Below are 55835 nucleotides of genomic sequence, written 5' to 3'. Positions count from 1 at the left end.
CCTGCTCGAGGAAGCGCGCTTCGCACGCATGCGCGGCTTCAAGGTGGCGCAGAAGAACGGGTCCGTAAAGACTGCGTTCGGACGTTTCAAGGACTTCATCGTGGGGAACTTCTGACCATGAACCACTCCCCACTCTGGCTCGCACGCGGCGGTCCGCCCTTGCATTTCAATGAGCGATGGCGGCGCACGGGTCCACCGCCGCGACGACAGCTTCGTTGAACTCGTCGAGAACCAGAAAAATTCATAGATACACAACGGCAACTGCAAATTCAAGGAGTTAGAAATGACCATCGAAATGATCGAAGTCGAAGAATTCAACCAGGGCACCCAGATCAAGGTGATCGGAGTCGGCGGCGGCGGCGGCAATGCCGTCGCGCACATGATGGAGCGTGGCGTGCAGGGCGTGCAGTTCGTCTGCGCCAACACCGACGCGCAGGCACTGCAGCGCAGCAACGCGCACAAGATCATCCAGCTGGGCACCAGCGGCCTCGGCGCGGGCAGCAAGCCCGACAAGGGCCGTGACGCGGCCGAAGCCGCGGTGGACGACATCCGCGCCGCCATCGACGGCGCGCACATGCTCTTCATCACGGCCGGCATGGGCGGCGGCACCGGCACCGGCGCGGCACCCGTGATTGCGCGCGTGGCCAAGGAAATGGGCATCCTCACCGTGGGCGTGGTGACCAAGCCCTTCGACTGGGAAGGCGGTCGCCGCATGACCAACGCCGACGCCGGCCTGGCCGAGCTCGAGGCCAACGTCGACTCGCTGATCGTGGTGCTCAATGAGAAGCTGCTCGACGTGCTGGGCGAGGACATCACACAGGACGAAGCTTTCGCGCACGCCAACGACGTGCTCAAGAACGCCGTCGGCGGCATCTCGGAAATCATCAACGAGTACGGCGGCGTGAACGTCGACTTCGAAGACGTGCGCACCGTGATGGGCGAGCCCGGCAAGGCCATGATGGGCACGGCGGCCGCTGCAGGCCCGGACCGCGCGCGCATCGCCGCCGAGCAGGCCGTGGCCTGCCCGCTGCTCGAAGGCATCGACCTCTCGGGCGCCAAGGGCGTGCTGGTGCTGGTGACCGCATCGAAGGGCTCGCTGAAGCTGAACGAGTCGAAGCTCGCGATGAACACCATCCGCGCTTATGCCTCGCCCGATGCGCACGTGATCTACGGCGCGGCCTACGACGAGAGCCTGGGCGACCAGATGCGCGTGACGGTGGTCGCCACCGGTCTCTCGCGCGCCGATGCGCGCCGCCAGGCCCCCACGCTCGAAGTGATCCGCACCGGCACCGACAACATCCCGTTCAACGTGCCCACGCTCGGCGCCGGCCATGCGGGCCACGCCGGCCACGGCGGCGGCAACCAGCCGAACTACGACGGCATGGCCGTTCCCAGCGTGTGGCGCACCAACCGCACCATGGCCGCGGCCAAGGTGGACGCGCTGTCGTCGGGCGGCATGGACGACTTCGAGATCCCGGCATTCCTGCGCCGTCAAGCCGATTGACGGCAGGGCAACCGAACGCAGAGGGCACGAAGGTTCGCAAGGGGTGCGGGGAAGACCTGAAAGGGACTTCTGCCGGCTCTAGGCGCTGCGTTCGCTTCGTGCCCCTTGCGTCCATCGCCGGCCGGTGGGCATAGAACCCATGTCTATCGCTGCCATAGCGAGGGGAATAGGGCGGCATGGCCGCCGCGCGCCTAAAATCTTCGGCGTGCTGCAACAACGAACCCTCAAGTCGATCAGCCGCGCCGTGGGCGTGGGGCTTCACAGCGGACAGCGCGTGGAGCTGACGCTGCGCCCCGCACCGGTGGACACCGGCATCGTGTTCCGGCGCGTCGACCTGCCCGAGCCGGTCGACATCCGCATGACCGCCGAAGCGGTGACCGACACGCGCCTGGCCTCCACCGTCTCGACCGGCGGCGCCAAGGTGCAGACGGTCGAGCACCTGATGTCGGCCTGCGCGGGCCTGGGCATCGACAACCTCTACATCGACATCACGGCCGACGAAGTGCCGATCCTCGACGGGTCGGCCTCGTCCTTCGTGTTCCTGCTGCAAAGCGCGGGCATCGAGCTGCAGAAGGCGCCGCGCCGCTTCATCCGCGTGACGCGCAAGGTCGAGGTGCGCGAGGGCGAGGGCGCCAACGAGAAGTGGGCGAGCCTGGAGCCCTACCACGGCTACAAGCTGAGCTTCGAGATCGACTTCGACCACCGCGTGGTCAATTCCACCGGCCAGCGCGTGGAGTTCGACCTCGGCACCGATTCCTACAGCCGCGACATCGCACGCGCGCGCACCTTCGGCTTCACCAAGGAAGTCGAATACATGCGCAGCAAGGGCCTCGCGCTCGGCGGCGGCCTGGACAACGCCATCGTGATGGACGACACCAAGGTGCTCAATGCCGGGGGCCTGCGCTACGACGACGAGTTCGTGAAGCACAAGATCCTCGACGCCATGGGCGACCTGTACATCATCGGCAAGCCGCTGCTCGCGGCCTACACCGCATTCCGCTCAGGCCACGCGCTCAACAACAAGCTGCTGCGCGAACTGCTGGCCCACAGCGATGCCTACGAGGTCGTCACCTTCGAAGACGAAAAGCGCGCACCGCGCGGCTTCGGCGAAGTGGCGCGGGCCTGGTAGGCCGCGTTCGGCAATGCTTCTCTTCCGCTGGGCCATCCTGCTGCTCCTGCTGGTGGCGGGCGTGTCGTTCGCGTTCTATGCGGGAACGGGCCAGGCCAAGTACCGGAGCTTCGGCTGGATCGTGCTCAAGTGGACGCTGCTCGCGGCCTTCGGCTTTTTTGCGGTGCTGATCGCCGAACGCGTGGTGTAGCTTTATTCCTCCCGCATTCGCATGTCCGGAAACGGCATGCCGGACGGAGGCGGCGGGCGCACGATGGCGCCATGAACACACACCCTGAACATTCCACGAGGAATCCGTTCGGCGTGCAGGACGCGCCGGACCCGGACGGTCCCGACGTGGACGCATTCGCCGACAGCATCGAACTGGGCGGCGGCGCCGACGACCCGAACGCGCAACGCTGGGGTACGGTCACCGAAGAGCTTCCCGACTCGATCGCGGGCGCGTGGTCGAGCCGATGGAACGGCGGCGCGGACCCGGCCATGCCAGGCGACACCGCACAGGACTGGAAGGAAGGCAAGGCGATGGCCAAGGTGGCCGGCGGCCGCTTCTACCTGCTGTTCGACTGGAACGGCGGCAAGCGCCAGGCCCTGCTCGACGTCCGGTACATCGGGCCCGACACACTGGTCGGCCGCTACATCAACCTGGGCAGCCCGGAGATCACGCGGCCCTGGGTCGGCCGGATCGTCGACAACCGGCGGATCGACGGACGCTGGACGAACGGGCGGCTGGATTTTCGAAGATAGTCCGCGGCCTCGTCAGTCGGCCGCCAGCCCCTGCAACGCCTGCACCTGCTGCGCCAGCAGCGGCCCCTTGCGGTGCGCGGGCACCAGCAGCATGAGCGTGTCGCCCAGTGCCTTCGGCCTTCCCCAGGGCGCATGCAGCCTGCCTTGCGCGAGCAGCGGCGCCACCAGCCGTTCGCGGCCCATGAGCACGCCTTCGCCGTCGAGCGCCGCCTGCAGCGCGAGGCTGTAGAGCGAGAAGTCGGGGCCGGCGGCCAGTGCATCGGCCTCGGCCGCGCTGGTGCCGGGGCGCGCGGCCTGCAGCCAGCGCGTCCAGTCGTCGTGCCACACGGTGTCGTGCAATCCGCCGCAGCGCGCCAGCACATCGACGAGGTCGTCGAGCGCGCGCGGGCGGCCGCTCGGCAGCGCCTGCTGCAGGCGCGGGCTGCACACCGGCACGAGCCGGTCGCGTGCGAGCACCATGCCCTGCGCGCCAACGGCGGTTTCGATGCGATCGCCGGCGCGTGCATAGAACAGGCCGAGGTCGAAGGGTTCGCGGCGGAAATTCGGCGGCTGCTCGAGCGCCGTCACGGACACCTGCACGTCGGGCAGCGCCGCCTTCAGCCGCGAAAGCCGCGGCGACAGCCACAGCTGCGCCATCGCCGGCAGGGCCGCCACCTGCAGCGTGCTGCGGCGCGCGGCGGTCTGCGTCTCGTGACGCAGCGCCTGCACTGCGAGGCCGAGCTGGTCGACCGCGGCGCTGAGCGCGGGCAGCGCGCGCCGTCCATGCGCGCTGAGGCGGATGCCCTGGCTATGGCGCTCGAACAGCGCACCGCCGGCCCAGGTCTCCAGCGCCTTGATCTGCTGCGCGACGGCGGCCGGCGTGACGAACAGCTCTTCGGCCGCGCGCGCGAAGCTGCCGTGGCGTGCCGCGGCCTCGAAGGCGCGGACGGCCGTGTGCGGGGGCAGGCGAGGGCGGGGTGGTGCGAGCGGCACGCGATGTGTGGAGCCCCAGTTTTTCTAGGGCTCGGGCCCAGATTATCCGTGTTGCCCGCACGGATGGCGCAGGCGACCATGCGGCCACCTGCCACTTCCAGCGAGATCCGCCGCATGCCTGCCGCCCTCCAACGCCGCTCCTGGGTTCCCGCCGCCAGCGAAGACCATGTGCTCGCGATCGCCGCCGATGCCGCTGCGCGCGATGCGCTGGGCATCGCCGCCGAGATCGAAAGGCTCGCCGACGACAACCACCGCATCCACGACCGCGAGGGCCTGAACCTCAACCCCGCCACCAACGTGATGAACCCGGCCGCCGAGGCGCTGCTGTCGCGCGGCCTGGGATCGCGGGCATCGCTCGGCTACCCGGGGGACAAGTACGAGGTGGGGCTGGAGGCCATCGAGCGCATCGAGGTCATCGCGGCCGAGCTGGCCGCCGAGGTGTTCGGCTCGAAGTTCGCCGAAGTGCGCGTGAGCTCCGGTGCGCTGTCGAACCTCTATGTGTTCATGGCGACCTGCCGGCCCGGCGACACGATCATTGCGCCGCCGCCGGCCATCGGCGGCCACGTCACGCACCATGCGGCCGGCGCGGCCGGGCTCTATGGATTGAAGACGGTACCCGCCCCGGTCGATGCCGACGGCTACACGGTCGACGTGGCCGCGCTCGCCAGGCTCGCACGCGAGGTGAAGCCGAAGCTCATCACCATCGGCGGCAGCCTGAATCTTTTTCCGCACCCGGTGCCTGCGATCCGCGAGGTCGCGGACAGCGTGGGCGCCAAACTGCTGTTCGACGCTGCGCACCTCTCGGGCATGGTGGCCGGCAAAGCCTGGCCGCAGCCGCTCGAGGAGGGCGCGCATGCGATCACCATGAGCACCTACAAGAGCCTCGGCGGACCGGCCGGCGGGCTGATCGTGTCGAACGATGCGGCGCTGATGGAGCGCATCGACGCCATTGCCTATCCCGGCCTCACGGCCAACTCCGATGCGGGCCGCACCGCGGCGCTGGCGCGCGGACTGCTCGACTGGAAGGTGCACGGCAGGGCCTACGCCGCGGCAATGCGCGAGACCGCGCAGGCGCTGGCACGCGCGCTCGATGCCGAGGGCTTGCCGGTGTTCGCGAAGGCGCGCGGCTTCACGCAGTCGCACCAGTTCGCGCTCGAGGCCGCGCACTGGGGCGGTGGGCAGCGCGCCGGGAAGAAACTGGCCGAGGGCGGCTTGCTGGCCTGCGGCATCGGCCTGCCGATCGCGCCGGTCGAAGGAGACATCAACGGCCTGCGCCTGGGCGTGCCGGAGATCGTGCGGCTGGGCTTCACGCCCGACGACATGCCGCAGCTTGCCTCGTGGATCGCGCGTGCGCTGGAGGGCGGCGGCGCATCGGTGGTGGCGGCCGAGGTGCGCGAGCACCGCACGCGGCTCGGCGGCCTGCGCTACATCGTGCGCTGAGTCAGCGCGAGCGTCCCTGCCGGTAGGTGCCGGCGTGCGTCTTCGACAGCTCGGCCGCCTCGGCCAGCCGCGCCATCGACCGGCCGACCTGCGCATGCGTGATGGCAATGCCCAGCGCGTCGGCGGCATCGGCGCCCGGCAGGCCCGGCAGGTCGAGCAGGCGCTTCACCATTTCCTGCACCTGCGCCTTGGCGGCCTGGCCGTGGCCCGCCACTGCCTTCTTCATCTGCAGCGCGGTGTATTCGGCCACGCTGAGATTGCTGTTGACCAGCGAGGTCACGCAGGCGCCGCGCGCCTGGCCCAGCAGCAGCGTCGACTGCGGATTGACGTTGACGAAGATGATCTCGACCGCCGAGGCATCGGGCTGGTAGCGCGCAGCGATTTCCGCGATGCCGTCGAACAGCACCTTGAGCCGCGCCGGCAGGTTGCCGCTGCCAAGGTGGCGCGTGCTGATGGTGCCGCTGGCCACGTAGCGCAGTGCATGGCCGTCCGAATCGACCACGCCGAAGCCGGTGGTCAGGAGGCCGGGATCGATGCCGAGAATGCGCATGTCAGAGGTTGAAGTACCAGCGGATCGAGTGAAAGAAGATCGGCGCCGCGAAGCACAGCGCATCGACGCGGTCGAGCAGGCCGTTGGCGCCGGTGACGCCCACGCCTTTCTTGCCCCAGTTGGGAATGCCGCGGTCGCGCTTGAGCGCCTTCATCACCAGGTGGCCCATGGAGCCCGCGATGCAGGCGATGACGGACACCGCCAGGGCCTGGCCGAACCTGAAGGGCGTGATGAACGAGAACAGCGCGCCCACGAGGCTGGCCACCCCGATGCCGATGCCCCAGCTGGTCCAGTTGAAGCTGCGGCTCACGTTGGGCGCGAAGGGCTTGCGCTGGGTGCGGCGCGAGATCACGTGCTGCACCAGCACCGAGGTCTGCACCACGAACACCAGGAAGAACACGAGAAAGGCGCTCTTGCCTTCGTAGCCCGGAAAGCTCAGCAGCAGCAGCGCGGGCACATGGCTCATGCCGTAGACGCAGACCATGATGCCCCACTGGAGCTTGGCGTTGCGCTCGAGAAAGTGGCTCGGGTCGTCGGCCAGCGCGCTCGCGACCGGGATCGCGAGGAAGACGTAGACCGGAATGAACACGGTGAACAGGTCGAAGCGCGCGGTGGCGACGAGCCAGAACTGGATCGGCAGCACGACGAAGAAGGCCAGGATCAGGCTGCGGTGGTCGCCGCGCCGCGTGGGCGAGAGCGTGATGAACTCGCGCAGCGCGAAGAAGGCGATGAGCGCGAACAGCACGGTGGCGACGGTCTCGCCCAGTGCCCAGCCGATCCAGAACACGATCACCATGAACCAGGTGGTGCCCAGCAGCTTGCGGTAGTGCGCAAGCTCGGCCTGCCAGGCGGCGTCGTGCACGGGGTTGCGCCGTTCCCTGAAGCTCAGCAGGAAGGCGGTGGTGCTCACGATCACGAGCAGGCCGAAGACGATGAGGAACAGGGCCGCGACCTGCTGGGTCGGGGTGAGGCTGCGCAGGAACTGGTTCATGTCAGTTTTCCTCCGCGCTGTTGTTGTTGGTGCTTGCGTTGCAGGCGCTCTTGTTCGGGGCGCGTGCACAGGCCACCGGGTACTCCCCTCCGCGAATGTCCCCCGGCCTGCGGCCTCCTCCTTTTATTTCGCTGCGGGGAGCACCCGATGCCCTGTGCACCTGGGCACGCTGTCGGTTCGCGGCTGATCAACCACCGCCCTGAACGGCAGGCCCTAAACACAACGCGGCACAAAGAAAGGCGAGGTTTCATTTCAGACATCGCGCAATGCAATCACCGCGGCACGGGCGCGATCGAGGAACGGCCGGCGCTCTTCGCCTTCCTCGACGCGGATCGGCGCGCCGAAGGTGACGGAGCACAGGATCGGCACCGGCACGATCTCGCCCTTGGGCATCACGCGCTGCACGTTGTCGATCCATGCCGGCACCAGCACCACCTCGGGAAACATCGTCGCGAGCGTGTAGAGGCCCGACTTGAACTTCTGCGGCTCTCCCGTGTGGCCGCGCGTGCCTTCGGGAAAGATGATGATCGAGTCGCCGCTGCGCAGTGCCTCGACCAGCGGCGCCAGCGGGTCGGAGGCGGGCGTGGGCGGCTCCGGCTCGACGGCTGGCGGTGCGACGGGCGGCGCGGCCGGTGGTGGCGGTGGCGGCGGAGCGGGAAGGTCGAGCCGGCCTTGCACTTCGTCGAAGGCTTCGGGGGTGATGTCGACGACAGGCGGTGCCATGGGCGCCAGCGGCAGCAGGGGCTCCATCGAGGGTTCGATGCGCTCGGGCTGCGGCGCGGTGGCGGCAGCTCGCACGGGCGGCGGGGGCGCTTCGGGTTCCGCCGGCGCTGCGGCAGGCGCGGCCGTCGCCGTCGCCGCGCGCTCCACATACACCGCGTTGAACACCTCGGTCGTGATCCAGCGCTTGACGGGCGTATTGGCCCAGTAGTCGCGCGCCGCAATCGGCCGCGTGATGCTGCGCAGTTCCTCGGGCAGGGCCGCCCAGATCATCACGAGGTCGGCGTGGCTCTGGTGGTTGGCGAAATAGATGCGCTGCTCGGCCTTTGGCGGGCAGCCGTACCAGCGCGCCTGGGCGCCGGTGAGCAACCGGACGATTCCCAACAACAACCAACCTGTGAGCTTTGCCAGCATGGGCGCGATGATACGGGGCATGCGATGGCGTTTCGATCCTCTTTCCCTGGTGTGGGCGGTGGCCCTGTTCCTTGTTCTCGTGCTGCTGGCCACTGTCGGCGCGCGCTGGGGCTGGCTGCGGAGCTTTTTCGGCGACGTGCTGGCCGTGGCGTGGGTCTACCTCGTCTTCAAGGCCTTCATCGCCGCGCGCCTGCTGCCACTGGCGCTGGCCGCGCTCGGCGTGGGCCTGGCGGTCGAATTGGGGCAGTTCCTGGCCTCGGCCTGGCACCTGCACATTCCGAACCGCGCGCTGCGCATCGTGCTCGGCAGCACGGCCGACGGGTGGGACGTGCTGGCCTATGCGATCGGCTTCGCAGCCGTGCTGGCCATGGAAGCGCTGCGCGAAGCCCTCAGGGCAGTTCGGCCGACGGCATCCGCGCCACGATCGTCGAGGCCCGTCCGCTGAGGTAGGACGAGCCGGTGCGGCGCTCGAAGAACTTGGGGCTCGGCAGCATCACGGCAAGGCGCGCGGCTTCGGCGGCGCTCAGGCGCGAGGCGGGCTTCCTGAAGTAGTACTGGGCCGCCGCCTCGGCGCCGAACACGCCTTCGCCCCATTCGACGTTGTTGAGGTAGATCTCGAGGATGCGCCGCTTGTCGAGCAGCACCTCGAGCGCCATCGCGAGCGCCAGTTCCTGGCCCTTGCGCAGCAGCGTGCGCTCGCCGGAGAGCAGCAGGTTCTTCGCAAGCTGCTGCGTGATGGTGGAGCCGCCGCGCAGCTGGACCGGCCGCACCGGTTTGCCGCGTGCGATGGCGCGAGCCGCACGCCGGGCCGCGAGTTCCTCGGCCTTGGCATTGCGCTGGCGCGCCCGCTCGATGGCTTCCCATTCCACGCCGTTGTGGTCGATGAAGTCGGCGTCTTCGCTCGCGATGACGGCGCGCTTGAGGTTGTCGCTGATCTGCGCGTAGGGCACCCATTCCTGGCGCCAGGCACCCTTGCGGCCCTGGTGGATGGCGATCTGCCAGGCTTCGCTGCGCTGGAACGCGGTGCTCTGCGGATCGATCACCGCCATGGCCGCGATGCGCCCCACGAAGAAAAGCTCCAGTGCCACGCCCGCCACCAGCAGGCAGGCCACCAGCCGCAGCAGCCGCTTCATCGGCCGGCGGCGAGCGAGGCGCGCAATTCGGCCAGCACCTGCGCGCCGGGCGGGCGCACGCCGCGCCAGATCTCGAAGGCCTCGGCCGCCTGTTCGACCAGCATGCCGAGCCCGTCGCGCGGCACCGCGCCGTGCGCTTCGGCCCAGGCCATGAAGCCGGCGGCCGCGGGGCCGTACATCAGGTCGACCGCGAGCGAGCCGGGGCGCAGCACCTGCGCGCGCACCGGCACCGCATCGCCCGCGAGGCTGGAGGCCGTGGCATTGACCACCACGTCGAAATTGCCGGACACTTCGTCGAGCGCCCAGGCTTCGAGTACCGCGCCGTGGCGCAGCGCCAATGCCGCATGGCGCTGCACCAGCGCCATGGCCTTGCCGACCGTGCGGTTGGCCACCACGATGCGCGCGGCGCCGGCGTCCAGCAGCGGCCCGAGCACGCCCGCCGCGGCGCCGCCCGCGCCGATCAGCAGCAGCTCGCGGCCCGCCAGCGGCACGGCGGCGTTGCGCACGATGTCGTTGACCAGCCCGATGCCGTCGGTGTTGTCGGCGTGGATGCTGCCGTCGGCTTCGAAGCGCAGCGTGTTCACCGCCTGCGCAAGCACGGCGCGCTCGCTGGTGTGCTGCGCGAGCGCAGCGGCGTCGAACTTGAAGGGCACGGTCACGTTGCAGCCGCGCGCCGTGTCGCCGCGCTCGGCGGCTTCGCGGCGGAAGGCGGCCACGCCTTCGGCAAAGGCGCCGACCGGAACGAGCCGGCGGCTGTAGTCCATCTGCTGGCCGCAGAGTTCGGCAAACCGGGCATGGATGCGCGGCGAGCGGCTGTGCTCGACCGGGTTGCCCATTACGCAGTACAGGTCCATGGCGCGTGGATTCGCTGTTGTCTATTGGGAGGAGAGCTCGATGGTCTCGTCGCGCGTGAACTTGAAGCGCGACTGCAGCACGATCTGGTCGGTCTCTTTTCGCATCGCATCGGTGAATTTGCCGAAGCTGCCGATGCTGTGCACGATGGCCTTGGCGCGGCGGTCGAGCACGACGTCGCCCGAGCTTTCGTCGACCACGGTGTCGAGGATCTTGCCGTCGTGGTTGATGGTGATCGTCATCTTGAGCTCGCCGTAGAGCTTCTTGCCGGCCGCCGTGGGGAAGTTCTCGGTGCCCCGCACTTCGATGCGCCGGCGCAGCGTGTCCACGTAGATGGCGTAGGCCGCCTCGCGCGTGGAAGGGCTCAGGTAGCGCTTCTTGGGGCGCGCGTTCTCTTCGTTCACGCGGCGCTCGATCTCGGCCAGCAGCTCCACCATCTGGCGGCGCTTTTCCTCGCGGGCCACGGCCTCCTTCGGGTCGCCCGAGGCGCGCGGGTCCGGCGCGGGCATGGCGGCCAGCTCGCGCTTGAGCTGCGCGAGCAGCTGCATCTGCTGGGCCTGCATGGCCTCGACCTGGCGCCGGGCCTCCTCGATCGAGTCGCCGACGGCGGTGAAGCTCGACGGCGGCAGCGGGCTGGTGGCGCGGCCGCGTTCGAGGTCGCCGCCGCCCGCGAGCGAGGTCTGGGCCATCACGCGGGCCCTGGCGTCGGGCTTGTCGTTGGTCTTGCTGTTGACCAGGATCACCTCGAGCGGTGTTTCGCTGAAGACCCGGTTGAATGATTCGGGATCGACGAAGCGCACCGCAAGAAGTGCGGCATGCGCGATGACCGACACGCCGAGTGCGATCTGCAGCGTGCTCAGATCCCTGAAGTTCATGGACGACGCTCCTTGGCGCGCATGGAGTGGCCGGTGCTCATGCCGGCGTGTTTTCCGGGGCCGCCTCGCTGTCGCTGAGGTCGACTGCAATGGCGATGGGGCCGGCGACTTCTTCCACTTCCTCGTCGCCGCCTTCCTCCTCGGCCGCGGCATCGGCCTTGGGCGCATCGAGGCGCTCGAGCACGGTGCCGTGCACGTCGAGCGCGATCTCGTCGATCTCGCCGAGCTTCACGCGCAGGCGCGCGCCGCGCTCCTGCTGGCCCGCCACCGGGAACACCAGCGGCAGGGTGTCCGCGCGCACCAGGGCACCGTTCGGAATGTCCTTGATGACGGTCGCCTCGAGCTCGGTGATGCCTTGCTGCTCCAGGTACTTGAGCGTCCAGAAGCGTTCCATGCCGCCCTGGTAGGCGTTGTAGGTTGCGTAGGCAGCATCGAAGCCCGAGAGAATGGAGAACAGGTCCGCATCCTTGGGCTTGAACGGCGCGGCCAGCGCGGCGGTCTTGCCGTGGCGCGCGGCGGCAATGATCTGCCACTGGTTCACGAGGTCGGTGTAGCGGCGCAGCGGCGAGGTGCTCCAGGCATAGCTCTTCACGCCCAGGCCCGCATGCGGCAAGGCCCGCGTGCCCATGCGCACCTTGATGCCGGGCGCCAGGCTGGCCTGGCTGCGGTAGAGCCCGGGCACGCCGAGTTCGCCGAGCCAGCCGCCCCAGCTGCTGTTGGCCAGGATCATGGCCTCGGACACGATCAGGTCGAGCGGTGCGCCGCGCTGGCGCGTGGTGATCTGCACCTGTTCGCTGCCGTTCGGTTCGCCGTCGTTGCCCACGAGGCGAAAGTTGTAGTCGGGCCGGTTGAAGTTCTCGGGCTTGCCGCGCACCACTTCGCGCTGGGCCTTCAGCTGCTTGGCGAGGCGGAACAGGAACGAGAGCGGCGCGCGCAGCTTCGCAGCGGCTTCGGGCGTGTTCTCGCTCGTGAACGAGGCGTCTTCGAGCCAGGGCTGCGTGACCACGGCGTCGAGCTGGTCGTGCCGCAGGTTGGCCACGATCGGCACGCGTTCGAGCTTCGTCTCGGTCGACTGCAGCTCGAGCGTGGTCTCGTCGAAGCGCGCGTAGAGCGACACCGCCGGCCGGTCGCCGCCTTCTAGCAGCGTGTAGGTGCTCACGACTTCGTCGGGCAGCATGGTGATCTTGTGGCCCGGCATGTAGACCGTGGACATGCGCGCGCGCGCCACCTGGTCGATGGCGCTGCCCGGGGTCAGCGCCAGGCCGGGCGCGGCAATGTGGATGCCGACCGTGACGGTGCCGCTGCCAAGGCCCTGCACCGACAGCGCGTCGTCGATTTCGGTGGTCTGCGAGTCGTCGATCGAGAACGCCTGCACGCCTTCGGCCAGCGGCAGGTCGTCCACGATGGGCGGCGCGGCGAGCGCCGGGAAGCCCGTGCCCTTGGGAAAATTCTCGAACAGGAAGCGCCGCCAGTGGAACTGGTAGGGCGAGTCGATGGCGCCGGCGCGTTCCAGCAGTTCGAGCGGCGGGCGCTGGGTGGCGCGCGCGGCGTCGACCACGGCCTTGTATTCGGGCGCGTTCTTGTCGGGCTTGAACAGGATCTTGTAGAGCTGCTCGCGGATCGGCTGCGGGCAGATGCCCTCGGCCAGCTGGGCGGCCCATTCGACGATCTGCGCCTGCACCACTTTCTTCTTCTCGATGGCGGCCAGCGCCTGCTGCAGGATCTCGGCCGGTGCCTTCTTGAAGCGCCCCTTGCCCGCGCGGCGGAAGTAGTGCGGCGCCTCGAACAGCGCGAACAGCGCCGCGGCCTGCTGCGCGAGCGTGGGCTTGTCGCTGAAATAGTCGGATGCGAGATCGGCAAAGCCGAATTCGCCCTCCGGCGCGAATTCCCAGGCCAGGTCGAGGTCCATCGTGGCCGCGAGCGCGCGCGCCTCGACGATCAGCTCGGCCGGGGCCGGCTTCTCGAAACGCAGAACGATGTTGGCGCCCTTGACCTTGACGCGCTTGCCGGTGTCGAGCTCGACCTGCGCCGATGCTTCGGCCTCCGACAGCACGCGGCCGCCGAGGTACTTGCCGGCTTCTTCAAACAATACAAACATGCCCGGATTGTCCCAGACTTGGGGACGCGCACGGGCCTGGCCGCTGCGCGATGCCTGCCGGGCCTCAGACGGGATTGATGAACGCGATCACGTCGTCGAGGTGGTTTTCCTCGAAATCGGACAGAGCATGGTCGCCGCCCTCGATCAGCTTGATGTTGCTGTCGGGATAGCGCGCCGAGGTTTCGTGCCAGTCGAGCGCTTCGTCGCCCTTGGCGATGATGGCCAGCACGCGCTCGGGGCGGGTGAGTGCGCCGACCTCCATGGTGCGCAACTCCTGGATGTATTCGGGCTTGAAATAGAAGTGCTCGGCCGGGTCGTGCCAGGCGGTCTGGTCGCCGATGTAGCGCGCCAGGTCGCGCGCCGGATGCACCGCCGGATTCAGCAGCACGGTGCGGCAGCGCGTCATGCCGGCCACGTAGGTGGCATAGAAGCCGCCGAGCGAGGAGCCCACCACGGCCATCGACTTGCGCGGCCAGTCCGCGATGCCCTTCATCACCATGTCGATGGCTTCGCGCGGCGAGGGCGGCAGTTGCGGACACCACCACTGCAGGTCGGGGTGCTCCCGGGCCACGCGCGCTGCCATCAGCCGCGCCTTGGTGGAGCGGGGCGAGGAGCGGAATCCGTGCAGGTACAACAGGTGAGTGGTTTGCGGGTCCATGCGGGGCGGAGACTGGAAGTGGTGCGGTCTACACAGCTCCCTGGAAGGAGCCGGTTGATTTTGCATGAGGACCGTGCGCCCGACGCGGTCCTCGGCGCACGAGGCTTCGATATGAGGGCTTACTGCACGGAGGTGTTGGTTTGCCACAGGGTCCATGGACGATGCCAAGAAGCAAAAAGTATTCAACCGGAGCGCGCGACCGGACTCGCAAGTCAACGCGAGTTTCAACGGCCCGCGCCGGTGTCCGCATCCCATGAAAACGGGAGGTCCGCCGGCCCTTTTGCGTTGCGCCGAAGCTTATGCTCAAGCCCATGAACATCGAGGCAACGGACACCGGGAAGACGCACCGCTGGGGCGTGCTCGTGGTCGAGGACGACAGCCGCGCGCGCGCCTTCTTCGAGGCGAGCGTGCAGCGCAGCGCCAGCCTTTTCTGGCTCGGAAGCGCCGGCACGGTGCACGAGGCATTGGCGTGGATGGCCCAGGCCACCATCATTCCCGACGTGCTGCTGGTCGATCTCGGCATGCCCGACGGCAGCGGGCTCGACGTGATCCGCGAGGCCGTGGCGCGCTTTCCGGGTTGCGAGCCGCTGGTGATCTCGGTCTTCGGCGACGAGGAAAACGTGCTGGCCAGCATCGAGGCCGGCGCCGTCGGCTACATCCACAAGGACGCCGCGCCGGAAGACATTGCGCAGACCATCGTCGAGATGAAGGCCGGCGCCTCGCCGATCTCGCCCATGATCGCGCGGCGCGTGCTGGCCAAGTACCGCAGCCTGCAGCTGGCCGGAACGCTCGCCGCCGCGCCGCCCGAGGCGGCCCTCGGCAACACCACCACGGCGCCCAGCCTGCTGTCCGCGCGCGAGCACGAGGTGCTGACCTTGATCGCGCGCGGTTTTTCCTATGCCGAGATCGCACGCCTCAAGGGCCTGAGCGTGCATACGGTGCAGACGCACATCAAGAATCTCTACGGCAAGCTGGCCGTGCACTCCAAGAGCGAGGCCGTGTTCGAGGCCACGCGCCTCGGCCTGCTGTCCCATCCGGGGTGAATCGCGTGGCCGGACGCATGTTCGGGCGGGCGGGCAGGGCTCTTGCCGCGCTGTGGCTCGCGGCAACTCTGCTGCTGGCAGCGCAGCCGGCGGCGGCCGCGGCGGCCGAGGGCACGATCGAACTGCGCCGCGGCACCGTGTGGACCACCGTCGACGGCGCCACGCACAAGGCGCCCGTCGAACTCTCCTACCACTGGGACCGCCAGCACGGCGGACGCCCCGGCTACGCGACCTTCGAGCTGCCGTTCACGCTCGACGCCGAGCCCGAGGTGCCCTGGGGCATCTTCGTTCCGCGCGCCGGCAGCGTTCTGGAGGTCTGGCTCAACGACGCGCTGCTGCAGGTCTATGGCGACCTCGCCAGCGGCAACGGGCCGGACTACGCCAAGGCGCCGCTCTACGTGCCGGTGCCGGGGCACCTGCTGAAGCCCGGCGAGAACCGCCTGCAGGTCCGCATACGCGCCGACAGCGCCCGCAGGGGCGGGCTGTCGCGCGTGACCATCGGGCCGGCGACACCGGTGCGCACCGATCTCTTCGAAAGCGCCTATGCCTGGCGCTTCACCGGCTCGGTGCTCCTGACCGCCTTCAGCCTGATCGTCGGCAGCATCGCGCTGGCGCTGTGGCTCACGCAGGTGGATGCCGCCGCCACCGGATGGCGCCGGCGCGACAGCCTCTATTTCTGGGCCGCGCTGGCCGAGTTCTGCTGGGCGATCCGCGTGGCCGACGGCGTGATCGCCGAACCGCCGCTGCCCTGGGGCGCCTGGGGCGTGCTCATGGCCACCTGCTATGCGGGCTGGGCCACGTCGGCCATGATGTTCTGCTACCACCTCGCGGGCTGGCACCGCCGCCCGCGCATGCGCTGGCTGCGCTGGCCGATGGCCGGCGTGGTGCCCGGAACCGTGGTGGCCACCGCCCTCGCGCTTCACCGCGAGGAGCCCTACTGGCTCACCGGCTGGCTCGCACTGGAGATCGGGTTCGTCGCGCTGTTCGTCGGCGCCTTTGCCGTGGCCACCATCCGGCGGCCGAACGTGGGCCGCCTGCTGGTGGCCGCCGCCGCGCTGGTGACGCTGGGCTTCGGCACCCGCGACTGGCTCGTGATCCGCCTGAGCGACGCCTACGGCGAGACCACCTGGGTGCGCTATTCCTCCGTGTTCTTCGGCATCGCGCTGCTCTTGATCGTGCTGCGGCGCTTCCATGCCGCGAGCGTGCAGGCGCGCGGCTCGGTCGCGGCCCTGGCCGAGCGCGTGGCGCAGCGCGAACGCGAACTCGCGTCCACCTTCGCCGCGCTCGAGCAGGTGGCGCGCGACCAGGCGCGCACCCACGAGCGCGAGCGCATCCTGCGCGACATGCACGACGGCGTGGGCTCGCACATCAGCTCGGCCATCCGTCAGCTGCAGTCGGGCCAGGCGAGCCCCGAGGAATTGCTGCGGACGCTGTGCGACTCGCTCGACCAGCTCAAGCTGGCGATCGACTCCATCCACCTGCCGCCGGGCGACGTCGGCGCGCTGCTGGCGGCGCTGCGCTACCGGCTGGAGCCGCGGCTGGCGGCCGCGGGCATCCAGTTCGAGTGGGCGGTGGACGAGGTGCCCGACGTGAAGCGGCTCGACGCGCAAGCCATGCGGCAATTGCAGTTCCTGCTGTTCGAGGCGATTTCCAACGTGCTGCAGCATGCCCAGGCCCGGACGCTCAGGATCGAGGCCGAAGCGCCGGCCGGCGCCGTGCAGCTGCGCGTGATCGACGACGGCCAGGGCTTCGACGCGCAGCAGGTGCCCAGGGCGCTGGCCGAGCGTGCCGCGGCCATCGGCGCACGGCTGGCGCTCGAAAGCCGACCGGGGCGCACGGTCGTTCAGCTCGGCTTCGCCTGAAATGCCCGGCGGGGCGCGGATAATCCGCCCCCATGTCCGCAGTGTTCAACCAGCCCTCCCTGGCGCGCCGGGTCGCGCCCATCTTCCAGGGCTTCGACGGCTTTCTGGCTTTTGCCGTGCTGCTGCTGGCCTTTGCCGGGCTGCTGACCATGTATTCGTCGGGCTACGACCATGGTTCGCGCTTTGCCGACCACGGCCGCAACATGCTGCTGGCCGGCTTCATCATGTTCGTGGTGGCCCAGGTGCCGCCGCAGCGGCTGATGATGTTCGCGGTGCCGCTCTACGCGACCGGGGTGGCGCTGCTGGTCGCGGTGGCGCTGTTCGGCATCACCAAGAAGGGCGCGCAGCGCTGGATCAACGTGGGCGTGGTGATCCAGCCGAGCGAAATCCTCAAGATCGCAATGCCGCTGATGCTGGCCTGGTGGTTCCAGCGCCGCGAGGGCCAGCTGCGGCCGCTCGACTTCGTGGTGGCCACGGTGCTGCTGGCGGTGCCGGTCGGGCTCATCATGAAGCAGCCCGACCTGGGCACCTCGCTGCTGGTGCTGGCGGCTGGCATGGCGGTGATCTTCTTTGCCGGGCTGCCCTGGAAGCTGATCGTGCCGCCGGTGGTGATCGGTGCCGTGGCGGTCACGCTGATCGTGGGCTTCGAATCGCAGCTGTGCGCCGACGGCGTCGACTGGCGCGTGCTGCACGACTACCAGAAGCAGCGCGTGTGCACGCTGCTCGACCCCAGCAAGGATCCGCTGGGCAAGGGCTTCCACATCATCCAGGGCATGATCGCCATCGGCTCGGGCGGGGTCGGCGGCAAGGGCTTCATGCAGGGCACGCAGACGCACCTCGAATTCATCCCCGAGCGCACCACCGACTTCATCTTTGCCGCCTATTCCGAGGAGTTCGGTCTGGTGGGCAACCTGTCGCTGATCGCAGCCTTCATCCTGCTGATCTTCCGCGGGCTGGCCATTGCCGCCGCGGCGCAGACCCTGTTCTCGCGCCTGCTGGCGGGCGCGGTCACGATGATTTTCTTCACCTATGCCTTCGTCAACATGGGCATGGTGAGCGGCATCCTGCCGGTGGTGGGCGTGCCGCTGCCGTTCATCAGCTATGGCGGCACCGCCATGGTCACGCTGGGGCTGGGGCTGGGCATCCTGATGTCGATCGCCCGGGCCCGAAAGCTCGCCCAGAACTAGCGCCAGTGCCCTTGGGCCCGGCACGGAAGAGGGCGGCTGCCTAGAATGGCGCCATGATCTCCCGCGAACCCACCATCGAGCGCCTCGCCACGGCGCAAAAGCTCCTGCTCACGCCCTTCGGCCTGGACGAATCGCACCTGAGCAAGGCCCTGGCCGAGATCACCGCGCACCGGGTGGACGACGCCGACCTGTACTTCCAGTACACGCGCAGCGAAGGCTGGAGCCTGGAAGAGGGCATCGTCAAGACCGGCAGCTTCAGCATCGACCAGGGCGTCGGCGTGCGCGCGGTCAGCGGCGAGAAGACGGCCTTTGCCTATTCGGACGACATCTCCGAGGCTTCGCTGCTCGACGCGGCCCGCACGGTGCGCTCCATTTCCTCGGCGGGCCGCACCGGCCGCGTGAAGACGGCCACCCGCAAGATTGCCTCAAGCCGCTCGCTCTACAACGGCGTCGACCCCATTTCCACGCTCGACAGCACGGCCAAGGTCAAGCTGCTCGAAAAGGTCGAGAAGCTCGCGCGTTCGCGCGATCCGCGCGTGGCGCAGGTCATGGCGGGCCTGGCGAGCGAATACGACGTGGTGCTGGTGGCGCGCGCCGACGGCACGCTGGCGGCCGATGTGCGGCCGCTGGTGCGCCTGTCGGTCACCGTGATCGCCGAGCAGAACGGCCGGCGCGAGGTCGGCTCGGGCGGCGGCGGCGGGCGCTTCGGCCTGGCCTACTTCAACGACACGCAGATCGCCGAATACGTCGACCAGGCCGTGAAGGCCGCGCTGACCAACCTCGATGCACGCCCGGCGCCTGCTGGCGAGATGACCGTGGTGCTCGGCTCCGGCTGGCCCGGCATCCTGCTGCACGAAGCCATCGGCCACGGCCTGGAAGGCGACTTCAACCGCAAGGGCTCGAGCGCGTTCTCGGGCCGCATCGGCCAGCGCGTGGCGGCCAAGGGCGTGACGGTGCTCGACGACGGCACCATTGCCGACCGCCGCGGCTCGCTGAACGTCGACGACGAAGGCAACGCGAGCCAGCGCAACGTGCTCATCGAGGACGGCATCCTCAAGGGCTACATCCAGGATTCGCTCAACGCGCGCCTCATGAAGGTCAAGCCCACGGGCAACGGCCGCCGCGAGAGCTACGCCCACGTGCCGATGCCGCGCATGACCAACACCTACATGCTCGGCGGCGACAAGGACCCGAAGGAAATCGTGGCCAGCATCAAGAAGGGCCTGTACGCCACCAACTTCGGCGGCGGGCAGGTCGACATCACGAGCGGCAAGTTCGTGTTCTCGGCCAGCGAGGCCTTCTGGGTCGAGAACGGCAAGATCCAGTACCCGGTCAAGGGCGCGACCATCGTGGGCAACGGCCCCGACGCGCTCACCCGCGTGACCATGATCGGCAACGACATGAAGCTCGATTCGGGCGTGGGCACCTGCGGCAAGGAAGGCCAGAGCGTGCCGGTCGGCGTCGGCCAGCCCACCCTGCGCATCGATGGTTTGACCGTAGGCGGAACGGCCTGAGGCCTTGCTAAGCTCCGCTCCTCGATTTTTACAAAGAGGAGCATTCGATGAAGAGGATCAGGATCAATTCGTCTGCGGCCCTGTGGGCCGCGGCTGCCGCAGTGGCACTCGCAACCGCAGGCTGCGCTTCGCGCGGCGGCTCGGGCGGCAGCCAGCCCGCGGCGGCACCCGCTGCCGCGCCGGCAGCACCGGCCCGCGGCGGCGCCAAGGCGGGCATGGATGCCCAGGGCAACGTGGTCGATTCCTCCAAGGTCGAAGCCGGCAGCGGCCGCACCGTCAAGGGCCTGAATGGCTACGAAGGCGAGATCACCGGCAACCCCGCGCGCAACAGCAGGTTCACGCGGTTGCAGATCGGCATGAGCGCCAAGCAGGTCACCGACCTGGCCGGTCCGCCGACCGACCAGGGCGCCTACGTCACGGGCAAGGCCTTCATTCCGTTCTATTTCGGCAGCGACCGCCACCGCTACGAGATGACCTACAAGGGCCAGGGCCGCCTGGTCTTCGCGGGCGGCGGCATGGGCGACTACTCCAGCGGCAACCTGATCTGGATCATCCACAACCCCAACGAATCCGGCTACCGCTGAGCCCTTCGGAGCCGGGCCTTTTTCCCGGCTCTTCGTTTTCCGTGCTACATTCCGCCCACATGTCCGCCCTCCGCGCTTACTTCTTTGCCTACTTTTGGTTCCCGGTTTCCGGCGGACGAGAGGCGAGCGCGTAAAGCAAACGAACACCCTCCCAAAACCGCCGGCGCCTCGAGCCCCGGCGGTTTTTTTATGCCCTGACGATATCCACTCCAACAAGGAAAGCACCATGAGCACGAACACTGCCCCCGCCAGCGACAGCTGGTATGCGAGCGTCGAAAAAACCAGCAAGACCGACGACGAACGCATCAAGGACATCAACGTGCTGCCCCCTCCCGAACACCTGATCCGCTTCTTCCCGATCCGCGGCACGCCGGTCGAGACGCTGATCGAAGGCACCCGCCGCAGCATCCACAACATCATGGCGGGCAAGGACGACCGGCTGCTGGTGGTCATGGGCCCGTGCTCGATCCACGACCCGGCCGCGGCGCTCGAATACGCCCGCCGCCTCAAGGTGGAACGCGAAAAGTACGCCGGCACGCTCGAGATCGTGATGCGCGTGTACTTCGAGAAGCCGCGCACCACGGTCGGCTGGAAGGGCCTCATCAACGACCCGTACCTGGACGAGAGCTACCGCATCGACGAAGGCCTGCGCATGGCGCGCCAGCTGCTGATCGACATCAACCGGCTCGGCCTGCCGGCGGGCAGCGAGTTCCTCGACGTGATCTCGCCGCAGTACATCGGCGACCTGATCGCCTGGGGCGCGATCGGCGCGCGCACCACCGAAAGCCAGGTGCACCGCGAACTGGCCTCGGGCCTGTCGGCGCCCATCGGCTTCAAGAACGGCACCGACGGCAACATCCGCATCGCCACCGACGCCATCCAGGCGGCGGCGCGCGGCCACCACTTTCTCTCGGTGCACAAGAACGGCCAGGTCGCGATCGTGCAGACCAACGGCAACCGCGACTGCCACGTGATCCTGCGCGGCGGCAAGGCGCCCAACTACGACGCGGCCAGCGTCGAGGCCGCCTGCAAGGACCTCGAGGCCGCCAAGCTGCCGCCCACGCTGATGGTCGACTGCAGCCACGCCAACAGCTCCAAGCAGCACCAGAAGCAGATCGACGTGGCCAAGGACATCGCCGGCCAGATCGCCGGGGGTTCGAACCGCGTCTTCGGCGTGATGGTCGAAAGCCACCTGCAGGCCGGCGCGCAGAAGTTCACGCCGGGCAAGGACCAGCTCTCAGGCCTCGAATACGGCAAGAGCATCACCGACGCCTGCCTGGGCTGGGACGACTCGGTGCAGGTGCTGGACACCCTGTCGCAGGCGATCAAGCAGCGCCGGGGCTGAACAACAGGGTCAAAGCATCCCGGCCAGGTCCGGCCAGTGGTGCCGCATGGCGGCGGCTTCATCGCTGTCCGGCGGCACCAGGGAGAAGTCGGCGAAGTCGAAGCCCGGGCCGACCATGCAGGCGACCAGCGTGTAGTCGCCGCTCGCGTGGCCCTGGATCGGCCGGGCGGCCTGCCACTGGCCGGCCGGCACCACATGCTGGGGGCGCGTGCCGTGCGCATCGACCGGGCCCAGGCGCACATGGGCCGGCGCCGTGCGCAGCGCGGCATCGCAGGTCCAGAGCGCCAGCGGCACGCCTTCCAGGTGCACCCACACTTCATCCGACAGCACCCGGTGCCAGCGCGAATGCTGTCCGGCCTCGAGCAGGAAGTAGATGCTGGTGAGCGCGCTGCGCGGCGTGCGGCCGTCGGTGGGAACGACGCTCGCCGCCGAGCGGAACACCTCGCTGTACCAGCCACCCTCGGGGTGGGGCTGCAGCTTCAGGCTCTCGATCAGTTCGCGGGCGCGCATGGCCGTCATGCTGCGCTGGCCGCGCGCAGCGCTGCAAGCAATTTGTCGTGCACGCCGCCGAAGCCGCCGTTGCTCATGCAGACGATGTGGTCGCCGGGCCGCGCCGCCGCGACGATCTGCGCCACCAGCGGTTCGATGGCACCGGCCACCTGCGCGCGCTCGCCCATCGGGGCCAGGGCCGCGGCGGCGTCCCAGTCGAGGCCGGCCGTGTGGCAGAACGACAGGTCGGCCGCTTCCAGGCTCCACGGCAGCTGCGCCGCCATGACGCCCAGCTTCATCGTGTTGCTGCGCGGCTCGAAGGCCGCGAGGATGCGCTCGCCCTGCCGGCCGGCGTCGTCGAGCTTCTTGCGCAGCCCGTCGAGCGTGGTGCGGATGGCGGTGGGATGGTGGGCGAAATCGTCGTAGACGGTGATCGCGCCGCCGCTGCGCTCGACGCTGCCGCGCAGCTCCATGCGCCGGCGCACGCTCCTGAAGCTGCCGAGCGCGCGGGCCGCATCGGCCGGCGCCACGCCCACATGCTCTGCCGCCGCGATGGCGGCCAGCGCGTTCATCTGGTTGTGCAGGCCCGAGAGCTCCCACTCGACCCGGCCGACCGCCTCGCCCTGGCGCAGCACGTCGAAGGCGTCATGCGTGCCGCGGGCCTGCCATCCGCTGTTCGGACCGCCGGCGCCGAAGCGCGCCAGTTCGCTCCAGCAGCCCTCTGCCAGCACGCGCTGCAGGCTTTCCTCGGTGGCGTTCACCACCAGCCGGCCGGTTCCCGGCACCGTGCGCACGAGGTGATGGAACTGGCGTTCGATCGCGGCCAGGTCGTCGAAGATGTCGGCGTGGTCGAACTCCAGGTTGTTGAGGACCGCGGTGCGCGGGCGGTAGTGCACGAACTTGCTGCGCTTGTCGAAGAAGGCCGTGTCGTACTCGTCGGCCTCGATGACGAAGGCCGAACCGTTGCCGAGCCGCGCCGAGACGCCGAAGTCCAGCGGCACCCCGCCCACAAGGAAGCCCGGCGCCTTGCCGCCCTGTTCGAGCACCCAGGCCAGCATCGAGGTGGTGGTCGTCTTGCCGTGGGTGCCGGCCACGGCCAGAACATGGCGGCCCTGCAGCACATGCTCGGCCAGCCACTGCGGTCCGCTGGTGTAGGGCCTGCCGGCGTCGAGGATGGCTTCCATCAGCGGAAACTTGGGCGTGCCGTCAGCCAGCCGGGCCCTCGAAACCACGTTGCCGACCACGAAGACGTCGGGTGAAAGCGCGAGCTGGTCCGCGCCGAAGCCCTCGATCAGGTCGATGCCGAGCGACCGGAGCTGGTCGCTCATGGGCGGGTACACGCCGGCGTCGCAGCCCGTGACCCGGTGGCCTGCCTCGCGTGCCAGGGCGGCCAATCCGCCCATGAACGTGCCGCAGATGCCAAGAATATGAATGTGCATCGGCCGATTCTAGGGAGGCGGCAAGCGGTGTCCGCGCTCCCGTCCTCGTCCCCTGTACTGATGTTTGTGCGAGGGGCGCCGTACTGCGGGCAAAATGTCCCGATGGACACGTCCACCAAGCGCGAGATTGCCGCCGCCGCAGCCCGCCTCGTCGTCGAGGAGGGGCTGGAGTACGGCCCGGCCAAGCGCCGGGCGCTGCGCGACCTGGGCCTGTCCTCGCGCACGGCGCTGCCGAACAACGACGAGGTGGAGGCCGAGGTGCGCGACTACATCGCGCTCTATTGCGCCGACACCCAGCCACAGGAACTGCGTGCGCTGCGGCTGCTCGCGCTCGAATGGATGGAGCGCATGGCGGCGTTCCGCCCGCATGTGGGCGGCGCCGTCTGGCACGGCACCGCCACGCGGCTGTCAGACATTTATATTCAATTGTTCTGCGATGATTCCAAGTCGGCCGAGATTGCCCTGATCGACCACCACGTGGACTACGAGCCGCGCATGGTCACCGGGTTTCACGGCGAGCAGGTGGAAGCGCTGAGCGTGCATGCCGCAAGCCGCGCGCTGGGCGAGGAAATCGGGGTGCACCTGCTGGTGTACGACCTCGACGACCTGCGCGGCGCGCTCCGGCCCGACGCCCAGGGCCGCACGCCGCGTGGCGACCTCGCGGCGCTGCGCCGGCTGATCGAAAGTGAAAAGGACAAGTGAATGACTTCTTCGCCCACACGGCGAGGCCTCCTTTATGGCGGCGTGGCGGTCGCGGCCGCTGCGGCCGGACTGGGCGGCGCATGGTGGCGTGAGCGCGGCAGCAGCAGCCCGAAGGGCGAAGTGCTGGCCGCAAGCTTCTGGACGCAGCGCTTCGAGCGGCCCGAGGGCGGCGAACTGGTGTTTTCCGATTTGCGCGGCAAACCGCTGCTGCTCAACTTCTGGGCCACGTGGTGTCCGCCGTGCGTGGAAGAAATGCCGATGATCGACCGCTTCTTCCGCGAAAATGGCGCGAACGGCTGGCAAGTCGTTGGTTTGGCCATCGATCAGCCGAGCGCGGTGCGCAAGTTCCTGCAGAAGACGCCGGTCAGCTACCCCACGGGCCTGGCCGGCCTGCAGGGCACGGAGCTGGTCAAGAATCTCGGCAACACGGGCGGCGGGTTGCCGTTCACGCTGGTCCTGAACGGCACGGGCGAAGTGGCGGCCCGTAAAATGGGCAAGCTCGAAGCGGCCGACCTGGACGCTTGGCGGCGTGAACTGGTTCACGGTTAGAATCAGATACACACTCGGCATTAGCCGCCAATCGCTGAAAATCACCGATTTTCAGACAAGTTACATCCTATTGACCGGCAAAGTCGGCACTGGAGCTCCATGGATCTGCGCAAACTCAAGACACTGATCGATTTGGTGTCGGAATCCAATATTTCCGAACTGGAAATCACTGAAACCGAAGGCAAGGTTCGCATCGTCAAGGGCGGCGGCGCTGCCCCGGTGCAATATGTACAGACCGTGGCGGCTGCACCCGCTGCTGCTCCTGCCGCCGGCGCACCGGCAGCACCCGCGCTTCCCAGCGCCCCCGCACCTGAAGCGGCACCCGCCGGCCATGCGATCAAGTCGCCGATGGTGGGTACTTTCTACCGCTCTTCCAGCCCGGGTGCCCCGGCCTTCGTCGAGATCGGCAGCAAGGTCAACGAGGGCGACACGGTCTGCATCATCGAAGCGATGAAGATCCTCAACGAAATCGAAGCTGACAAGTCCGGCACGATCACCCAGATCCTCGGCGAAAACGGTCAGGCGGTCGAATACGGCCAGCCACTGTTCATCATCGAGTGACCATGTTCAAGAAGATCCTGGTTGCAAACCGGGGGGAAATCGCCCTCCGGATCCAGCGCGCCTGCAGCGAGCTCGGCATCAAGGCCGTGATGGTCTATTCCGAAGCCGACCGCGACGCAAAGTACGTCAAGCTTGCGCAGGAGGCCGTGTGCATCGGCCCGGCGCCCTCGTCGCTGAGCTATCTCAACATGCCGGCCATCATCTCGGCGGCCGAGGTGACCGACGCCGAGGCCATCCACCCCGGCTACGGCTTCCTGAGCGAGAACGCGAATTTCGCCGAGCGCGTGGAGCAGAGCGGTTTCCAGTTCATCGGCCCGACGCCTGAAAACATCCGTGTCATGGGCGACAAGGTCTCGGCCAAGCAGGCCATGATCAAGGCCGGCGTGCCGTGCGTGCCGGGCTCCGAGGGCGAGCTCTCGGACGACGCCACCACCAACAAGCGCATTGCCCGCGCCATCGGCTACCCGGTCATCATCAAGGCGGCCGGCGGCGGCGGTGGCCGCGGCATGCGCGTGGTGCACACCGAGGCCGCGCTGATCAACGCGATCCAGATGACCAAGGCGGAAGCCGGCGCTGCATTCAGCAATCCGGCCGTGTACATGGAGAAGTTTCTCCAGAACCCGCGCCACGTCGAGATCCAGATCCTGGCCGACAAGCACAAGAACGCGGTCTACCTGGGCGAGCGCGACTGCTCCATGCAGCGGCGCCACCAGAAGGTGATCGAGGAATCGCCGGCACCCGGCATCCCGCGCAAGCTGATCGAGAAGATCGGCGAGCGCTGCGCCGCGGCCTGCAAGAAGATCGGCTACCGAGGCGCCGGCACCTTCGAGTTCCTCTACGAGAACGGCGAGTTCTATTTCATCGAGATGAACACGCGCGTGCAGGTGGAGCACCCGGTGACCGAGTTCACCACCGGCATCGACATCGTGAAGACGCAGATCATGGTGGCGGCCGGCGAGAAGCTGCCGTTCACGCAGCGCCAGATCGAGATGCGCGGCCACGCCATCGAGTGCCGCATCAACGCCGAGGACGCCTGGAAGTTCACGCCGTCGCCGGGCCGCATCACCATGTGGCACCCGCCGGGCGGCCCTGGCGTGCGCGTCGATTCGCATGCGTACACCAACTACTTCGTGCCGCCCAACTACGACTCGATGATCGGCAAGATCATCGTCTACGGCGACACGCGCGAGCAGGCCATGGCGCGCATGCGCACGGCGCTGAACGAAACCGTGATCGAAGGCATCCAGACCAACATCCCGCTGCACCGCGAGCTGATGGTCGACGCCAAGTTCATGAGCGGCGGCACCAACATCCACTATCTGGAAGAGTGGCTGGCGGCGCACAAGCGCTGACCCACGAAACGACGCCATGTTCGAACTTCGCCTGATGGCGCCGGAAGACCGGGTCGAAACGGTCAGCGACGCGCTCGACGCACTCGATGCGCTGAGCGTGTCGGTGGAAGACGCCGATGCGCAGACCGATGCGGAGCAGGCGCTGTTCGGCGAGCCCGGCATGCCGCCGCCCAAGGAAGGCTGGCAGCGTTCGCGCGTGATTGCGCTGTTTGCCGATGAAGCGCTTGCGAAAGAGGCGGCGTCGGTGCTTGCGCTGCAGGACTTCTTCGAAGGCTGCGCGGTGCTCGGCGTGGCACCGGTGCCCGAGCAGGACTGGGTGCGGCTCACGCAATCGCAGTTCGCGCCGGTCGAGATCACGCCCGAATTCTGGATCGTGCCCACCTGGCATGAGCCGCCCGCGCAGGCAAGGCAGGTGATGCGGCTCGACCCGGGGCTGGCCTTTGGCACCGGCACCCATCCCACCACGCGCATGTGCCTGCGCTGGATCGCAAGGCAGGGTTCGTTCGCCGGCCAGCGCGTGCTCGACTACGGCTGCGGCTCCGGCATCCTGGCCATTGGCGCGGCGAAGTTCGGCGCGACCGACATCGATGCCGTCGACATCGACGAGGCGGCAGTGTCGTCGACCCGCCTCAACGCCGAAGCCAACGGCGTGCGCCTGAACGCCGGCCTGCCCGAAGCGGCCAAGGGCAACTACGGCACCGTGCTGGCCAACATCCTGGCCACGCCACTCAAGGTGCTTGCGCCACTGCTGCGCAGCCACGTGGCGCCCGGTGGATCGCTGGTGCTGGCCGGCATCCTCGAGCGCCAGGCCGACGAGCTGAAGGAAGCCTATGCGCCTTATGCCGCGCTCGAAGTCAGCGACAGCGAGGACGGCTGGATCCTCATGACGGCGCGCTGCTGAGGACGCACGCGCCTGCCGTTTCGCGTTTGATCCCACTGGCGCGGCGAGGGCCCAACCCTACAATCGCCCCGTCATGAGCCTCGTCACGCGCTGCCCCGCCTGTGCCACCACCTTCAAGGTGGTGCGCGACCAGCTTCGCATTTCGGATGGCTGGGTGCGCTGCGGACGCTGCAGTCACGTGTTCGACGCCACGCTCGACCTGCACGAGGCGCCCGATGGCCCGCCGGCCGCGAGCGCTGCGCCTCCCCCCGCGCCGGCACCCGCCGCGCCGACCGAGCCGCCGTCCTCCTCCGATGCGATCGAAGACGCGGATTTCTTCGACGACGAACCCGAGGATCGCGAACCGCCGGAGGCTGCGGCTTCCGAGGCCGAGCCGCCGCCAACACCGGAGCCCGTGCCTGCATCGGCACCTGTCTCCACGCCCGCGCCCACCTTCGCCTTGCCGGCGCACGGCATCGTCGCCGACGAGCTGTGGACCGACTTCGAAGCCAACGAGCCCGAATGGCGGCCGCCGGCGAGTTCGCTGCCGCCGTTTCCGAACATCGACCTGAATCTGGCGGCCCCGCCTTCGCCGCCGCCCCCGCCCGCACCGCCGTTGCCGGCCCTGCGCCTCAAGGCGCGCGAGATGGCGGCAACGGCCAGCGAGGAAGACGAAAAGCACGCGCCCGAACAAGACCGCGACCAGGTGCAGATGCAAAAGGCGCTGCGCCGGGCCCGCATCAAGTCGGCCAAGATTGCGAGCGCCAAGGCGCGCGACGAGCGCGCCGCCGCAAAGATGTCAGCCTCGATGGTGCGGGAGGCGAGCGAGCCCGAGCCGGGCCTGCTCCCTTCGCCTCTGCCGTCGGTCCGCGGCGATGCGGAAGATTCGGAGCGGCTTCCTTTTTCCGACGGCAACGAGAACTCGGGCCGTGACATTGCGGGTGTCTGGCAGCGGCCTGGGGTGCGGCGCTGGCTCTGGCTGCTGGCCGTGCTTGCCGTCCTGCTTCTGGTCGTGCAGGTCCTGCGCCACGAACGCGACGGCATCGTTGCGCGCCAGCCGAACCTGCGTCCCGCATTCGCGGGCCTGTGCCGCGTGACCGGCTGCGAGCTCACCGCGCTGCGGCAGATCGGCGACATCGTGATCGAGGGCGCGGCCTTCGCGCGCGAAAAAACCGGCAACAGCGACTACCGGCTCAGCTTCACGCTGCGCAATGGCGCGGCCGTTCCCCTGGCCATGCCGGCCATCGAGCTTTCGTTGCTCGACACGCAGGAGCGCGCCGTGGTGCGACGCGTGCTGATGGCGGCGGACTACGGCGCACCGGCGGTGCTTGCGGCGCGCTCCGACCAGGCCGCGTCATTGCCGCTGAGCTTGTCGGCAGCGGAGGCGGCCGCGCTGCCGCCCATTGCAGGCTACCGCGTCGAAGCGTTCTATCCTTGAGGCCTGGCTCGCGCCCGCCTTTTCATTCATCCACCCATTCCTACCCAACGGCTCACCCATGGCAGCAGTGATTTGCGGTTCCCTCGCGTTCGACACCATCATGACCTTCGAGGGCCGGTTCGCCGACCAGATCCTTCCGGACCAGCTGCACATCCTCAATGTGTCGTTCCTCGTGCCGGGCCTGCGGCGCGACTTCGGCGGCTGTGCCGGCAACATCGCCTACAGCCTCAATGCGCTGGGCGGCACCGCACTGCCGATGGCCACCCTCGGCAGCGACGGCGCCGACTACCTGGAGCGCATGCGCATGCTGGGCATCAGCACCGAGTTCGTGCGCCAGCTCGACGACACCTTCACCGCGCAGGCGATGATCATGAACGACGTCGACAACAACCAGATCACCGCGTTCCACCCCGGTGCGATGCAGCAGGCGCACCTCACGAAGATTGCCGCGCGTGAAGACATCCGCGTCGGCATCATCGCGCCCGACGGCCGCGAGGCGATGCTGCAGCATGCGGAGCAGTTCGCCGCGGCCGGTATTCCGTTCGTGTTCGATCCGGGCCAGGGCCTGCCGATGTTCGACGGCGAGGCGCTCAAGCACTTCGTCGACCTGGCGAGCTGGGTCGTCGTCAACGACTACGAAGGCAAGATGCTGTCGCAGCGCACCGGCTGGAGCCTGGCCGAGATCTCGAAGCGCGTGCGCGGCCTGGTCGTCACGCTGGCGGCGGAAGGCTGCGAGGTCTGGATCGACGGCGAGCGCGAGCATGTGCCGGGCGTGACGCCGACGGCGGTGGTCGAGCCCACCGGTTGCGGCGATGCCTGGCGCGGCGCGCTCTTGTTCGGCCTCGAGAAGGAATGGCCGCTTGCGCAGTGCGCGGCGCTCGGCAACCGCATCGGCGCGCTCAAGATCGCGCAGCGCGGGCCGCAGAACTACCAGATCGACCTGAAGGCGCTGGGCCTCTGAGCTGCCCGCTGGCAGGCGCCCATAAAAAAAACCCGGCACCGTGAGGTGCCGGGTTTTTTGCCGTCAAGGCTGCTGAGCAGACTCAGGGCTTGCTGGCCGTCGGAAACGGCCAGGCTGCCTGGGGGTTCAGCGTCGTTTGCGCAGCAGGAGCAGGCGCTACGGCAGGAGCCTTGGCAGCCTTCTTGGCAGCAGGCTTCTTGGCAGCAGCGGCAGGCTTGGCAGCGGGCTTTTTCGCGGCTTTCTTGGCCGCAGCCTTTTTGGCAGGAGCCTTCTTGGCGGCAGCCTTCTTCGCAGGGGCCTTCTTGGCAGCGGCCTTCTTTGCCGGAGCCTTCTTCGCCGCCGCCTTCTTGGCAGGAGCCTTCTTCGCTGCGGCCTTCTTCGCCGGAGCCTTCTTGGCAGCGGCCTTCTTTGCCGGAGCTGCCTTCTTGGCGGCTACCTTCTTCGCAGGCGCCTTCTTGGCGGCTACCTTCTTCGCTGCGACCTTCTTGGCCGGAGCCTTCTTCGCAGCTACCTTCTTGGCGGGAGCCTTCTTAGCGGCCGCGACCTTCTTTGCCGGAGCCTTCTTTGCAGCGGCTTTCTTAGCCGGCGCTTTCTTTGCAGTTGCCATTTCTATTTCTCCTTGATCAAGTTGAAAAAATCAACCTATTGAAGCACTCCACGCACGTTGGTAGCGTGAAGCGATCCATGGCGTTGGAATCTGAGCTCCAGCACCATGAACACCTGAGCCCTCGTCCATGCCGCGCTCTTCGGCGCGATCGGTGGCAAGGGCAATTCTTGAATTCATTAATTCTTGTCGAAAGATTCGATTCAATCCCAGGAGAGCGCACCACCCGACTGGTATTCGATCACGCGGGTTTCGAAGAAATTGCGCTCTTTCTTCAGGTCAATCATTTCGCTCATCCAGGGGAACGGGTTTTCCTCGTTCGGGAAGAGCGTTTCGAGGCCGATCTGCTGCGCGCGCCGGTTGGCGATGTAGCGCAGGTAGCCCTTGAACATGGAGGCGTTCATGCCGAGCACGCCACGCGGCATGGTGTCTTCGGCGTATTTGTACTCGAGCTCGACGGCCTTCAGGAAGAGGGCCTTGATCTCGGCCTTGAACTCGGGGGTCCAGAGGCCGGGGTTCTCGAGCTTGAGCTGGTTGATCAGGTCGATGCCGAAATTGCAGTGCATCGACTCGTCGCGCAGGATGTACTGGTACTGCTCGGCGGCGCCGGTCATCTTGTTCTGGCGGCCGAGCGCAAGGATCTGCGTGAAGCCGACGTAGAAGAACAGGCCCTCCATCAGGCAGGCGAACACGATGAGCGACTTGAGCAGGGTCTGGTCGGTCTCGTGCGTGCCGGTCTTGAAGTTCGGGTCGCTGATGGCGTCGATGAACGGGATCAGGAACTGGTCCTTCTCGCGGATCGACGGCACTTCGTTGTAGGCGTTGAAGATCTCGCTCTCGTCCAGGCCGAGCGACTCGACGATGTACTGGTAGGCGTGCGTGTGGATCGCTTCCTCGAAGGCCTGGCGCAGCAGGAACTGGCGGCATTCGGGCGCCGTGATGTGGCGGTAGGTGCCCAGCACGATGTTGTTGGCGGCCAGCGAGTCGGCGGTCACGAAGAAGCCGAGGTTGCGCTTGACGATGCGGCGCTCGTCTTCGGTCAGGCCGTTCGGGTCTTTCCAGAGCGCGATGTCGCGCGTCATGTTCACTTCTTGCGGCATCCAGTGGTTGGCGCAGGTGGCGAGGTATTTTTCCCAGGCCCACTTGTACTTGAACGGCACCAGCTGGTTGACGTCGGTCTGGCCGTTGATGATGCGCTTGTCGGAAGCCTTGACGCGCTGCGCCGCGGCGGGTGCCACGGGCTGTTGTGCAATCGACGAAGTCGGAGCATCCACCGGTCGGCCTGCGGACAGGCCGCTGGTCGATGCGTGGTGTTGCTGCAATCCTTGTTGCATATCCTTTGATAAGGAGGGCTTGACTTCTTCGTCCCAGGTCAACATAGAAAAATCCAATGCTCAATTATCGGAGCAACGATGTGAGTTGCAAAGTGCTCGTTCACGTCGCGCTCCATTTATGTGGTTGTTATGTTGCTCTCATGCATCGCGCGATGTCAGTCGATGCCGTGATCGACTGAGGGTCCGCGCGTCGTGCATGCACCTCTCTCGCTTCACTCGCGCGTCATTGGCATGCTTCGCAAGTCGGATCGTCGACGCCGCAGAACGCGATGTCGGTGGCAGGCATTGCACTCATCTGCGCCTTCGCTGCGGCAGCTGCGGCTTCGAGTGCGCTCATGCCCGAAGAGGCATCGCTGCCCGACGACACCGCGTTGAGGCGGCCCGACTGCACGGTGGATTTCTCGGCGTGCGTCGCGCTCTGCGTGCGCAGGTAGTAGGTGGTCTTCAGGCCGCGCAGCCATGCGAGCTTGTAGGTGTCGTCGAGCTTCTTGCCCGATGCGCCGGCCATGTAGATGTTGAGCGACTGCGCCTGGTCGATCCACTTCTGGCGGCGCGCTGCGGCTTCGACCAGCCAGGTGGTCTCGACTTCGAACGCGGTGGCGTAGAGCGCCTTCACGTCCTGCGGCACGCGGTCGATCGGACGCAGCGAACCGTCGAAGTGCTTCAGGTCCATCACCATCACGTCGTCCCACAGGCCCAGGCGCTTCAGGTCGCGCACCAGGTAGTGGTTGATGACGGTGAATTCGCCCGACAGGTTCGACTTGACCGAGAGGTTGCCGAAGCAGGGCTCGATGGAAGCGTCGACGCCGATGATGTTCGAGATGGTCGCGGTCGGGGCGATGGCCACGCAGTTGGAATTGCGCATGCCGTCGGCCTTGATCTTCTGGCGCAGGGCCTCCCAGTCGAGCGTGGCCGAGCGGTCCACTTCGACGTAGCCGCCGCGGGCTTTTTCGAGCAGGTCGAGCGTGTCGATCGGAAGGATCCCCTTGTCCCACAGCGAGCCCTTGTAGCTCGAGTACTTGCCGCGTTCGCGGGCCAGCTCGGTCGAGGCCCAGTAGGCGTGGTAGCAGATGGCTTCCATCGACTCGTCGGCAAACTGCACGGCTTCCTGCGAAGCGTAGGGAATGCGCAGTTCGTACAGCGCGTCCTGGAAGCCCATCAGGCCCAGGCCGACCGGGCGGTGGCGCAGGTTCGAGTCGCGCGCCTTCTTCACGGCGTAGTAGTTGATGTCGATCACGTTGTCGAGCATGCGCATCGCGGTCGAGATGGTGCGCTTGAGCTTTTCCTGGTCGACCTTGCCGTCCTTCAGGTGCTGCAGCAGGTTCACCGAACCCAGGTTGCAGACGGCGGTTTCGGTGTCGCTGGTGTTCAGCGTGATCTCGGTGCACAGGTTCGACGAGTGCACCACGCCGGCGTGCTGCTGCGGCGAGCGCACGTTGCAGGCGTCCTTGAACGTGATCCAGGGATGGCCGGTCTCGAACAGCATCGTGAGCATCTTGCGCCACAGGTCCGAGGCCTGGATGGTGCGGGCAGGCTTGATCTCGCCGCGCGCGGCCTTTTCTTCGTAGGCGACATACGCCTTCTCGAAGTCGGCGCCGAACAGGTCGTGCAGGTCGGGCACGTTGGAGGGCGAGAACAGCGTCCAGGTGCCCTTTTCCATCACGCGGCGCATGAAGAGGTCGGGGATCCAGTTGGCGGTGTTCATGTCGTGCGTGCGGCGGCGGTCGTCGCCGGTGTTCTTGCGCAGTTCCAGGAACTCCTCGATGTCGAGGTGCCAGGTTTCCAGGTACGTGCAGACGGCGCCCTTGCGCTTGCCGCCCTGGTTCACGGCCACGGCCGTGTCGTTGACCACCTTGAGGAAGGGCACCACGCCCTGCGATTCGCCGTTGGTGCCCTTGATGTGGCTGCCGAGCGCGCGCACGCGGGTCCAGTCGTTGCCCAGGCCGCCCGCGAACTTGGAGAGCAGCGCGTTTTCCTTGATCGATTCGTAGATGCCGTCCAGGTCGTCGGGCACGGTGGTCAGGTAGCAGCTGGACAGCTGCGAGCGCAGCGTGCCGGCGTTGAACAGGGTGGGCGTGCTCGACATGAAGTCGAAGGACGACAGCACCTCGTAGAACTCGATGGCGCGGGCCTCGCGGTCGATTTCGCCGAGCGACAGGCCCATGGCCACGCGCATGAAGAAGGCCTGCGGCAGTTCGATGCGCGACTTGCGCACGTGCAGGAAGTAGCGGTCGTACAGCGTTTGCAGGCCGAGGTAGTCGAACTGGTTGTCGCGTTCGGCCTTGAGCGCGGCGCCCAGGCGCGGCAGGTCGTACTGCAGCAGCTTCTCGTCGAGCAGGTCGTTCTCGACGCCCTTCTTGATGAACTGCGGGAAGTAGTCGGCGTAGGCGGTGGCGCGCTCGGCGGGCATCACTTCGCGGCCGATGATCTCCTTGAAGATCGTGTGCAGCAGCAGGCGGGCGGTCGCGAAGGTGTAGTCGGGGTCTTTTTCGATCAGCGTGCGGGCCGCCAGGATCGAGGCCTTGTAGACCTCGTCGAGCGGCACGCCGTCGTACAGGTTGCGCATGGTCTCGGCGACGATCGGCGCGGCGGTGATGCTGTCGCCCAGGTTTTCGCAGGCCGATTCGATCAGGCCCTTGAGCTGGTTCAGGTCGAGCGCGACGCGTTCGCCGTTGTCCAGCACGTGCAGCGTGGGCGTGGCGGGTGCTTCCTGCTCGACCTGCTTGGAACGCTCTTGCGTGCGGCGCTCGCGGTAGAGCACGTAGGCGCGCGCGATCTCGTGGTGGCCGCCGCGCATCAGGCCGAGTTCGACCTGGTCCTGCACGTCTTCGATGTGGAAGGTGCCGCCGCCCGGACGCGAACGCACCATGGCGCGGATCACGCCTTGCGTGAGCGCGTCGACCGTTTCGCGCACGCTGGCCGAAGCCGCGCCCTGGGTGCCGTGCACGGCCAGGAAGGCTTTCATCATCGCGATGGCGATCTTGTTGGGTTCGAAGGGAACCACGGCGCCGTTGCGGCGGATGATCTGGTAGTGCGCGAGGTTCTGTCCGGCGGGCGAGCCGGCGGTGTCGCGCTGCTGCTGCGTGGGCGTGGAGGGAACGGCACGCGAGGTCGATGGGGTGTTCAGGGCTGTTTGCATTCGCTTCCTCTCGGTTGGCAATTCTTGTTGGATGGCAACGCCTTGGTTGGGCGTCGCGCCGGCGTTGTTGACCGGACGGAGGACACTATATCTAGGGTCTGAGGGGTGTACAACCCACTAGATGTAGCGTTTTCCAGTGGATACAACCCTGGCCGATATTTCTTTCGGCCTAGGTCACGGCCGTCGATGCCGCATGAATACTGGCCTATGTTGTCGCAACCCGCATGGGCCGTGGCTTGCAGGCCGATTTGGGCTTGCAGGGCGCATGGTTGCTGCATGCAGCGGCTGCAATTTTCTCATTGCTGCGCCGCGGGACCGGCGCATCGCGAGGCGCCGCGCGATTGAAAAAATTAGCGCTGCACCACCTGCGGAGGAAACATCTGTGGACTCCAGCCGAGGTGCCCGCGCAGCAATTGCCAATCGAAGCCGGCGCCGGGGTCCTGTTTTCGGCCTGGCGCAATGTGCTCGTGGCCGGCGATGTGCGCGATGGCGTAGTGCTGCGCGATGGCGGGGCAGAGGCTGGCCAGCGCCTCGTACTGTGCTTCTTCGAAGGGCTGGCCTTCGAGGCCTTCGAGCTCGATGCCGATGGAGTCGTCGTTGCAGTTCTCGCGGCCGCGCCACGACGACACGCCGGCATGCCAGGCGCGATCGTCGCAGCTCACGAACTGCCAGAGCTCGCCGTTGCGCCGCACATAGAAGTGCGAGGAAACCGCAAGGCCGCGGATCGACTGGAAGTAGGGGTGCGCGTCCCAGTCGAGCTGGTTGGTGAAGAGCTGCTGCACGGCCTCGCCGCCGTATTCGCCGGGCGGCAGGCTGATGGAGTGCAGCACGATCAGGTCGGTCTGCGCGCCCGCGGGCCGGGGCCCGAAATTCGGCGAGCGCAGCGCCTTGGCAAAGCGGTACCAGCCGGCGTGCCAGAGCCCGTCGTCGTTGCTTGCCGGTGCTTCAGTCGTCGGCATGGCTGGTGCTGCTGGCACCTTCGTCGCCGCCGGGCGTGGTGATGCCCAGCCGCGCGATGCGGTAGCGGATCTGGCGCAGGCTCATGCCGAGCCGCGCGGCGGCGGCCGTTCGATTGAAGCCGCTTTCGTGCAGCGCGCGCACGAGGATCTCGCGCTCCTGCTGATCGAGGTAGGCCTGCAGGTCCGAGGGGAGGGCGGGCGCCACAGGCTTGGATTCCGCGGCGGGCGCAGCGGCCGCCCGAGGCGCTTCGCCGCCGGCCGCGGCGGCAGAAGAGGGCGCGGGTTCGGCGATGGCCGTCTCGGCCGGTGCCTCGGCAGCCTCCGGCCGCGGCGCCATCAGGTCCAGGTGCAGTTCGTCGCCGTCGTTGAGCGCCACCGCGCGGTGCAGCAGGTTCTCGAGCTCCCGCACGTTGCCGTCGAGCCGGTGCTGGGCCAGGCGGCGCAGCAGTTCGGCGGAAAGATGCGGCACCGGCAGCCCGCCGTCCTGCGCAATGCGCGCGAGCAGCGCGGCGCAAAGCGCGGGCAGGTCCTCGCGCCGGTCGCGCAGCGCGGGTACCGCGATCTCGATCACGTTGAGCCGGTAGAACAGGTCCTGCCGGAAGCGGCCGGCCTGGACTTCGGCATGGAGATCCTTGTGGGTGGCGCTCACGATGCGCACGTCGACCGCGTCTTCCTGCGTCGAGCCGATGGAGCGCACGCTGCGCTCCTGGATCGCACGCAGCAGCTTGGACTGCATCGCCAGCGGCAGGTCGCCGATTTCGTCGAGAAAGAGCGTGCCGCCGCGCGCGGCCTGGAAGTAGCCGTCGCGGTCCTGCGACGAGCCGGTGTAGGAGCCCTTGCGGGCGCCGAAGAACTCGGCCTCGAGCAGGTTCTCGGGAATGGCGCCGCAGTTGACCGCGACGAAGGGGCCCTCGCTGCGCTGGCTGCAGGCATGCACGGCGCGCGCCACCAGTTCCTTGCCGGTGCCCGATTCGCCGCGCACCAGCACCGGCGCCATGCCGCGCGCCACCTTGGCGATGCGCGACTTGACCAGGCGCATCGGCTCCGAGTCGCCCACCAGCCGCTCGAGCGCGGCGACGCCGCTGTCCGGAACGGCCGGCGCGCCGGCGCGCAACGGGTCCGCGGGCGCCGCCTGCCAGGCCTTGGCCGGCGCTGCCTGCTGCGCCTGCACCGCGGACGCGACCACGGCGCGGAACTGCTTCAGGTCGACCGGCTTGGTCAGGTAGTCGAAGGCGCCGGCCTTCAGCGCCTCGACCGCGTTCTCGGCCGAGCCGTAGGCCGTCATCACCACGCAGCGCTCGCTGCGCTGGTTCTTCTGGATGCGGTGGATGATTTCCATGCCCTGTCCATCGGGCAGCCGCATGTCGGTGATCACCGCATCGAACTGCCCCGCCTCCAGGTGCTGCCAGGCTTCCGACACGCTGCCGGCGGCCTCGACGCGATAGCCTTCGCGCAGCAGGGTCAGTTCGTACAGCGTGCGCAGGTCGGGCTCGTCATCGATGACCAGGATGTTGGCCGGGCGCTGCATGGAGGGATGGGGAGTGCTCACAACGCTATTGTGTCAGCCGGTTTTCGCTCGGCGCAAAGCTGACGAAGAATTCATTGCCCTCGGGCCCCCCCGCCACCAGCGCGCGCCGCTCGTAGCCGATGGTGGCGCCGTGGCGCCGGCACAGCTCGCGGCACAGGAAGAGGCCGAGCCCGCTGGAGCGGCTCTCGGATGAGAAAAAAGGCTCGAACAGGTGGCGCTGCACCGCCGGCTCCAGCGGCGCGCCGTCGCTCCACACCTGCAGGCTGGGGCGGCCGGCGCTGCCGCGCTGCGTGGTGGTGACGACCTGGATCGCGCCCGCGCGGCTGCTCGCGTAGCGCGCTGCGTTGTCCAGCAGGTTCACGAGCAGGCGGCGCAGGTGCTCGACATCGAAGCGCACCTCGGCGTCGGCGGCGTCCAGCGCGATCAGCACGCCCTGGCGCTGCGTCTGGCGCACCCACTCTTCGGCCAGCGCCTGCACCGCGGGATCGAGCACGACCTGCTCGCCGAGCGAAAGCACGCGCTGCTGGCGTGCGCGCGAGACGTCGAGCACGTCGTCCACGATGCGTGCGAGCCGCTGCGCGTTGTGCTGCACCATGCTGGTCAGCTTGCGGTGCGCGGGGTCGGTGAGGTCTTCGTTGAGCAGCGCGCTGGCCTGCGTGATGGCCGCGAGCGGATTGCGGATCTCGTGCGCCACCGCGGCCGACATCCGGCCCATCGCGGCCAGCTTCTCGGTGCGGATGCGGGCCTCGAGTTCGCGCAGGTCCTGCAGGAACATCACGCAAAGGCTGTCGACGTGCCGGCTGCTGGTGGGCGTGAGCCGCGTGCGCACGCGCACCTCGCGCGCGGCGCCGCGCGCCTGCGCCACCGGAATTTCCTCGCTTTGCGGCGCGCGCCGCGCAAAGGTCTGGCGCGCCAGCGCAGCCAGCGCATGCCAGGCGGGCTGCGCATGCAGCGCGAACGGCAGGCCGAGCCGGGCCAGCCCCTGGCCGAGGATCGCGTCGGCCGCCGGATTGGCCGCATGCACCATGCCTTCGGCGTCGATCACCAGCACGCCTTCGCTCAGCGTCTCGATCACCAGGTCGTTGACTTGCGCCTGCATCTGCGCGCTGCTTCGGTTGCGCAGCGCGGTTTCTTCCTCGCGGGCCAGCCGGCGCGCCAGCTCGTGCGCCAGCAGGGCCACCACGAAGAGCCCGGTGCCGGTGAGCGCCGCCTGCACGAAGCGGGTGGAGGAATCGCCGGGCTGCTGCAGCAGCCAGTGCCAGCCGGCATCGGCGAGCAGCAGCAGCGTGACCGTGGCCGTGGTGCCCAGGCCCACGGTCACCGTGCCCAGCACCGCGCTCATGAGCACCGGCAGCGCGAACAGCGGCGTGTAGTTGATGCTGCCGCCCTGGAGCACCTGCAGCGCGGTGAAGGTGCCCAGGTCGATGCCGATGGTGAGGAACCACAGCATGCCGAAGGCGCGGATCGGCGGCGTGAAATGCGCGTAGCGGGCGCCCAGCCAGGTGGCAGCCAGGTAGCCGGCCGAAAGCGCCACGGCCAGCGGCTGCACCGTCTGGCCGAGCGCCATGGCCACGCCCTGCAGCAGCACGAGCACCAGCGCAACGAAGCAGCGCGCCGCCATGAAGCCGCGCCACAGCCGCAGCAGCGCGGCGCTTTCGCCGGGGCCCGGCTCGAGCGTGCTCCAGTCGGTGGCGGGTTCGCCGCGCGACCATGGGGAAGAACTCACGGATGCACCCTTGGCGCTGTGCTCATCGATGCCGCGCCCGCTCAGCCGCGCTCGGCGGCCTGGCGGTGCGCCGCGCTGCAGTAGACCGCGCCGCCCGGTCCCGCGATTGCATCGCTTGCAGGCAGGTGCAAGCCGCAATGGGCGCAGCGCAGCATGGCCTGCGGCGAAGCCGGCGCTGCGGGCGGGCGCCTGGCCGCGCGCGCCGCCTCTTCGCGCAGGGTCTCGCGCATTTCTTCCCGGCGGTTCTTGCGCCAGAGCCAGATCGCCACCCAGAGCACCGCGAGAACGAGCAGGTATTTCATGTCGCGCCGCGCGCCAGCACCACTTCGAGCACGAAACGCGAGCCCACATAGGCCAGCAGCAGCAGGGCGGAGCCGGCATACAGCACGCGCCGCGCCGTGCGGCCGCGCCATCCGAAGCGGACCCGGCCGATCAGCAGCACCGCGAAACTGATCCAGGCGAGCACCGAGAACACCGTCTTGTGGTCCCACTTCCAGCCGCGCACGCTCGCGCCGTACAGCGTTTCGCTGAACAGCAGGCCCGCGAGCAGCGTGGCGGAAAGCAGCACGAAGCCGGCCATCACGAAGCGGAAGGTGAGCCGCTCGAGCGTGAGCAGCGGCACGCCGCTCTGCGGCTCGGCGGCGGCAAGGCGGATCTGCTTTTCGGCCCGCGTGATCAGCCAGGCATGGACCACCGCAGCGCCGAACAGGCCGTACGAGGCAATGCCCAGCGCAAGGTGCAGCGGCAGCCAGGGCGATGCCGACACATGCAGCGGCGTGCCGGGAAAGAGAATGGCCAGCAGCACGGCGGCCGCGCCAAGCCAGGCCAGCGCGCGGCGCACCTTGAGCTGCGGGTACATGCGGCTTTCGACCGCGTAGACCGTGAGCACCAGCCAGGCCGTGACCGAAAGCGCCGGTGCAAAGCCGAATTTCGGCTGGCTGCCGACGAGGCCATGGCCCAGCACCGCGGCATGCAGAAGCCACGCCAGCCCGAGGGCCCACTGGGTGGCCTTGCGGCTCAGCCTGGCGCCCGCGGCAGCGGCAAATCCATAGGCAGCCGCGGTGGCGATGCCCAGCGCCACGGCAAGTGGGGAGGGGATCGCTAAAATCATTGCCGGAGTTTATCTCCCCCAGGCTTGCGCACTTCGCGTCGCGGCGCCAACCCCCCTTTCCAATGACCCGCCGCGGCGGGCAGCAAGGCATCTCCTTCATGGCCACCGCCCTCACAGAAAAGTTCTCCCGCCTCGTCAAGACGATGAGCGGCCAGGCGCGCATCACCGAAAGCAACGTGCAGGACATGCTGCGCGAAGTGCGCATGGCCCTGCTCGAAGCCGACGTGGCGCTGCCCGTGGTGCGCGATTTCGTCGCCCGCGTGAAGGAAAAGTCGCTCGGCCAGGAAGTGCTGGGCTCGCTCAAGCCGGGCCAGGCGCTGGTCGGCATCGTCAACCGCGAGCTCGCCGCCACCATGGGCGAGGGCGTGTCCGACATCAACCTGGCGGCGCAGCCGCCGGCCGTGATCCTCATGGCCGGCCTGCAGGGCGCGGGCAAGACCACCACCACCGCCAAGCTGGCCAAGCACCTGATCGAGAAGCGCAAGAAGAAAGTGCTCACGGTCTCCGGCGACGTCTACCGGCCCGCCGCCATCGAGCAGCTCAAGATGGTCACCAAGCAGGCCGGCGCCGAATGGTTCCCGAGCACGCCCGACCAGAAGCCGCTCGACATCGCACGCGCGGCGCTCGACCACGCCAAGCGCCACTTCTTCGACGTGCTGCTGGTCGACACCGCGGGCCGCCTGGCCATCGACGAAGTGCTGATGACCGAGATCAAGCAGCTGCACGGCGCGCTCGATCCGGTCGAGACGCTGTTCGTGGTCGACGCCATGCAGGGCCAGGATGCGATCAACACGGCCAAGGCCTTCAAGGAAGCGCTGCCGCTCACCGGCATCATCCTGACCAAGACCGACGGCGATTCGCGCGGCGGCGCGGCGCTGTCGGTGCGCCAGGTGACGGGCGTGCCGATCAAGTTCGCGGGCACCAGCGAGAAGATCGACGGCCTCGAGGTGTTCGACGCCGAGCGCCATGCGGGCCGCATCCTCGGCATGGGCGACATCGTCGCGCTGGTCGAGCAGGTCACGGCCGGCGTCGACGTGGCGGCGGCGCAGAAGCTCGCGGCCAAGGTCAAGAGCGGCGCGGGCTTCGACCTGAACGACTTCCTCGGTCAGTTGCAGCAGATGAAGCAGATGGGCGGCCTCTCGAGCCTGATGGACAAGCTGCCGCAGCAGATGGCCGCCAAGGCCACCGAGGCCGACATGACCCGCGCCGAGCGCGACATCCGCCGCAAGGAAGGCATCATCCAGAGCATGACGCCGCTGGAGCGCCGCAAGCCCGAGCTGCTCAAGGCCACGCGCAAGCGCCGCATCGCGGCCGGCGCGGGCGTGCAGGTTCAGGAAGTGAACCGCCTGCTCAACGAGTTCGAGCAGATGCAGGGCATGATGAAGAAGATGAAGGGCGGCGGCCTCATGAAGATGATGAAGAAGATGGGCGGCATGAAGGGGATGGGCGGGATGGGTGGGCCCGGTGGGCCGAAGCTGCCGTTCTAATTAAATAGAGCGATGGCTGCTGCTTCGGCAGCGCAATAAAAAAGCCGGCCTCGTGGCCGGCTTTCTTGTTTGCGGTGGAGCTTCAGCGCATCAGGCCGTTGCCAGCGCCGCAGGGCGCGCCAGGCGAAGCGCATGCATCCAGGCGCGGCGCAGCACGGCGGGCGAGCGCGATTCCTCGGGAATCAGCAGGAAGCCGCGGTCGCGCAGCGAGGTGCCCAGCGCGATCTGGCTGGTCAGCACCGTGAGCGGAATGGCCAGCAGCAGCGGCAGGCCCACCGGCATGAGCCAGATCAGCGCGCTCGGATCGATCATTGCGACACCCAGGGCCAGCGCGCCGACCACCACGCTCATGGGAGCGAGCTGCGACACGGCGACCTTCCACGGCACGGCAGCGGCTTCGCGCGGGGGCGACTTCCAGTCGAGCTTGATGCCGGTGAGGGCGACCAGCACGAACAGCGAATGGGCCAGCATGCGAACCGGCGCCTGCACGATGGCCAGGCCGCTTTCGAGCACCGAGCTCTTCACCAGGCCCCACAGGCCGCCGTACTGGCGCTGCTCGCCGCGCATCAGCACGGCCGCGATGCCGAGCACGCGGGGCAGGAACAGGAGGCACAGGGTCCAGACCCACAGGCCGGCCAGTTCCGCCGGCAGCACGCTCCAGCTGGAGATCAGGCTCGAGCCGCTCAGCCACAGCGCGGTGCCGAGCGTCAGGAATGCGAGCCACAGCGGCGCCGAGACGTAGGCCATGGTGCCGGTCACGAACATCGCGCGGTGCACCGGGTGGATGCCGGGCTCGGCCATCAGGCGGGCGTTCTGCAGGTTGCCCTGGCACCAGCGGCGGTCGCGCTGCAGTTCGGCCAAGAGGTCCGGCGGCTGCTGCTCGTAGCTGCCGACCAGGTCGGCGCAGAGCCACACGTTGTAGCCGGCGCGGCGCATCAGCGCAGCTTCGACGAAGTCGTGCGACATGATGCCGCCCGACATGCCGCCGGTGCCCTTGATGGGGGCCAGCGCGCAGTGCTTCATGAAGGGCTCGACGCGGATGATCGCGTTGTGGCCCCAGTAGTGCGATTCGCCCAGTTGCCAGAACTGCATGCCCAGCGTGAACAGGCGGCCCGTCACGCGGGAGGCGAATTGCTGCGCGCGGGCATGCAGCGTCACGTGGCCGATGGCCTGCGTGGCGGTCTGGATGATGCCGGCGGTCGGGTTGGCTTCCATCAGCTTGACCATCGAGGTCAGGCAGTCGCCGCTCATCACGGAGTCGGCGTCGAGCACGACCATGTAGCGGTAGTCCTTGCCCCAGCGGCGGCAGAAGTCGGCCACGTTGCCGGCCTTGCGGTGGGTGCGGCGGGTGCGCAGGCGGTAGTACACCTCGACCTGCGGCTGGTTGGGGCTGTCGGCCAGCGCGGCGCGCAGGTCTTCCCAGGCGGCGCGCTCGGCGGCGGCGGTTTCGGGCGAGTAGCTGTCGGACAGCACGAACACGTCGAACTGCTTGGCGTGGCCGGTGGCCGCGACCGATTCGCAGGTGGCGCGCAGGCCGGCGAACACGGTGGCCACGTCCTCGTTGCAGATCGGCATGATGATCGCGGTGCGTGCCTCGGGGTTCATCGGGTGGTGGGCCACCTGCTTGACCGAGAGCGCGTGCTTGTCGCCGCGCACCGAGACGTAGAAGCCCATGAGCGCGGTCACGAAGCCGGTCACGACCCAGCCCGAGAGCAGGCCGTACAGGCCGATCTGGCCGTATTCGAGCCAGACGTTGTCGTAGTCGGGTTGCACGCCGGCAAACAGCACGGACGCGATCACGGTGCTCAGCAGCGTGAGCGCCATGAAGGCGAAGCGGCGCTGGGCCGCGGCGCGCTGCCAGGGCTGCTTGGCCTGGGCGCCGGCTTCGGCGGTCTGGCTTTCCGGCTTGCCGCCGGCGCCGAGCTTGACCAGCAGGGCCGTGCCGATGCTGTTCCAGAAGCCGCGCCAGGGGCGGGGCGTCATGGAGCCGCGGTTGACCGGCGGAGCGGTCACGGAATTGGGATGGCGTTCTTCGCGCACCGGGCTGCGGTGCGAGAAGTCGGCTTCGGTCAGCACGTTCAGTTGGGAGAAGTCGTTCGGCTTCATGTGTGATTTACCAACGTTGCTTGTCGAGGGAAGGGGTGTCGCCAATGGCAGGAAAGCGCTTGATCACGCAATCCGGTTCGGCGCCGCCCGCGCTTGCGAGCGCGGCCACCGAATGACCGGCGGCACGGGGCCGCACGGGGGAAAACTGCTTTTGACGCAGGCCGTCGCGCTGCTGGCGCAGTGCGAAAGATGGGCTGGTGAGTGCTGTCATGCCTGTACAGGGGCAAACCCTGTGCCAGGCTGGAAAAATGCTTTCAGATCAACGACTTAGGGCGATCTGGATGCGGTTTTCGGGGTTGGGGCCGTCTGGAAGGCCCCGAAACCCCGGTTTTTGTCGCCGAATCCCGACAAGCCCGCGAGGCTGGTGGAAAATGGCCTTTTAAATCAACAACTTAGGGGCGTCGCTAGTCGGCGACAGGCTCATTGCCCGGAGCGACAGCGTCGGCCTTGAAGTGGCCCGGCGTGAGTTCGTGCTTCTGCAGCAGGCGGTAGAACTCGGTGCGGTTGCGGTCGGCCAGCCGGGCGGCGTCGGCCACGTTGCCGTCGGTCAGCTTGAGCAGCCCGACGAGGTAGTCGCGCTCGAAGCGCTGCTTGGCCTCGGCATAGGTCTGGACCTCGACCGTGGGCACGCGCAGCGCGCGCTGCACCAGCGCCAGCGGGATCAATGGCGAGCTCGACAGCGCGCAGACCTGTTCCACCACGTTGTAGAGCTGGCGCACATTGCCGGGCCAGGCCGCGGTGGCCAGCGCCTTGAGCGCCTCGGGCGCGAAGCCGGACAGCCGCTTGCCGTACTTGGTCGAGAGCTTCTGCAGGAAGTGGTTGGCCAGAAGCGGAATGTCCTCGCGCCGGGCCGACAGCGGCGGCAGCGTGAGCGTGACCACGTTGAGCCGGTAATAGAGGTCTTCGCGGAACTGGCCGGCTTCCATGGCCACGTCCAGGTCGCGGTGGGTGGCCGAGATGATGCGCACGTCGACCTCGATCGACTGGCTGGCACCCAGCGGGCGCACCGCGCGCTCCTGCAGCACGCGCAGCAGCTTGACCTGCAGGGCGGGCGGCATGTCCCCGATTTCGTCGAGCAGCAGCGTGCCGCCGTCGGCCTGCTGGAACAGGCCCTTGTGGTTGGCATGGGCGTCGGTGAAGGCGCCCTTCATGTGGCCGAACAGTTCGGATTCGAGCAGCGCCTCGGGGATGGCGCCGCAATTGACGGCCACGAAAGGCTTGTCGGCGCGCGCGCTGGCGCGGTGGATGGCGCGCGCCAGCAGTTCCTTGCCGGCGCCGCTGTCGCCGCGCAGCAGCACCGAGGCGTCCGACTTGGCGACCATGCGCGCCTCGGCCAGCAGCTCGGACATGCGGTTGCTGCGGCTCACGATCTCGGCGCGCCAGCTTTCGTCGCCGGCCTTGGCGGGCGTGCTGGCCGGTGCGCCCAGCGCCAGCGCCTGCGCGATCTTGTCGAGCAGTTCGCGGCCGTCGTAGGGCTTGGTGAGATAGGTGAACACGCCGCGCGCGGTGGCCTCGACCGCATCGGGAATGGTGCCGTGGGCGGTGAGCAGGATCACCGGCAGCGAGGGATGGCGCTTGCGAATCTCGTCGAACAGCTGGAGCCCGTCGCGGCCGGGCAGCCGCACGTCGCTGAGCACCAGCTGCGGGTGCTCGATCTCGAGCTGCGTGAGCGCGGTTTCGGCCGAGGTCACGGCCGTGACCTGGTAGCCGGCCGAACTCAGCCGCATCGAGAGCAGCCGCAGCATGTCCGGGTCGTCGTCGACCACCAGCAGGCGCGCGCCGGTCGTGCTCATCGATGGGGTTCCTTGGGCAATCGCCGGCTGCGGTTCATGGATTGGGCCTGGTGCCGCCGGGCGGAGGCAGGGTCGGCGGCGGCACGTTGTTGGGCCGCGCGAAGCTGCGCTCGATGGCGCGCAGCGCCTCGATGCGGTCGTTCAGCTGGTCGATGCGGCGCTGGCTTTCGCGCACCTGCTGCGCCTGCTTGTCGCGGTCGTCCTCGACGCGGCGCTGCTCCACGTAGCGCGCGGCCAGTGCGCGCGCCAGCGGCTGCAGCGGCTGCGCCTCGGGCGAGGGGTTGGAGATCACGCGCTGCATCAGGCCCAGCGCGCGCGCCAGGTCGGCCGGCACGCGGGTCTGTGCGAGCAGCAGCGCGAGCTGCATCTGGGCGGTGGGCGAATCGCCGGGATCGCCGGCGCGGGTGATTTCGGCGGCCAGCTCGGCGCCGCCCAGCGGGCGGACCTTGTCGGCATAGGCCAGCATGGCCGCGGCCGGGCCCTGGGTCATCAGCGTGAAGAGCGAGGCGGGCTGCGTGGCGGGCGCCTTGGGCTCGGCCTCGACCGGCATCACGCGCGGCACGGCGGGCGGCGGCGGCAGGGCCTCGGCCTCGGCGGGTGGTGCGGGCTGCGTCGCGCAGGCGGCCAGCAGCAGGACGAAAGGCATGGCCACCGCCCCGGACAGGGTCGAACTGCGGACGAACGGAAAAAGCATGGATTGAAGAAAAGGCAAGAGGCGGTGTTTGTTTTCAGGTGTGTGCCTGGGGGGCTTCACGGTGGGTTGTTCAGGCCGTGCGCGGCAGTTCGATGCGAAAGCGCGCGCCGGGCCCCTCTGGCAGCAGGGTGATGCGGCCCCCATGGGCAGCAATGTACTCCTGCACGATCGAAAGGCCGATGCCCGTGCCCTTGACGGCATGCTCGGGCTGGCGTTCGCCCCTGTAGAAAGGCTCGAAGATCCGGTCCCGGTCGCCCTCGGCAATACCCGGGCCGGCATCGTTGATATCGATGCACGCGGTGGTGGGCGTGCCCGACACCACGATCGAAATGACGCCGCCGCGCGCCGAATAGCGGATCGCGTTGGACAGCAGGTTGGCCACCGCCGTGCCGAGCTTGGCGCGGTCCACCGGGAGCGTGATCGACTCGCCCTCGGCATGGACGCGCAGGCCGTGGGCCTGCCACTGCAGGCGCTGCGCCTCGATCTGCTCTTCGACCAGCGGCAGCAGGTCGGTGCGTTCGCGGCGCAGTTCGCGCGCCTCGAAGGCGGCGGCGTTGAAGCGCAGCAGCGCCTCGATCTGGCCCTGCAGCGAAACGGTGTTCTGGTTCAGGATCTGCGCCACCTCGAGCTGCGCCGGATTGAGCGGACCCGTCACGCCGTCTTCCAGCAGCGAGACGCCTTCGCGCAGCGCCGCCAGCGGCGTCTTGAGTTCGTGCGAGACGTGGCGCAGGAAGCGTGCCTTGTCGGCATCGAGCTCGGTCAGGCGCAGGCGCAGCCACTCGAGCTGCTGCGACAGGCGCCGCACGTCGGCCGGGCCGCGGATGTCGATCGGCTCGTCGAGCCGGTTCTGGCCGAGCCCGACGATGGCGTGCTCCAGCCGCTTGAAAGGACGCGCGAGCCAGATGCCGAAAGCCAGCGCCAGCGACACCGCCAGGATGCTGGCGGCCACCACTTCGCGCATCAGCCGGCGGCGCGCGTTCTCGATGCGCTTGGCCAGCGCGTCGTTCTGCATTTCGATCAGGAACTGGGCCTGCTGCGCCAGATTCGTGTTCAGCGAATCGAGCTCGCGGAACTGCATGGCCATGCCGCTTTCGCGCGAGAGCGCGCTGTCGGCGCTACCGCTCATGAGCCCCTCGATCACGCCGAGCTGGGCGCGCCACAGCTCGATGCCCGACGGCGCGAGGCCGTTCCGCTCGAGCCGTTCGAGCACCTGGTGCGCTTCGCGCGCGGCATCGTCGAAGCGGCGGCGCAGCACGGCGTCGTTCAGCACCAGCGACTGGCGCCCGGCGCGCTCCATGGCGGCACTGCGCTCGGCCAGCGACTGGGCCGCGCCCGAGAGCCGCAACGCGCGGGCCGCCGCATCGCGGCTCTGGGTCATGAGCGCGTCGTACTGGAACACCGAGCGCAGCGCCACGCCCACCAGCAGGGCGGTGATCAGCAGGAACGCGAAAAGCAGGAGCTGCTGGAACGAGCCCCGTCTGGACGGCCGCTTCGCCATCAGGCGGCGAGCGCGGCGGGAACCGGCACCGTCGACGATTCGCGCGTGGCCACCTCGCCGCGCAGCGTGTAGGCCAGCGAGCGCGTGATGCGCAGGTCGGCCATCTGCCCGACCAGGCGCGCGTCGCCTTCGAAGTTGACCACGCGGTTGCAGGCGGTGCGGCCCATCAGTTCGTTCGCATCCTTGCGGGAAGCCCCCTCGACCAGCACGCACTGCGTGGTGCCGACCAGCGCATCGCCGAAGCGGCGCACGTTGCCGTCGATCACGCGCTGCAGCGTCTGCAGGCGAGCCAGCTTCACCGCATGGGGCGTGTCGTCCTGCAGCGCCGCGGCGGGCGTGCCGGGGCGCGGGCTGAAGATGAAGCTGAAGCTGTTGTCGAACTGGCAGTCGTCGATCAGCTTCATCATCTTGGCGAAGTCTTCGTCGGTCTCGCCCGGGAAGCCGACGATGAAGTCGCTGGAGAGCGCGAGTTCGGGCCGGATGGCGCGCAACTTGCGCACCGTGCTCTTGTATTCCATGGCGGTGTAGCCGCGCTTCATGGCCATCAGGATGCGGTCGCTGCCGTGCTGCACCGGCAGGTGCAGGTGGCTCACCAGCTGCGGCACCTTGGCATAGGCCTCGATCAGCCGCGGCGTGAACTCGTTGGGGTGGCTGGTGGTGTAGCGGATGCGCTCGATGCCCGGAATCTCGGCGACGTATTCGATGAGCAGCGCGAAGTCGGCGATCTCGGCCGTGTCTCCCATGCGGCCGCGGTAGGCGTTCACGTTCTGCCCCAGCAGCGTGACTTCGCGCACGCCCTGGTCGGCCAGGCCGGCGATCTCCACCAGCACGTCGTCCAGCGGACGGTTCACTTCCTCGCCGCGGGTGTAAGGCACCACGCAGTAGCTGCAGTACTTGGAGCAGCCTTCCATGATCGAGACGAACGCCGTGGCGCCGTCGACGCGCGCGGGCGGCAGGTGGTCGAACTTCTCGATCTCGGGAAAGCTGATGTCGACCTGGGGCCGGTCCAGCCGCTCGCGGTCGTTCAGCATCTCGGGCAGGCGGTGCAGCGTCTGCGGGCCGAACACGATGTCGACGTAGGGGGCGCGCGCGATGATGGCCTCGCCCTCCTGGCTCGCCACGCAGCCGCCCACGCCGATCTTCACGCCCTTGGCCTTCAGGTGCTTCACGCGGCCGAGGTCGCTGAACACCTTCTCCTGCGCCTTCTCGCGCACCGAGCAGGTGTTGAACAGGATCAGGTCGGCCTCGTCCACGTTCTGCGTCGGCTCGTAGCCCTGGGCGGCGTGCAGCACGTCGGCCATCTTGTCCGAGTCGTACTCGTTCATCTGGCAGCCGAAGGTCTTGATAAATACTTTTTTGCTCATGGGGTGCTTTCCTGGCCCTTCCCGCCGGGAAGGCCGATGCAGGGCGCTTGCGTCGTCCTGCGGCGCGGCGGGCGCGGCCCGCCGGCCTCTTTATTTATTGCGTGTTGACGGTGTCGTTCGAAGTGAACGGCCAGATGTTCAGGAAGGGCTTGTTCAGCGATTCGCGGCTGGCCGTGGCCTCGCCCGGCGTGAGGATCCACACCTCGCGCAGCAGGCCGGCGGCATCGCGCGTGTAGTTCACCAGGTATTTCTGGCCGACGATGCCGCCCGCCATCACCAGCATGTTCTGTTCGCTGCGGATGCGGGCGCCGGGCGCCAGGCGGTCGACCTGGCCGTCGAGCTCGACATCGGGCGCATTGATCACCATGAACTTGCCGCGCAGCGTGCCGACCGGGAAAGTGCGCCCGCCCACCAGCGATTCGTTCTGGGTCTGCGGCCGCGGCACTTCGGACTGGGCTGCGGCGCCGATGGAAAAAAGGCTCGCAGCCACTGTGCAAAGCGCTATGAAAGTGAGAGCATTCGTGGGTTTCTTGCAGCGGTTCATGGGGTATATCCAGAGGCTGTGGAGCGGCGATTTTAGCGGCGGGGTGAAATCATCCCTGGCGCCTGCCACAGCGGGTTGTACATGGGCCCTGGCATTGCGGCTTTACTTATCTTTACGGCACTCACGGACACTGCGAGTCGACGGCTGCTCCAATAGCCGCTGTCAGCCCAAAGTGCACAAGAACCCATGAAGAAAAAAATCGTCCTCGCTCTTGCAGGTGTGTTGATCGTAGCCGTCGCGGGATGGTGGTGGAGCGGGTCGGGCGATCGCATGGCGGCAAAGAACGCCAGGCCAGCCGCCGCCGGTGGCGCCCCCGCAGACGGCGCGCCGGCCGCGCTCGTCACGCTTGCCACCGCCGAGCGGCAGGACGTGCCGGTCACGGTGCAGGTCAACGGCAGCGTGGTGTCGCTCAACAGTGTCGATCTGCGGCCGCAGGTGACCAACACCGTGGCGGCGGTGCACGTGAAGGAAGGGCAGTTCGTCAAGGAGGGCCAGCTGCTCTTCACGCTCGACGACCGCAACGACCAGGCCAACCTGGCCCGCGCCCGCGCCCAGCAAAAGCGCGACGAAGCCACCCTGGCCGACCTCGAGCGCCAATACAAGCGCAGCCAGGAACTGCTGGCGCAGAACTTCATTTCCAAGAGCGCCACGGACGCCACGCTGTCGCAGCTGGAAGCGCAGCGCGCCGCGGTGGCGGCCGACCGCGCCGCGGTGCAATCGGCGCAGGTGGCGCTGGGCTACGCCACGCTGCGCGCGCCCATTGCGGGGCGCATCGGGGCCGTGAACATCTATCCCGGCACGCTGGTGCAGCCGACGCTGTCGCTGGTCACCATCACGCAGCTCGATCCCATCGCGGTGAGCTTCCCGGTGCCGGAGGCCAACCTGCAGGACCTGCTGGCGGCGGCGCGCAGCCGGGCCAAGGTGGAGGCGCTGGTCGTCGGACGCCGCGAGCCGCTCAGCGGCGTGCTCAATTTCGTCGACAACACGGTCGATCCGCAGATCGGCACGGTGCGCGCCAAGGCGGTGTTCGACAACGCCGACCAGAGCCTCTGGCCGGGCCAGTTCGTCGGCACCCGGATCACGGTTCGCACGCTCTCCGGCGCCACGGTGGTGCCGGCCGCGGCGCTCATGATGCTGTCCGAGGGCGCTTCGCTCTACGTGGTCGACCAGGCCATGAATGCCAAGCGCCGCAAGGTGCAGGTGCTCCACACCTTCGGCACCAAGGTGGCGGTGAGCGGCGTCGAGCCGGGCGAGCAGGTGGTCATCGAGGGCAGCCAGAACGTGCGCCCGGGCGGCAAGGTCAGGGCCGATAAAAAGGCCGCGCCGGCCGGTACCACCGGCGTCACGCCGGGCAGTGCGGCCTCCTCGGACACCCAGGCTCCCCGGGAACGCGCATGAACATCTCGGAGCTGTGCATCCGTCGTCCCGCGATGACGGTGCTGTTGTCCGCGGCGGCGGTGGTGGCGGGCATCTTTGCCTACTTCAGCATCCCGGTGGCCGCGCTGCCGAGCTACAACACGCCGGTCATCAACGTGAACGCCCAGCTGCCGGGCGCGAGCCCGGACACCATGGCTTCGTCGGTGGCGCTGCCGCTGGAGAAGCAGTTCTCGACCATTCCGGGCCTGCAGACCATCAGCTCGGTCAACACCCAGGGCGTGAGCTCGATCACGCTGGAATTCGTGAGCAGCCGCGACATCGATGCCGCCGCGGTCGACGTGCAGGCCGCGCTGCTGCGCGCCCAGCGACAGCTGCCGCAGGAACTGACGCAGCTGCCTTCGTACCGCAAGGTCAATCCGGCCGACGCGCCGGTGCTGTTCATCGCGCTGATCTCGCCGTCGATGAATCCGGCCGAGCTCAACGACTACGCCGAGAACCTGATCTCGCCCACGCTTTCCACCATCGACGGCGTGGCGCAGGTGGGCGTGTACGGTCGCAAGGCCTTTGCGGTGCGCATCAAGGCCAATGCCGACCTGCTCAATGCGCGCAACATCACGCTCGACGAGCTGGCCAAGGCAGTGAATTCGGCCAACGCCAACACGCCCGTCGGCGTGCTCGACGGGCCGCGCCAGACGCTCACCATCCAGGCCAACCGGCAGCTCACGAGGGCGGAAGATTTCGCCAAGCTGATCGTCGGGCAGCGCAACGGCGCGCCGGTGCGGCTGGACGAAGTGGCCACCATCGAGGACAGCTTCGAATCGGTCAAGACCGCCAGCAGCTTCAACGGCCAGAGCTCCATCTCGCTGGCCGTGCAGCGCCAGCCCAACGCCAACACCGTGCAGGTGGTGGATGCGGTGCGCGCACTCATTCCGCGCTTCAAGGCGGAGCTGCCGCAATCGGTCGAGATCCACATGGTGAACGACCGCTCGCTGTCCATCCGCGAAGCCGTGCACGACGTGCAGCTCACGCTGCTGGGCACCGTCGCGCTGGTGGTGCTGGTAATCTTCCTGTTCCTGCACCGGCTGGTGGCCACGCTGATTCCGGCGGCCACCATTCCCATTTCGCTGATCGGCGCGGTGGCGCTGCTCTATGCCTTCGGCTACAGCCTGGACAACGTCTCGCTGCTGGGCATCACGCTGGCCGTGGGGCTGGTGGTGGACGATGCGATCGTGGTGCTCGAGAACATCATGCGCTACGTCGAGAAAGGCATGGAGCCGATGGCCGCGGCGCTGCGCGGCGCGCGCGAGGTGGGCTTCACCATCATCTCGATCTCGATCTCGCTGGTGGCGGTGTTCATTCCCATCTTCTTCATGCCGGGCGTGATCGGCCTGCTGTTCCATGAGTTCGCGGTGGTGGTGGCGCTGGCGGTGCTGGTGTCGGCCATCGTGTCGCTCACGCTGGTGCCGATGCTCGCGAGCCGGCTGCTCAAGCACGTGCCGCGCAAGGATGGCGCGCTCGACCACGAGGAAGAGCACCCCGAGCCCGGCACCGCCGTGGGACGCGCCTTCGAGCGCGGCTACCGCTGGGTGCATGCGAACTACATGCGGACGCTCGACTGGACGCTCGCGCACCGCAAGCTGATGCTGCTGTTGGCCGGCGGCACCTTCGTCGTCACGGCCTGGCTGTTCGTCTCCATTCCGAAGGGCTTCTTCCCCGAGGAGGACATCGGGCAGATCCAGATCACCACCGAAGCGGCCGAGGACATTTCCTTCACCGCCATGAACGCGCTGCAGGAACGCGTGGCCGCTTCGCTGCAGGCCGATCCGAGCGTGGCCTACGTGAGCTCGTTCGTCGGCGTGGGCGGTCCCACCGCCACGCAGAACTCCGGCCGCCTGTTCGCGGTGCTCAAGCCGCGCAGCCAGCGTCCCAAGATGGCCGCGGTGCTCGAATCGCTGCGCCAGCGCTTCCGCGAGATCCCGGGCATCGCGGTCTACATGCAGCCGGTGCAGAACCTGCGCCTGGGCGGCCGCCAGAGCAAGGCGCGCTTCCAGTACACGCTGCAGAGCGTCAATGCGGGCGAGATGGTGCCCTGGGCCACGCGGCTCATGGAGCGCATGCGCGCCGATCCGGCCTTCCGCGACGTCACCAGCGATTCGCAGAACCGCGGCCTGCAGGCCACGCTGGAGATCGACCGCGACAAGGCCGGCGTGCTCGGCGTGGCCGTGGGCGACCTGCGCACCGCGCTCTACAACGCGTACGGCGACCGGCAGATCGGCAGCATCTACGGCGCGAGCAACACCTACCAGGTGATTCTCTCGGCCGCCGACAACGACCGGCAGTTCGAGGACGACGTGTCGCGCCTGTCGGTGCGCAGCACCAGCGGCCGGCTGGTGCCGCTGTCGGCCTTCTCGACCGTCAAGCGCACCGTGGGGCCCACCTCGGTCAACCACCAGGGGCAGCTGCAGGCGGTGACGGTGTCGTTCAACCTCGCGCCCGACGTGCCGCTGGGCAACGCGACCGCGAAGATCGACCAGTTCAAGGAAGAGCTGAAGATGCCGCAGTCGATCATCACCACCTACGGCGGCGATGCCGCGGTGTTCCAGAGCTCGCAGGCCAGCCAGGCCGTGCTGCTGGTGCTGGCCGTGCTCGTGATCTACGTCCTGCTGGGCGTGCTGTACGAAAGCTACATCCACCCGCTGACCATCCTGGCCGGGCTGCCGTCGGCGGCCGTGGGCGCCTTGCTCGCGCTCAAGATCTTCGGCTTCGACCTGACGCTGATCGCGACCATCGGCATCCTGCTCCTGATCGGCATCGTGAAGAAGAACGCGATCATGATGATCGACTTCGCCCTTGATGCGCAGCGCACCGAGGGCATGAAGCCGGTCGATGCGATCCGCGAGGCCTGCCGGCTGCGCTTCCGCCCGATCCTCATGACCACGCTGGCCGCGCTGATGGGCGCGCTGCCGCTCGCATTGGGCCTGGGCGCCGGCGCCGAGCTGCGCCAGCCGCTGGGCGTGGCGGTGGTGGGCGGGCTGATCTTCTCGCAGGTGATCACGCTCTACATCACGCCCGCGATCTACCTCGCGCTCGACCGCTACAGCGGCACCGGGCCGATGGTCGACCTGCCGGGCGAGGCCAAGGCCGAGGCTGGTGGCGGTGCCGCGGGGCACGCGGCCTCGCACGCCTAGGTTGTGGTCTCGTCGAGAACGTCGTCGTCCGCCGCCAGGTGGGCGGTATCGCTCCAGCCCACGAGGCTGAAGCCCTCGGGCGTCCACAGCATGCGGTTGATGGCGGCGTTCCCGAGCTGCCAGGTGCGCGGCGCCTGCAGCTCCTGGCGCGTGGCGGCGCGGTAGAGCACGTCCATCACGCCGCCGTGCGCCACCAGCGTCACCAGCTGGCCCGGATGGCGCGCGGCCAGCTTCGATGCGACGCGCGTCACCCGCTCGCGGAAGACCAGCAGGCTCTCGCCGCCCTCGGGCTGGAATTCGGGGTCGCGCTCGCGCCAGCGCCGGGCCTGGTCGGGCAGGGTGGACTCGATCTCGGCAAAGCTCATGCCCTCGAAGCGGCCGAAGGCGCGTTCGCGCAGGCCGGGCTCGGGCTGCACCGTGAGGCCGTGGGGCCTGGCGATCTCCTGCGCGGTCTGCCAGGCGCGCGACAGGTCGCTGGCGTAGATCGCGCCGATGTCTTCGTGCGCCAGCGCCTGCCCGACGCGCCGGGCCTGCCAGAGCCCGGTGTCGTTGAGCCCGATGTCGAGCTGGCCCTGGATGCGCGTGTCGACGTTCCAGGCGGTTTCGCCATGGCGAACGGCAATCAGGCGGGTGGCTTCTTCCATCTGCTGGATTCTAGGAGCGCGTCATTTCTTCTTTGCGGCGGACAGCTCGATGTTCACCCGGCGCTCGCCCTGCGGCGGATTCGGAAAGCCCTGCAGCGCCGCCTCGAACATCACCGGCAGGATGGTCGCGCTGACGTTGTACGGGCCCTCGTTGCGGGCCCGCGTTTCGTAGACCACGCGGTTCGTGCCGATGTCGCGCAGCACGATGCTCACTTCGCGCTCGTACCAGGGATTGGCCGCGGGTGGCATGAAGGCCGGGCCGCCGTACCAGCCGCCGCCGTACCACCGGCGTGCATAGCCGGGATAGCCGTAGCCATAGCCCCAGGGGCCGTCGAAGAGCCATGGATCGGCCCAGGGCGAGAGGCCGGCCGCGACGCGTGCGCCGATCTGCGCGCTGTACTGCGGCCTGGCGTCGTCGCGGCGCAGGCCGACCTTGTCGAGCGCGGCGGCGGCCATGGCCTCGAGCGATTCCTGCCGGGCGAGGTCGGCCTGCTGCGACGGCAGGCGCTCGAAGCGGTAGCTGGCGCCCGGCGCCACGGTGGCGAGCGACGAGAAGCTTTTCACATCGCTGTCGACCACCCAGGAGGTGGCGCAGCCGCTCAGGCTTGCTATCAGAAGAAGAGCTGAAAACGCACGTTTCATGAGGATCTCCGGGCTCCGCGGCCCAAAATTCCCCTGGGTTGCCCGCTCAGCCCTGAAGGATGCGCAGGGCTGCAGGTGCCTGGGAGAGCAGGTCGAAGGAGGGCGTGTCGA

General features: G+C 68.2%; 52 protein-coding genes (2 of these 52 running past the window's edge). 23 read left to right on the top strand and 29 right to left on the bottom strand.

The annotated features are described in order from the left end of the window. The 5 genes from ftsA to AC1DMS_RS07540 all read left to right on the top strand — a co-directional run. Positions 1-115, top strand: the final stretch of a protein-coding gene (gene ftsA / locus AC1DMS_RS07560) for a cell division protein FtsA (RefSeq protein ID WP_007832444.1). It extends 1115 nt beyond the left edge of the window; the window shows 115 of its 1230 coding nt (coding positions 1116-1230); its start codon lies off the left edge, out of view; the stop codon is at positions 113-115. Positions 116-283: 168 nt separating this feature from the next. Continuing rightward, positions 284-1504: a cell division protein FtsZ gene (gene ftsZ, locus AC1DMS_RS07555; protein WP_012746073.1), complete on the top strand. Its 1221-nt coding sequence runs from the start codon at positions 284-286 to the stop codon at positions 1502-1504. 205 nt (positions 1505-1709) lie between these two features. After that, positions 1710-2633 (top strand): UDP-3-O-acyl-N-acetylglucosamine deacetylase, encoded by a 924-nt coding sequence (gene lpxC / locus AC1DMS_RS07550; protein ID WP_012746074.1) that lies wholly within the window; start codon positions 1710-1712, stop codon positions 2631-2633. Between the two features lie 13 nt (positions 2634-2646). Next, entirely contained in the window at positions 2647-2823 is a 177-nt protein-coding gene (locus AC1DMS_RS07545) for a hypothetical protein (RefSeq protein WP_018903635.1), read from the top strand. Between the two features lie 71 nt (positions 2824-2894). After that, the gene (locus tag AC1DMS_RS07540) at positions 2895-3377 is read left to right on the top strand and encodes a hypothetical protein (protein ID WP_026283872.1); all 483 of its coding nucleotides are present in this window, start codon (positions 2895-2897) and stop codon (positions 3375-3377) included. A gap of 12 nt (positions 3378-3389) precedes the next feature. Here AC1DMS_RS07540 and AC1DMS_RS07535 read toward each other — a convergent pair whose 3' ends face one another. Continuing rightward, entirely contained in the window at positions 3390-4349 is a 960-nt protein-coding gene (locus tag AC1DMS_RS07535) for a LysR family transcriptional regulator (protein ID WP_018903633.1), read from the bottom strand. A gap of 114 nt (positions 4350-4463) precedes the next feature. Here AC1DMS_RS07535 and AC1DMS_RS07530 point away from each other — a divergent pair, with 114 nt between their 5' ends. Further along, a complete protein-coding gene (locus AC1DMS_RS07530; RefSeq protein WP_026283871.1) occupies positions 4464-5789 on the top strand; it encodes a serine hydroxymethyltransferase in 1326 nt (441 codons plus the stop codon). A gap of 1 nt (position 5790) precedes the next feature. On the opposite strand, the gene ruvC is transcribed toward AC1DMS_RS07530, so the two are convergent. The 3 genes from ruvC to AC1DMS_RS07515 all read right to left on the bottom strand — a co-directional run bounded on the left by ruvC (position 5791) and on the right by AC1DMS_RS07515 (position 8464). Further along, entirely contained in the window at positions 5791-6339 is a 549-nt protein-coding gene (gene ruvC / locus AC1DMS_RS07525) for a crossover junction endodeoxyribonuclease RuvC (RefSeq protein ID WP_018903631.1), read from the bottom strand. 1 nt (position 6340) lies between these two features. Continuing rightward, a complete protein-coding gene (locus AC1DMS_RS07520) occupies positions 6341-7330 on the bottom strand; it encodes a phosphatidate cytidylyltransferase (RefSeq protein ID WP_018903630.1) in 990 nt (329 codons plus the stop codon). Positions 7331-7582: 252 nt separating this feature from the next. Further along, the gene (locus AC1DMS_RS07515) at positions 7583-8464 is read right to left on the bottom strand and encodes a 1-acyl-sn-glycerol-3-phosphate acyltransferase (protein ID WP_026283870.1); all 882 of its coding nucleotides are present in this window, start codon (positions 8462-8464) and stop codon (positions 7583-7585) included. A 7-nt stretch (positions 8465-8471) separates the two neighbouring features. Between AC1DMS_RS07515 and AC1DMS_RS07510 the strand changes: the two genes are divergently transcribed. Further along, on the top strand, positions 8472-8909 hold the full coding sequence (locus AC1DMS_RS07510) for a ribosomal maturation YjgA family protein (RefSeq protein ID WP_038106777.1): 438 nt from the start codon (positions 8472-8474) through the stop codon (positions 8907-8909). Here the strand turns inward: AC1DMS_RS07510 and AC1DMS_RS07505 are convergent. The 5 genes from AC1DMS_RS07505 to AC1DMS_RS07485 all read right to left on the bottom strand — a co-directional run bounded on the left by AC1DMS_RS07505 (position 8854) and on the right by AC1DMS_RS07485 (position 14080). Then, positions 8854-9597, bottom strand: coding sequence for a transglycosylase domain-containing protein (locus AC1DMS_RS07505; protein WP_012746083.1), 744 nt, complete (start codon positions 9595-9597; stop codon positions 8854-8856). The genes AC1DMS_RS07510 and AC1DMS_RS07505 overlap by 56 nt on opposite strands. Continuing rightward, the gene (gene aroE / locus AC1DMS_RS07500; protein WP_012746084.1) at positions 9594-10451 is read right to left on the bottom strand and encodes a shikimate dehydrogenase; all 858 of its coding nucleotides are present in this window, start codon (positions 10449-10451) and stop codon (positions 9594-9596) included. Before aroE ends, AC1DMS_RS07505 begins: the two co-directional genes overlap by 4 nt. A 21-nt stretch (positions 10452-10472) precedes the next feature. Continuing rightward, positions 10473-11324: an energy transducer TonB gene (locus AC1DMS_RS07495; protein WP_012746085.1), complete on the bottom strand. Its 852-nt coding sequence runs from the start codon at positions 11322-11324 to the stop codon at positions 10473-10475. Positions 11325-11361: 37 nt separating this feature from the next. Beyond that, positions 11362-13422 carry a ribonuclease catalytic domain-containing protein gene (locus AC1DMS_RS07490; RefSeq protein ID WP_012746086.1) on the bottom strand — a complete coding sequence of 687 codons (2061 nt, stop codon included), beginning with the start codon at positions 13420-13422 and terminating at the stop codon, positions 11362-11364. Positions 13423-13486: 64 nt separating this feature from the next. Continuing rightward, positions 13487-14080 carry a YqiA/YcfP family alpha/beta fold hydrolase gene (locus tag AC1DMS_RS07485; protein WP_012746087.1) on the bottom strand — a complete coding sequence of 198 codons (594 nt, stop codon included), beginning with the start codon at positions 14078-14080 and terminating at the stop codon, positions 13487-13489. A 299-nt stretch (positions 14081-14379) separates the two neighbouring features. On the opposite strand from AC1DMS_RS07485, the gene AC1DMS_RS07480 reads away from it, so the two are divergent. The 6 genes from AC1DMS_RS07480 (at position 14380) to AC1DMS_RS07455 (ending at position 21615) form a co-directional block, all read left to right on the top strand. Next, on the top strand, positions 14380-15123 hold the full coding sequence (locus tag AC1DMS_RS07480; protein WP_012746088.1) for a response regulator transcription factor: 744 nt from the start codon (positions 14380-14382) through the stop codon (positions 15121-15123). Beyond that, entirely contained in the window at positions 15120-16985 is a 1866-nt protein-coding gene (locus AC1DMS_RS07475) for a sensor histidine kinase (protein WP_244883406.1), read from the top strand. Before AC1DMS_RS07480 ends, AC1DMS_RS07475 begins: the two co-directional genes overlap by 4 nt. 32 nt (positions 16986-17017) lie before the next feature. Then, entirely contained in the window at positions 17018-18172 is a 1155-nt protein-coding gene (gene rodA, locus AC1DMS_RS07470; RefSeq protein WP_012746090.1) for a rod shape-determining protein RodA, read from the top strand. A gap of 53 nt (positions 18173-18225) precedes the next feature. Next, positions 18226-19686 carry a metalloprotease TldD gene (gene tldD, locus AC1DMS_RS07465; RefSeq protein ID WP_012746091.1) on the top strand — a complete coding sequence of 487 codons (1461 nt, stop codon included), beginning with the start codon at positions 18226-18228 and terminating at the stop codon, positions 19684-19686. A 47-nt stretch (positions 19687-19733) separates the two neighbouring features. After that, complete coding sequence (locus tag AC1DMS_RS07460) at positions 19734-20270, top strand: hypothetical protein (RefSeq protein ID WP_012746092.1); 537 nt, start codon at positions 19734-19736, stop codon at positions 20268-20270. A 226-nt stretch (positions 20271-20496) separates the two neighbouring features. Further along, positions 20497-21615, top strand: coding sequence for a 3-deoxy-7-phosphoheptulonate synthase (locus AC1DMS_RS07455; protein ID WP_012746093.1), 1119 nt, complete (start codon positions 20497-20499; stop codon positions 21613-21615). Between the two features lie 9 nt (positions 21616-21624). Here AC1DMS_RS07455 and AC1DMS_RS07450 read toward each other — a convergent pair whose 3' ends face one another. Together AC1DMS_RS07450 and mpl are read right to left on the bottom strand one after the other, a co-directional pair. Beyond that, positions 21625-22134, bottom strand: a complete 510-nt coding sequence (locus AC1DMS_RS07450) for a cupin domain-containing protein (RefSeq protein WP_012746094.1) — start codon at positions 22132-22134, stop codon at positions 21625-21627. Beyond that, complete coding sequence (gene mpl, locus AC1DMS_RS07445) at positions 22131-23543, bottom strand: UDP-N-acetylmuramate:L-alanyl-gamma-D-glutamyl-meso-diaminopimelate ligase (protein ID WP_012746095.1); 1413 nt, start codon at positions 23541-23543, stop codon at positions 22131-22133. Before mpl ends, AC1DMS_RS07450 begins: the two co-directional genes overlap by 4 nt. Positions 23544-23645: 102 nt before the next feature. Here mpl and AC1DMS_RS07440 point away from each other — a divergent pair, with 102 nt between their 5' ends. The 7 genes from AC1DMS_RS07440 (at position 23646) to AC1DMS_RS07410 (ending at position 29986) form a co-directional block, all read left to right on the top strand. Then, positions 23646-24245 (top strand): hypothetical protein, encoded by a 600-nt coding sequence (locus AC1DMS_RS07440; protein WP_012746096.1) that lies wholly within the window; start codon positions 23646-23648, stop codon positions 24243-24245. Beyond that, positions 24246-24794 carry a TlpA family protein disulfide reductase gene (locus tag AC1DMS_RS07435; RefSeq protein ID WP_012746097.1) on the top strand — a complete coding sequence of 183 codons (549 nt, stop codon included), beginning with the start codon at positions 24246-24248 and terminating at the stop codon, positions 24792-24794. Between the two features lie 99 nt (positions 24795-24893). Further along, a complete protein-coding gene (gene accB / locus AC1DMS_RS07430) occupies positions 24894-25355 on the top strand; it encodes an acetyl-CoA carboxylase biotin carboxyl carrier protein (RefSeq protein ID WP_012746098.1) in 462 nt (153 codons plus the stop codon). A gap of 2 nt (positions 25356-25357) precedes the next feature. Beyond that, entirely contained in the window at positions 25358-26707 is a 1350-nt protein-coding gene (gene accC, locus AC1DMS_RS07425) for an acetyl-CoA carboxylase biotin carboxylase subunit (RefSeq protein WP_012746099.1), read from the top strand. A 16-nt stretch (positions 26708-26723) separates the two neighbouring features. Beyond that, positions 26724-27608: a 50S ribosomal protein L11 methyltransferase gene (gene prmA, locus AC1DMS_RS07420; protein WP_012746100.1), complete on the top strand. Its 885-nt coding sequence runs from the start codon at positions 26724-26726 to the stop codon at positions 27606-27608. Positions 27609-27681: 73 nt separating this feature from the next. Then, positions 27682-29025, top strand: a complete 1344-nt coding sequence (locus AC1DMS_RS07415; protein ID WP_478180839.1) for a zinc-ribbon and DUF3426 domain-containing protein — start codon at positions 27682-27684, stop codon at positions 29023-29025. Between the two features lie 58 nt (positions 29026-29083). Next, the gene (locus AC1DMS_RS07410) at positions 29084-29986 is read left to right on the top strand and encodes a carbohydrate kinase family protein (protein WP_012746102.1); all 903 of its coding nucleotides are present in this window, start codon (positions 29084-29086) and stop codon (positions 29984-29986) included. 82 nt (positions 29987-30068) lie between these two features. Here the strand turns inward: AC1DMS_RS07410 and AC1DMS_RS07405 are convergent, their stop codons facing one another. From AC1DMS_RS07405 to AC1DMS_RS07370, 8 genes are all read right to left on the bottom strand, one after another. Then, positions 30069-30593, bottom strand: a complete 525-nt coding sequence (locus AC1DMS_RS07405) for a histone H1-like DNA-binding protein (protein ID WP_012746103.1) — start codon at positions 30591-30593, stop codon at positions 30069-30071. Positions 30594-30793: 200 nt separating this feature from the next. Next, on the bottom strand, positions 30794-31969 hold the full coding sequence (locus tag AC1DMS_RS07400) for a ribonucleotide-diphosphate reductase subunit beta (RefSeq protein ID WP_012746104.1): 1176 nt from the start codon (positions 31967-31969) through the stop codon (positions 30794-30796). A gap of 178 nt (positions 31970-32147) precedes the next feature. Next, entirely contained in the window at positions 32148-35063 is a 2916-nt protein-coding gene (locus tag AC1DMS_RS07395; RefSeq protein ID WP_012746105.1) for a ribonucleoside-diphosphate reductase subunit alpha, read from the bottom strand. A gap of 350 nt (positions 35064-35413) precedes the next feature. Continuing rightward, the gene (ampD, locus tag AC1DMS_RS07390; protein ID WP_012746106.1) at positions 35414-36022 is read right to left on the bottom strand and encodes a 1,6-anhydro-N-acetylmuramyl-L-alanine amidase AmpD; all 609 of its coding nucleotides are present in this window, start codon (positions 36020-36022) and stop codon (positions 35414-35416) included. Next, positions 36009-37550 carry a sigma-54-dependent transcriptional regulator gene (locus AC1DMS_RS07385; protein ID WP_012746107.1) on the bottom strand — a complete coding sequence of 514 codons (1542 nt, stop codon included), beginning with the start codon at positions 37548-37550 and terminating at the stop codon, positions 36009-36011. Before AC1DMS_RS07385 ends, ampD begins: the two co-directional genes overlap by 14 nt. 25 nt (positions 37551-37575) lie before the next feature. Next, the gene (locus tag AC1DMS_RS07380; protein WP_012746108.1) at positions 37576-39276 is read right to left on the bottom strand and encodes a two-component system sensor histidine kinase NtrB; all 1701 of its coding nucleotides are present in this window, start codon (positions 39274-39276) and stop codon (positions 37576-37578) included. Positions 39277-39317: 41 nt separating this feature from the next. Next, the gene (locus AC1DMS_RS07375; protein ID WP_012746109.1) at positions 39318-39578 is read right to left on the bottom strand and encodes a PP0621 family protein; all 261 of its coding nucleotides are present in this window, start codon (positions 39576-39578) and stop codon (positions 39318-39320) included. Next, positions 39575-40387, bottom strand: a complete 813-nt coding sequence (locus AC1DMS_RS07370; protein ID WP_012746110.1) for a cytochrome C assembly family protein — start codon at positions 40385-40387, stop codon at positions 39575-39577. The genes AC1DMS_RS07375 and AC1DMS_RS07370 overlap by 4 nt, the downstream gene beginning before the upstream one ends. 98 nt (positions 40388-40485) lie before the next feature. Here AC1DMS_RS07370 and ffh point away from each other — a divergent pair, with 98 nt between their 5' ends. Then, positions 40486-41874, top strand: a complete 1389-nt coding sequence (ffh, locus tag AC1DMS_RS07365) for a signal recognition particle protein (protein WP_012746111.1) — start codon at positions 40486-40488, stop codon at positions 41872-41874. Between the two features lie 90 nt (positions 41875-41964). Here ffh and mdoH read toward each other — a convergent pair whose 3' ends face one another. From mdoH to AC1DMS_RS07330, 7 genes are all read right to left on the bottom strand, one after another. After that, on the bottom strand, positions 41965-43980 hold the full coding sequence (mdoH, locus tag AC1DMS_RS07360) for a glucans biosynthesis glucosyltransferase MdoH (protein WP_012746112.1): 2016 nt from the start codon (positions 43978-43980) through the stop codon (positions 41965-41967). Positions 43981-43987: 7 nt separating this feature from the next. Continuing rightward, positions 43988-44191, bottom strand: a complete 204-nt coding sequence (locus AC1DMS_RS07355; protein ID WP_012746113.1) for a hypothetical protein — start codon at positions 44189-44191, stop codon at positions 43988-43990. Between the two features lie 193 nt (positions 44192-44384). Continuing rightward, positions 44385-45773, bottom strand: coding sequence for a sigma 54-interacting transcriptional regulator (locus AC1DMS_RS07350; RefSeq protein ID WP_012746114.1), 1389 nt, complete (start codon positions 45771-45773; stop codon positions 44385-44387). Positions 45774-45807: 34 nt separating this feature from the next. After that, positions 45808-46419, bottom strand: coding sequence for a hypothetical protein (locus AC1DMS_RS07345; RefSeq protein ID WP_230537741.1), 612 nt, complete (start codon positions 46417-46419; stop codon positions 45808-45810). Positions 46420-46537: 118 nt separating this feature from the next. Then, a complete protein-coding gene (locus AC1DMS_RS07340) occupies positions 46538-47965 on the bottom strand; it encodes a sensor histidine kinase (protein ID WP_012746116.1) in 1428 nt (475 codons plus the stop codon). Further along, positions 47965-49329 (bottom strand): tRNA (N6-isopentenyl adenosine(37)-C2)-methylthiotransferase MiaB, encoded by a 1365-nt coding sequence (gene miaB / locus AC1DMS_RS07335; protein WP_012746117.1) that lies wholly within the window; start codon positions 49327-49329, stop codon positions 47965-47967. Before miaB ends, AC1DMS_RS07340 begins: the two co-directional genes overlap by 1 nt. A 94-nt stretch (positions 49330-49423) precedes the next feature. Then, a complete protein-coding gene (locus AC1DMS_RS07330) occupies positions 49424-49819 on the bottom strand; it encodes a hypothetical protein (RefSeq protein ID WP_230537739.1) in 396 nt (131 codons plus the stop codon). A gap of 324 nt (positions 49820-50143) precedes the next feature. Between AC1DMS_RS07330 and AC1DMS_RS07325 the strand changes: the two genes are divergently transcribed. Next, positions 50144-51271 carry an efflux RND transporter periplasmic adaptor subunit gene (locus AC1DMS_RS07325; protein WP_012746119.1) on the top strand — a complete coding sequence of 376 codons (1128 nt, stop codon included), beginning with the start codon at positions 50144-50146 and terminating at the stop codon, positions 51269-51271. Then, a complete protein-coding gene (locus AC1DMS_RS07320) occupies positions 51268-54438 on the top strand; it encodes an efflux RND transporter permease subunit (protein ID WP_478180838.1) in 3171 nt (1056 codons plus the stop codon). The genes AC1DMS_RS07325 and AC1DMS_RS07320 overlap by 4 nt, the downstream gene beginning before the upstream one ends. Here AC1DMS_RS07320 and AC1DMS_RS07315 read toward each other — a convergent pair. The 3 genes in view from AC1DMS_RS07315 to ttcA are tightly spaced (at most 46 nt apart) and all read right to left on the bottom strand, a layout consistent with a single transcriptional unit that may run on beyond the window. Then, the gene (locus AC1DMS_RS07315; protein ID WP_018903623.1) at positions 54435-55082 is read right to left on the bottom strand and encodes a histidine phosphatase family protein; all 648 of its coding nucleotides are present in this window, start codon (positions 55080-55082) and stop codon (positions 54435-54437) included. The genes AC1DMS_RS07320 and AC1DMS_RS07315 overlap by 4 nt on opposite strands. Positions 55083-55103: 21 nt before the next feature. Beyond that, positions 55104-55724 carry a DUF4136 domain-containing protein gene (locus AC1DMS_RS07310; protein WP_018903622.1) on the bottom strand — a complete coding sequence of 207 codons (621 nt, stop codon included), beginning with the start codon at positions 55722-55724 and terminating at the stop codon, positions 55104-55106. A 46-nt stretch (positions 55725-55770) separates the two neighbouring features. Continuing rightward, a protein-coding gene (ttcA, locus tag AC1DMS_RS07305) for a tRNA 2-thiocytidine(32) synthetase TtcA (RefSeq protein ID WP_018903621.1) crosses the window boundary here: on the bottom strand, positions 55771-55835 show its 3' end. The gene runs 865 nt beyond the window's last position; 65 of the gene's 930 nt are visible here — the last part of the coding sequence; the start codon falls outside the window, past its right edge; the stop codon is at positions 55771-55773.

It is taken from the genome of Variovorax sp. 05T418, assembly GCF_056396385.1.
This window is presented reverse-complemented; position numbering and strand designations above follow the sequence as displayed.

Excerpts from the sequence above, each read along its gene's own strand:
- AC1DMS_RS07405 (WP_012746103.1), bottom strand. The coding sequence starts at position 30,593 with ATGGCAACTGCAAAGAAAGCGCCGGCTAAGAAAGCCGCTGCAAAGAAG.
- AC1DMS_RS07460 (WP_012746092.1), top strand. The coding sequence starts at position 19,734 with ATGAAGAGGATCAGGATCAATTCGTCTGCGGCCCTGTGGGCCGCGGCT.
- AC1DMS_RS07495 (WP_012746085.1), bottom strand. The coding sequence starts at position 11,324 with ATGAACTTCAGGGATCTGAGCACGCTGCAGATCGCACTCGGCGTGTCG.
- AC1DMS_RS07370 (WP_012746110.1), bottom strand. The coding sequence starts at position 40,387 with ATGATTTTAGCGATCCCCTCCCCACTTGCCGTGGCGCTGGGCATCGCC.
- AC1DMS_RS07375 (WP_012746109.1), bottom strand. The coding sequence starts at position 39,578 with ATGAAATACCTGCTCGTTCTCGCGGTGCTCTGGGTGGCGATCTGGCTC.
- AC1DMS_RS07355 (WP_012746113.1), bottom strand. The coding sequence starts at position 44,191 with ATGACAGCACTCACCAGCCCATCTTTCGCACTGCGCCAGCAGCGCGAC.
- AC1DMS_RS07415 (WP_478180839.1), top strand. The coding sequence starts at position 27,682 with ATGAGCCTCGTCACGCGCTGCCCCGCCTGTGCCACCACCTTCAAGGTG.
- aroE (WP_012746084.1), bottom strand. The coding sequence starts at position 10,451 with ATGGACCTGTACTGCGTAATGGGCAACCCGGTCGAGCACAGCCGCTCG.
- AC1DMS_RS07320 (WP_478180838.1), top strand. The coding sequence starts at position 51,268 with ATGAACATCTCGGAGCTGTGCATCCGTCGTCCCGCGATGACGGTGCTG.
- AC1DMS_RS07435 (WP_012746097.1), top strand. The coding sequence starts at position 24,246 with ATGACTTCTTCGCCCACACGGCGAGGCCTCCTTTATGGCGGCGTGGCG.
- AC1DMS_RS07315 (WP_018903623.1), bottom strand. The coding sequence starts at position 55,082 with ATGGAAGAAGCCACCCGCCTGATTGCCGTTCGCCATGGCGAAACCGCC.
- AC1DMS_RS07505 (WP_012746083.1), bottom strand. The coding sequence starts at position 9,597 with ATGAAGCGGCTGCTGCGGCTGGTGGCCTGCCTGCTGGTGGCGGGCGTG.
- accB (WP_012746098.1), top strand. The coding sequence starts at position 24,894 with ATGGATCTGCGCAAACTCAAGACACTGATCGATTTGGTGTCGGAATCC.
- ampD (WP_012746106.1), bottom strand. The coding sequence starts at position 36,022 with ATGCCGACGACTGAAGCACCGGCAAGCAACGACGACGGGCTCTGGCAC.
- AC1DMS_RS07455 (WP_012746093.1), top strand. The coding sequence starts at position 20,497 with ATGAGCACGAACACTGCCCCCGCCAGCGACAGCTGGTATGCGAGCGTC.
- mpl (WP_012746095.1), bottom strand. The coding sequence starts at position 23,543 with ATGCACATTCATATTCTTGGCATCTGCGGCACGTTCATGGGCGGATTG.
- AC1DMS_RS07450 (WP_012746094.1), bottom strand. The coding sequence starts at position 22,134 with ATGACGGCCATGCGCGCCCGCGAACTGATCGAGAGCCTGAAGCTGCAG.
- ruvC (WP_018903631.1), bottom strand. The coding sequence starts at position 6,339 with ATGCGCATTCTCGGCATCGATCCCGGCCTCCTGACCACCGGCTTCGGC.
- AC1DMS_RS07480 (WP_012746088.1), top strand. The coding sequence starts at position 14,380 with ATGCTCAAGCCCATGAACATCGAGGCAACGGACACCGGGAAGACGCAC.
- AC1DMS_RS07540 (WP_026283872.1), top strand. The coding sequence starts at position 2,895 with ATGAACACACACCCTGAACATTCCACGAGGAATCCGTTCGGCGTGCAG.
- tldD (WP_012746091.1), top strand. The coding sequence starts at position 18,226 with ATGATCTCCCGCGAACCCACCATCGAGCGCCTCGCCACGGCGCAAAAG.
- AC1DMS_RS07345 (WP_230537741.1), bottom strand. The coding sequence starts at position 46,419 with ATGCCTTTCGTCCTGCTGCTGGCCGCCTGCGCGACGCAGCCCGCACCA.
- AC1DMS_RS07490 (WP_012746086.1), bottom strand. The coding sequence starts at position 13,422 with ATGTTTGTATTGTTTGAAGAAGCCGGCAAGTACCTCGGCGGCCGCGTG.
- AC1DMS_RS07325 (WP_012746119.1), top strand. The coding sequence starts at position 50,144 with ATGGCGGCAAAGAACGCCAGGCCAGCCGCCGCCGGTGGCGCCCCCGCA.
- ffh (WP_012746111.1), top strand. The coding sequence starts at position 40,486 with ATGGCCACCGCCCTCACAGAAAAGTTCTCCCGCCTCGTCAAGACGATG.
- rodA (WP_012746090.1), top strand. The coding sequence starts at position 17,018 with ATGTCCGCAGTGTTCAACCAGCCCTCCCTGGCGCGCCGGGTCGCGCCC.
- AC1DMS_RS07340 (WP_012746116.1), bottom strand. The coding sequence starts at position 47,965 with ATGGCGAAGCGGCCGTCCAGACGGGGCTCGTTCCAGCAGCTCCTGCTT.
- AC1DMS_RS07310 (WP_018903622.1), bottom strand. The coding sequence starts at position 55,724 with ATGAAACGTGCGTTTTCAGCTCTTCTTCTGATAGCAAGCCTGAGCGGC.
- AC1DMS_RS07520 (WP_018903630.1), bottom strand. The coding sequence starts at position 7,330 with ATGAACCAGTTCCTGCGCAGCCTCACCCCGACCCAGCAGGTCGCGGCC.
- prmA (WP_012746100.1), top strand. The coding sequence starts at position 26,724 with ATGTTCGAACTTCGCCTGATGGCGCCGGAAGACCGGGTCGAAACGGTC.
- AC1DMS_RS07545 (WP_018903635.1), top strand. The coding sequence starts at position 2,647 with ATGCTTCTCTTCCGCTGGGCCATCCTGCTGCTCCTGCTGGTGGCGGGC.
- AC1DMS_RS07485 (WP_012746087.1), bottom strand. The coding sequence starts at position 14,080 with ATGGACCCGCAAACCACTCACCTGTTGTACCTGCACGGATTCCGCTCC.
- mdoH (WP_012746112.1), bottom strand. The coding sequence starts at position 43,980 with ATGAAGCCGAACGACTTCTCCCAACTGAACGTGCTGACCGAAGCCGAC.
- AC1DMS_RS07515 (WP_026283870.1), bottom strand. The coding sequence starts at position 8,464 with ATGCTGGCAAAGCTCACAGGTTGGTTGTTGTTGGGAATCGTCCGGTTG.
- AC1DMS_RS07395 (WP_012746105.1), bottom strand. The coding sequence starts at position 35,063 with ATGCAAACAGCCCTGAACACCCCATCGACCTCGCGTGCCGTTCCCTCC.
- accC (WP_012746099.1), top strand. The coding sequence starts at position 25,358 with ATGTTCAAGAAGATCCTGGTTGCAAACCGGGGGGAAATCGCCCTCCGG.
- AC1DMS_RS07510 (WP_038106777.1), top strand. The coding sequence starts at position 8,472 with ATGATACGGGGCATGCGATGGCGTTTCGATCCTCTTTCCCTGGTGTGG.
- AC1DMS_RS07385 (WP_012746107.1), bottom strand. The coding sequence starts at position 37,550 with ATGCAGCGCCCGGCCAACATCCTGGTCATCGATGACGAGCCCGACCTG.
- AC1DMS_RS07440 (WP_012746096.1), top strand. The coding sequence starts at position 23,646 with ATGGACACGTCCACCAAGCGCGAGATTGCCGCCGCCGCAGCCCGCCTC.
- AC1DMS_RS07410 (WP_012746102.1), top strand. The coding sequence starts at position 29,084 with ATGGCAGCAGTGATTTGCGGTTCCCTCGCGTTCGACACCATCATGACC.
- AC1DMS_RS07350 (WP_012746114.1), bottom strand. The coding sequence starts at position 45,773 with ATGAGCACGACCGGCGCGCGCCTGCTGGTGGTCGACGACGACCCGGAC.
- AC1DMS_RS07530 (WP_026283871.1), top strand. The coding sequence starts at position 4,464 with ATGCCTGCCGCCCTCCAACGCCGCTCCTGGGTTCCCGCCGCCAGCGAA.
- miaB (WP_012746117.1), bottom strand. The coding sequence starts at position 49,329 with ATGAGCAAAAAAGTATTTATCAAGACCTTCGGCTGCCAGATGAACGAG.
- AC1DMS_RS07400 (WP_012746104.1), bottom strand. The coding sequence starts at position 31,969 with ATGTTGACCTGGGACGAAGAAGTCAAGCCCTCCTTATCAAAGGATATG.
- ftsZ (WP_012746073.1), top strand. The coding sequence starts at position 284 with ATGACCATCGAAATGATCGAAGTCGAAGAATTCAACCAGGGCACCCAG.